Here is a 57671-nt window from a genome sequence, read left to right on the forward strand (position 1 = left end):
TTATCTTCATAACTTAATTTCATAAGAAAAACACCCCAATCGTTAGATTTTGTGTCTAACTTTTGGGGTGCAGTTCACAAAACCATCTCTTTTTACTATATTTAATTTGCTTATTTGGAATGAACTTCCGAATGTTTATAGCCATAGAAAAGATAAATCAAACTTCCTACAATGAGCGTCACTCCAAAGGCAATCCAGGTATCCAGGCTGTACTGGAACATAAAGGACAGACAGATAATGATAGAAAGGATTGGCACAGCTGGTACGAAAGGTGTTTTAAATTGACCTTCTTTGGGTAAACCTTCAACCTGACGCAAGCGAATAAGGCCAAGGGCCAGCATAATCAGATAGGCCAGGGTACAAATATTGAGGAAGCTGGCAATACTAGCCAGAGGGAAAATTCCTGCACAGATTGCCGCAAAGATACCCACTAAAATAGTCGCATTTTTAGGAACCTTGCTAGTTGCTGTCAATTGACTGAGCGATTTAGGCAAGAGCCCATCACGGCTAATGGAATATACCATACGAGAAAGGGCGTAGGTCATGGAAATACATACCGTAATCAGGGTCAAGATAGCTACGACAGACACATAACTTGCTGCCCAGCCCAAGCCCACTTCACGAAGGGCAAAGGCAACCGCATCCGCTACATTAAGCTTGCTATAATGCACCATCCCGGTCAAGACCAAGGTCACGACAATGTAAAGAATGGTTACGATAGACAGGGACAATACAATTCCCTTTGGTACATTCTTCTCAGGGCTTTTGACTTCATCAATCGCCAAGGAAATAGACTCAAAACCAAGGAAGGCAAAGAACATCAGAGAAGCTCCTGCCATAATCCCAGCCTGACCACCATAAACTGCTCCAAAACCAAATGGAGCAAAATTGGACCAATTCTCAGGTTTAATGAAGAAGATCCCAGCAATAATGAAAAGAGCTAGTGCCGAGAATTTCAATACAACTAGAGCCGAGTTAAAGCGTAGGGCAGCCTTAGAATTGAGCAAGACCACTCCGACTACAAAAACCAAAACCAAGACTGGTAAAAGGTCAATATAGGTGCCCTGGGCTGAATTGAAAGTACCATTCAAGGCCGTCGGCAGAGCAATACCAAAATTGGCTAATAGCCCTTTCAAATAAGAACCCCAGCCCGATGCCACACTGGACACTGCTGTCAAAAATTCCATAATGGTTAACCAGCCTGCAAGCCAGGCAGGAAATTCACCAAATACCGCATAGAGATAGCCATAAGCTCCACCGTTTGTCGGGATTCGAGAGGCAAATTCAGCGTAAAATAAGGCTGTTAAACCAACAGAAACTGCGGCAATTACAATCGATAGAATCAAAGCTGGACCCGCATATTGCGCCGCCGCTAGGCCAGTGACCGTAAAAATTCCCGTTCCCACCATGGAACCAATACCTAACATAATCAAATCTAACAAACCCAAGTGTCGTCGCATGTGATTGATCCGACTCTCAGCTTGCTTTTTCCTGAATAAATTCACAAGTTACTCCTTAAAATATGATAGCTTAATTGTTCTTCAGCCCTCTGGCAAAGAATTATCCGCCAGCTAGCCAAACAGTGTCACTGAATGAAATTTAAATCTTTGTCACTTTCGGCAAGACAAACCCTAGTTCGGTCTGTGCCTCAGTATCAACTCATTCGACACTTAAAGCCTGCCACATTATATCATAAAAATGATTATTCAGCATCAATATAAAAAAAGAGCAAGTTACCTTTTGGGCAAGTCCTGCTCTTCTTTCAAATTATTCTTGACCAATGGTCACATTTTTCAGGTAATTGTTCTTATCCAGTTGGCCTGTAAAGTTATCTCCCACCTTGATAAATGGCAACTTGTCTGTACTGTCTTCTGTTGCCTTAACCTTGTAAATTTGACCTTCTGATTGAATATAGTAAACCGTTGAACCACCAATCATCTGGCTGGCTAAGGCTTCCACCTTGCCAGAAATCACTTCCACGTCTTCGCTTTCCTCACCAGTACCAGTCGCAGTCAAGCCTGCAAGACTTGAAGCATCTGTACCTGTTACCTGAGAAATCAGGTTGGCAACGTCATTGTTGACTGTTACTTGTTGGTAGTCTTCCGCATCGACCAAAGCATAAGACTTGACCAAACCAGCATCATCTTTGAGAGAAACCAAGTAGTAGGCAGTATCTGCTAATTTGACCAGACTTGGTGCTGTTGCCTGATAGCCCTTTTCCTGTACTTCCCCTTCTGCCGATTCTTGGGCAGCAGTTTCAGTCGCTGAAGCTAGTTTGTAGTTTGTGATTTCACGGGTCCGCATATTGACCAGAATAAAGCCAAGGTTGGAAGAATCTGCAGTGGCAGAAGTAATTCCTGTATAGAGGTAAATATCAGAACCAATGGAAATATAGTTATAACTGTCGGTTGTATGTTTGACCCCTGTTTGACTGAAAATGGTATTCCAGAATCCATTTTGGTAAGTATAATGGTCATCGACACGACTAATTACATTGTTAGCCGAATAGACACGGTCCACCCACTCAGGAATGTCTGCCAGACTGTACTCCTTACTCTCCCCTGTCACCGCATCCAAGACAATGGCACCTGTCGGGTCATTGGAAGAGAAACCAAATTTTGGTTGGTAGGTCGTTGCGATATAGTAAGGATTGCCCTCATCATCCACTTCAAAGGATGGTTTTCCAAAAATGGTTGTTGGGTATTGCAGACGGAGATGACGCAGGGTGTCATTGAACAAATACTCCGAATCGGAGTAATGCATGGACTTACTCAGCTTGGCAAGCTCTGCTTTCCCTGTCGTCTGATTGACCTTAACATAGTTGCCAATCCCGTCTTGATGGTTGCTCAGCCATTTCCAAAAAGACTTATACTCCAAGGGCGACACACGGAAAGGCTGCTGACCGATGGTAATCTGACGGTAATCATCCGAAATGCCGAACTGGGATACCTTGTCGATGGTGCCCAGATAGGTGTCACCGATTTTCTCAGCCGAAGCACGGTCCAAAAGGGCCAGTTTGGAAATATCTGTTTCTGGGAAATCCGACTTGAAATCCGCATCCGTTACTGAAATGACCGCCGCATAATCTTTAGCTCGAAAGATTGGAGAGTTGAAAATGCCCAGTCCAACCAAGGCAAGAACCACCAAGAGCCAAAGGCGACCTGTCCAACTAAGAAATGCAGGCAGTTTAGGATTGATATTGTAGGTTGTCACCTGACGTTGTCGGCCAGTGACTTTGGTCGCCTGTTGAATAAGACTATTAGGATTGCTAAAGAGTAAAATCAACCAGGCCAGGGCTGTCGATTGCAAAACGAAAACCCAGAAACCCAAACTAAACACATTGATGGCGGGTAGCTGATACCAGTAATAGACCATCATTTCTAAGATAAGAGCAAGCCAGGCAAAGCCAATCAATTTTCTTTTCATAACAACCTCCGAAAACAAAGATTTCTTTGTTACTATTGTACCATACTTTTAATACTGTAACACAATATTTGAAAAATTTTTTCAAGTTCCCTTGTTCGCCTACAAGTTTGATTTTTGGTATAATGTAAAAATAGTAAGAAACTAGAAAAGGAACCTGTATGAAACTCATTTCTTGGAACATTGATTCCCTCAATGCTGCTCTGACGGCTGAATCCCCACGCGCCCTCCTATCCCGCGCCGTGATTGACACGCTGGTCGCTGAAGATGCCGACATTATTGCCATTCAGGAAACCAAGCTCTCTGACAAAGGGCCTACCAAAAAACACTTGGAAATTCTTGAAAGCTACTTCCCTGGCTATGAAAATACCTGGCGTTCATCGGTTGAGCCTGCTCGCAAGGGCTATGCCGGTACTCTCTTCCTCTTTAAAAACCACCTGACACCGACCATTATCTTCCCAGAGATTGGGGCGCCAACTACTATGGACTCTGAAGGGCGCATCATCACGCTCGAGTTTGACGACTTCTATGTTACCCAGGTTTATACGCCAAATGCTGGCGATGGCTTGAAGAGACTCTCAGACCGCCAAATCTGGGACGTCCAGTATGCTGAATACCTATCACAGCTTGACAACCAAAAACCTGTTCTAGCTACAGGTGACTACAACGTTGCCCACAAAGAAATCGACCTTGCCAACCCAGCCAGCAACCGCCAGTCACCAGGATTTACAGACGAAGAGCGTGAAGGATTTACAAATCTACTTGCTAAAGGTTTCACTGATACCTTCCGCCACTTACATGGGGATGTCCTCAACGCCTATACTTGGTGGGCTCAACGCAGCCGCACTAGCAAAATCAACAACACAGGCTGGAGAATCGACTACTGGTTGGTCAGCGACCGTATTGCTGATCAAGTCACCAAGTCAGATATGATTGACTCCGGTGCCCGTCAAGACCACACACCGATTGTCATGGAAATTGATTTACCATAGAAGAGGGAAGACCCTCTTTTTCTTTAAGGCAAGATTTTTGAAACCGATTACAAAATATAGTATACTGAATATATAGAACCAGTTAAGGAGGAGATGAAATGGATCCAAAGAAAATTGAAGCACGCTCTTTAACCATCTCTGCCCTGGTCAATGGGCTCAGTGGTTTGGCAGGTCTCGCAGTCTACATTATGACTGACCTAAATGCCCTCTTGCTTGATAGCGTTTTTTCCCTCATTGCCTTTATATCTTCTCTGGTCGCATACCATATCTCCAAGCATAGTCATAGGAAAACGGCAACCTTTCCTCAAGGACTTCACTTTCTTGAACCACTCTATGCCATTATGAAATCCTTGGCTACCTTACTCCTGCTTGTTTTTGCAGTTTTGGAAACAGCAGCGACAGCCTTTGCATATTTTGTCCATGGCATTGGACACAAGATGACCACTGGACCTGTTATCCCCTACACCAGTATTATGCTCTTTGTCTGCTTTGGTCTTTATGCCTACAATAACTATATGAATAAAAAAATCGGCAATATTTCCACCATCATTGCAGCTGAAGCCAAGGGCAATCTTATTGATGGTCTGATTTCAGCCGCCATTGGTATCGCCTTTCTATTTCTTGCTTTTATCCCTAACAAGAGCCCTCTGGATTTTCTGCACTATACTGGTGATTTCTTCGTAACCCTTGCTCTTGCCCTAATCTCATTCAAGGAACCCCTCAATCTACTCATCTCCTCTTTCAAAGAACTAGCCCATGGTACCGTCCATCTACCTGAAATTCAAGAATGTTTATATGAGATTCTTGAACAGTACCTAGAGGAAACAGAGGACGTGGATATTCATATCTACAAACAAGGCATGCAAGTAAAAATAAAAATTCACCTTCATGAACTGGAACATGACATCATGCGGCAACTTGTAGCCAAGAAACCCCATATCCTTGATACGCTCAAACAGCACCATGAGTACATCACCGTGGAATATGCTCTTTAGAATTTTAGCTTAATCATCAAAAAATCTCGGCCCTATAAACCGAGATTTTCATATTTTGTTCGATAGCCAATCTGCAAGATTTTTCCATCCTGAATCAGCAAGGGACGCTTAATCAACATGCCATCATTAGCTAATAAGTCTAATGCTTGGTCCACAGTCAAACTATCAAATTTATCTTTCAGACCAAGTTCACGGTAGCTATTGCCTGATGTGTTAAAATACTTTTTCAATTCAAGACCCGTTGCTTCCATCCAGGCTTTGAGCTGATCTGCACTGGGCGGTGTTGCCTTGATGTCAATAGCCTCAAATTCCAAGCCCAAACTCTTCAACTCTGCCTTGGCCGCTCGGCAGGTCGAACATTTAGGATATTCATAAAATAATATCATTTCTTCACCTCAAAGTGTGGATTTTCATGTTGCAAGAGCCAGATTTTCTTATCCAAGCCACCTGCATAACCTGTCAATTGTCCCTTTTGATTCAGAACACGATGACAGGGAACAATGATAGAGTAGGGATTACGCCCAATCGCTCCCCCCACTGCCTGACCAGACCGAAGTCCGAGCTGCTGGGCCAGTTGCCCATAGCTGGTCGTCTGGCCATGCGGTATCTCTTTTAATAGCTGCCAGACTTTTTCCTGAAATTCCGTTCCAATAGCATCAAGTTGAAGGTAAGAAAAATCCACTTCTTGACCTGAAAAATAAGCATCCAATAGTTGCTTTGTCTGGTCTAATATAGGATGTGAACCTATAACTGCCTGTTCTGTTAGCCCCCGTTCAAAAAACTTCTGGTCCTCAAACCAGGCACCGCGCAAACCTCCGTCACTTGTAACCAAGGACATGGGACCAAGCGGACTCTGGTAAATGGTTTTTACATACATACTTAGTTTTTATTTTTGATAACACGAACCTTGACAATGGCATCTGTTGCTTCAAAATTAGCAACCAAAGCGTCAATTTTGGTCTTATCCGCCTCATCCAAATCCAGCAAGGTATAGGCATAGTCACCTTTTGACTTGTTGATGATATTGTCAATGTTAATTCCTAATTCAGAAACAGCTGTAGTGATTTTAGCCACCATATTTGGAATATTTTTATTGATCAGAGTGATTCGATATGGAGCATCCAAGAATTGTTTGACATTTGGGAAATTGACTGAGTTAATGATTTCACCTGTCTCCATAAAGCGACGAATGGTCTGACCAGCTGCAATGGCACAGTTAAGTTCTGCTTCTTCTGTTGAGCCTCCAACGTGTGGGAAGACGATAATATTGTCCTTATTAAGCACTTCTTCGGTACCAAAGTCGGTAATGTACTTCTTGATAACACCTGCTTCAATAGCTTCAAACAAGTCGGTAGTGTTGACCAACTCACCACGGGCAAAGTTGATTAAGGTTGTCCCTTTTTTCATCTGACCAAAACTGTCCGCATTGAACAAATTACGTGTCTTATCCGTCAAAGGAACATGGACAGTGATATAGTCGGCATTGGTAAAGATTTCTTTCAAATCATCCACACGTTTGACGTGACTTGAGATACTCCAGGCTGTTTCAATTGATACGTAAGGATCGTAGCCAAGAACATTCATCCCTAGACGGCGAGCATCATTGGCAATACGAGCACCGATAGCACCGAGTCCGATAACACCAAGGGTTTTGCCTGAAATTTCAGTCCCTGCAAACTGCTTCTTACCTGCCTCAACTTGTTTTGGCACATCATCACCTGACAAGGTATTGGTCCAAGCTGTCGCTCCGATATAGTCACGCGCAGACAAGAGGATAGAGGCAATGACTGCTTCTTTTACGGCGTTGGCATTGGCTCCAGGAGTATTGAAGACCACAATCCCTTTCTCAGTTGCTTCTTCGATAGGAATATTATTTGTTCCTGCGCCAGCACGTGCAATGGCCTTGAGATTTTCAGGAAAATCAAAGCCATGCAAGTTTTCAGAACGGATGATAAAGGCATCTGGATTTGCTGCATGATCACCATCAATCTGGAAACGATTGCCCAATTCCTTTAGACCAACTTGGTTAATATTGTTAAATGTTCGTACGCTAAATACCATTATTCTTACCTAAAAAGGCGGAAGAGCCTCCGCCTGACTTTCTTTCATATTTTTAATTATTTCCAAGCAACCACCAATCGTCTTCACTAATCTCCTGATACAGACTGCGTTCGCTCTTGTGCTTGATTTTTTGATAGGCTAGTCGTTCACCGTCCAAGGGCACCTTGCCGCAATAGACAAAGCCTAGCTTTTCCAGAATGTGCTGCATGACCAGATTTTTCTCATGGGTGTCACATCGGAAGTCTGGTCCCTTTTGTCCTTCAATAATTCCTTGCAGGAAGGTCTGAACCACACCTTGCCCCCGATAGTCCTTAGCTACTGCCACACGGTGAATAGTGGTGTAAAGGGGATTATTGTGCTGCCACTTGCCATCATAGATGGCTTCATAGGCAGCCTCGGTCCCACGAAATACAGCCGCATAAACCGCAACTTTTCCGTCCACCAGACCAACATAGCCCTTGCCTGTTAAAATATCATCAAAAATCGTATCTTGATCAGGATAAGCACCTTGCCACTGGCTGCTGCCAGAAGCTGCTAGGAAAGCCTTGGCCTGATCCATAATCTGACAAATTGATCCTACTTCATTGGGATGTGCAAGACGAATTTCCATTAAGCATTCTCCGCTGCAAATTTTTTCATAAAGTCAATCAAATCGACCACACCTTGGCGTGGGAAGGCGTTGTAAAGCGAAGCCCGCATACCACCAACAGAACGGTGTCCCTTAATATTCTTAAAGCCTGCCGCTGATGCTTCTTTAACGAACTTGGCATCCAATTCCTCGCTAGGTGACACAAATGGAATATTGGCTACAGAACGCTCTTCTTTTTTACGTACTGGGTTTTTGTAGAAATTAGACTGATCAATGTAGTCATAAAGCAAGTCAGACTTTTCGCGGTTGATTTTTTCCATTTCATCCACACCACCGATTTCTTTGACCCATTCAAATACTAGCTTAGAAATGTAGATTGAGTATGCAGGTGGTGTGTTATATAATGACTCGTTTTCTGCTTGGATACGGTAGTCCAACATGCTTGAAAGCATTGGTTGATCGTTAAGGAAATCCTCTCGGATAATGACAACAGTCACACCAGCAGGACCAATGTTCTTCTGAGCGCCAGCATAAATCATGGCAAAATCTTCCACATTGTAGCGTGCCGCCAAGATGTTTGAAGACATGTCACCAATAACTGGAACGCCGTTGGTATCTGGAATGTCGTAAACAGCAGTACCTTCGATGGTATTGTTGGTTGTCAAATGTACGTAGGCTGCATTTGGATCGATATCGTTTTTATCAAAAGTTGGCAATTCTGCATAGGTGATATCTTCTGTAGAGCCCAACAAAATTGGTTCAAAGTCAATAGTCTTAGATAGCTTAACAGCCTCAGTATAGGCTTTTTTACCCCATGAACCACCTACTAAATAGTAGGCTTTTTTACCTTGGGCAAAATTGAGAGGAATCATGGTAAATTCCAAAGATGCTCCACCTTGCAAGAAAATAACTTTATAGTTATTCGGAATAGCCATGAGTTCACGCAGTGTTGCTTCAGCCCCTTTGATAATATCATCGAAGTCTTTGGAGCGATGAGACATCTCCAAAACACTCATTCCCGAACCATTGTAATCCAAGAATTCAGCTTGGGCACGTTCAAGCACTGGTTTTGGCAATACTGCAGGACCTGCAGAGAAGTTGTAGATTGTCATAAAATCCCTCCAAAAATTTAGTCTGTTCATTATATCACAAGTATTCTGAAAATTCCATAAAATAAGCTACATTCTCAGAAAAGGTACGGAAAATGAGAAAAGGACTAGACTCAACCTAGTCCATGATATAGATCATATACTTCTTGTTTTTTGATTTGGTAGCGTTTAGCTACTTCCTTGATGGCCTGGTTGGGTTTGCGGCCCATTACGATTTCCTTCTCCACCTCTGCCTTTAAATCCACTTCATCTACAGATGGAAACACTTCTTCGCCAGCACCTGCAACGATGATTAAACACTCACCCTTAAGTGGATTTTCCTCCAGATAATTGAGAACTTCTGTGATACTTCCTCGCTGGTACTCTTCATAGAGTTTGGTCAATTCCCGAACGACAGTCACTTGGCGATCTCCATAGACAGATAGCATATTTTCCAAGGTATCCGCTACCCGATAAGGAGATTCATAGAAAATCTGTGTTTCAGGGTAGGCATGTTTTTCTTGGAAAAAATCCTTTTGCTGCCCTGCTTTTCTCGGTAAAAAACCATAGAAAATATGAGGCTGGGGAGCCAATCCCGAGGCAATCAAGGCTGTAATACCTGCTGAAGCACCAGGTAGGGCTACAACTGGGATGTTTTCTTCAATGGCGACCTTGACCAGATCATGACCAGGATCCGAAATAGAAGGCAGACCTGCATCAGATACCTGGGCAATGGATTGACCCGACTTGAGCCAATTAATCAAGACAGGAATTTTTTCATGGGCATTGTGTTCATGAAAAGAGGTTTGTCTGGTTTCAATCTCAAAATGTTTAAGCAAGAGACCTGTATTTCGCGTATCCTCAGCTGCAATCACATCGACTTCTTTCAAGGTCTGGATAGCTCGAAAGGTCATATCCTGAAGGTTTCCAATAGGGGTAGGAACCAGATATAAGGTCCCAAAGCTAGTCTGTCCCTTAAATGATTTTTGTACTTTCATGCTATTCTCGATTCAATAATTCAATGCAGAACATACAAGGTTCATCATTTTCCCTGCGTTGTCCATAAGAGAAGGTACAGATATGGAAGCCATCTTCGTAGATATGTTCCAAGTTTTCCTTACCAAAGTTGGACGACTTATGGCCTATCTTATCTTCCTTCTCAAGACGCTCGCGCAATTTGGAATTTTCCAAACGCAAGGTCGTATTTTCATCAATGACACCCTGTAAATGCTTCTTTATGGCATCTACCTCTGCTAAGGTGGTCAAGAGATTTTGTGAAAAATCATCTAGGGCATCAAAAATTTCTTTCTTATCCATGGTCTTCCTTTCTGCTTATTTTAATGTCAGATACTCCAAACTATTCTGTAGGCTGACATTGGCCTGCCACATGTGTTTGGCTTTCAAGACTGCATCCATTTGTTCTCGTGCACTTTCCTCCATCATCCTCTCAGCCAACAATAAACTGAGCAAGTCAAACAAGCGCCCCTGCTCTGCTTTTTCCGAAGCCAATGCAACTAAAGTCCCTACCTGCAAATAGGCTTGATTTGGGTTGCCAAGGAGCAAATCGATAAACTTTTTAGACTGGCCAATTAAGTCTAGGAAATTCTTATTTTCTGCTAACTTTCTTGCCTCTTCTTGACTGGAGACCAATCGAGCCAATAGAGATGCTTCAGATTTCAACAAGCCCTCTTCTTCCAACATGCGTTCCAAGGCTGGCAGATTTTTAGGGAAACCAATTATCTGAGTCCGGCTCTTGATGGTTGGAAGCACTGCTTCTTCCTGATTGGTCAGGAGAAAAATATGAATGTCCGATTGAGGCTCTTCAATCACTTTAAGGAGGGAATTGGCTGCATTTGCATGCATTTTTTCTGCATCCCGAATGATGAAAACCTGTTTACTTGATTCAAAACCAGACTGGGAAAAATTCTTGACCAATTCACGAACAGTTTCAGTCTTGATGATATTGCCCTGCGGAGCTAGCAAGGTCACATCTGAAAACTCACCCGCTTCAATCAAACGACAAGTTCGACAATTCTGACAAGGTAACACACCAACCTTCTCCTGACAAAAGATGGACTGGCTGAGAAAAATAGCCATCTTATAACTGGCAAAATCACCAGCAAACAAATAGGCATGGGCCAGTCGGCCTTGCTCCAAAATAGTCACAAACCGCTGAAATATACTTGGTTGTAACTGTCTTAGTTCCTCAATTCTCATTTTTGTTCCGCAAACCGTTTCTGAATCACTGCCAATGCATCTGCAACAACTGCTTCTAAGGGCTGACTAGCATCAATCTTGACAAATCGCTCTGGCTCTTTTTCTAAAATGCTGAGATAGCCCTGCCGAACCCGTTTGTGCATATCCGCTTTCTCCATATCCAGACGATCCACATCTCGATCCGCATTGCGAGCAATTCGGGCCAGACCTTCTTCTGCGTCAATGTCAAAATAGAGGGTCAAATCAGGTTTCAGACCATCAGTCGCAAACTGGTTGAGCCAATTTATATCATCCACATTTAGACCACGTCCAAAGCCTTGATAAGCAATGGAAGAATCGATAAAGCGATCAATTAAAAGCAACTTGCCCTCAGCCAAGGGAGGTAAGATTTTTTCTTTCAAGTGCTGGCGACGGGCTGCGATAAACAGTAAAAGTTCCGTCTTATCATCCATTTCCGTATTGGCAGGATTGAGAATAATATTGCGAATCTCCTCAGCAATGGCCACTCCACCCGGTTCTCTGGTTGTCACCACTTCTGGTCCAAACTCCTGCAAGGCTGGTAACAATTCCTGCAAAACCGTTGTCTTTCCAGCCCCATCTGGACCTTCAAATGTAACAAAAAAACCCTTACCCATCTTTCCCTCACTTATTAGATATTCATTCCATTTTACCAAAAAATAGGCAAAAAATCACTTGAAAAATGGACTTGTTTTTTATATGAAAATCTTTTACAATTGATATATAGATTTCTTGGGAGGGCCCTATGATCCGTATAAAGAATATAGTCTTGATTTTGCTTGGTGCTGGTTTATTTGCCTTTGGACTAAATTACCTCATCATGCCCAATCGCTTGTTTGAGGGAGGAGCGACTGGACTAGCACTCATTATTTATTACCTATTCCATATTCAACCATGGGTAATGAACATTGTGATCAACATTCCCTTGTTTATTCTTGGTTGGAAAATATTAGGTAAAAAAACTCTCTATCTCAGTATTTTAGGGACCTTGGCTGTTACTGTTTGGCTGGCCATTTTTGAAAAAATCCCTTTCTCCATCAATCTCCAGCAAGATTTGATTTTGGTCAGTATCTTAGGTGGCATTCTGATGGGGTTGGGGTTGGGAACCATCTTTCGTTCAGGGGGAACAACTGGAGGAAGTGATATTATCGCCCGTATCGGTCATAAATACACTCCCTATTCTATTGGACAAATTATCCTAGCCATTGATATCCTAATTCTAACTTTAATTGTCATTGTCTTTAAGGATCTACGAACTGTCCTATATACCTTGATGATGGTAGCCATCGCTTCCCGTGTCATTGACTTTGTCACTGAGGGTGGATATGGTAGCAAGGGAGTGATGATTGTTTCACAAAAATCCGAACAACTTGCTCAAGCCATTGATAGTGAAATTGAACGCGGTGTCACCTTTATCAAGGCTCAAGGTTTTTACAGCAAGACCGATATCAATATGATCTACTCTGTCGTCTATAAAAGTCAATTACAAGAAATGAAGGAACTCATTCATCGCATCGATCCCCACGCCTTTATCACCATTACAGATGCACATGAAGTTTTAGGTGAGGGATTTACACTGGACCGAGATAAAAAACCTCTGGAACGTAACTAACATGAAAACTGCAGACTCAAAAAATCTGCAGTTTTTGTATTATTGAGTTGTTTCAAGTGGTTGTTCCGCAGATTGACCGCAGTTGTCAAAATTCCAGCAAATACGTTTTTTTATTCAGCTGGTTCAATTGGCTGTTCTGCCTCTGACTGAGCCGCCTTACCTTGATCCAATAAGGCAGCGATAATCTTCTGATCACGCAATTTTACAGAATCATTGATGGTTTCAGCAGATCGGATAATGGCCGCTTCCAGCTCACGACGTTTTTGGCGACCTTCATCAATAGCTGCAATAATCCCATTGTTTTGGGCGACCAAACTCTCTGCCAACTTAGTAACAGAAGCTACTGAAAGGGTAGGATTTTGAGCGGTGCGTTCCATCATCGGAATGGCTTCTTTTGAGGTATCCGCCAGCATTTGCAAAGCAGCATTGTTGGCATTGACAATGGCATCCGCTGTCTGACTAGACTTGATAGACTGTTGGAGGATACCCAACTGGGCAATAGACAGCTTCATTGTCGGAATGGTATTGCGGCGCAACATACCCAGACGTTGTTTCATATCTGATGAAACTTTGACAAGGTTGCGCATTTGCGGCGTTGTTGTCCAGGCAACATAGAGGCGACTCATGTATTCAGAGTGCTGTTGTTCCAGAATATTGGCAACTTCCGTCACACGCGCCAGCTTTTCAGAAGCAACTTGATAGTCTACCGTAGTTGGTTGCAGACCTGCCAAGCGTTCCTGCTCTGCTTTTGCTCTCTGGGCAGCCTCTTGACCAGTCGCTTCGATAAAGGCAATGACACCGACTAGATTTTCAATAGACTTGGTATTGTTCTCAATCAAGAGCTCCGCTGACACGATATTGCGGGACAAAACTTCTTCTTGCTTGACCACGCTGGCTGCCATGCTGTCCATTTTCTTTTCAATGGTCTGCGAATCAAAGTAAAATTCCTGCAAGTCATTTTTGGTTTGCTTAAACAAGCGCTGGAAGAAACCTGGTTTCTTTTCCAACTCAGCAGTTGTCGCAATGTCCTTATACTTAGCCACAAAGCCATTCAATTCACGGTTGGTATTGGCCAAGAGCTCATCCACCTGTGGAATTTCAATCTTTTTCTGTTCAGACAGAATGTGGTTGACCGTTGCATTGACTTCTTCCACGGCTTCCTTACCGAAGTCCAAGAGAGCATTCTGGTTGGCCAAGAAATTATCTACCAATTGCGGTGCCTTGGCCCGAATGCCTGTCTGTTGTTCTGGTGTCAACTGTGCCAAAAAAGATACCTTGGTCGAATCTCCAGCAGGTGTTGCTTGAATGATTTCTGTGGTCTTGTCCTTGGTTGACAAACTATTGTTAGCAATCTGATCAATATCGAAATTAAATCCTGACATTTTATCCCTCTTTCTTCTTCATCATGCGCAGGCTGATTTCAAAATCCTGCATATCTGCTTCGTTAAATTGTTTAATGGTATCGTCCAAATCCCTGTCAAAGGTTTCCAGAGCCAGCTTGGCCTGGGCAAGGCGCTCCTCTGCATTGAAAAAATCTTTTGGAGATTCCTTGATTTTCAAATAACCTTGTAAAATATCCCTAAAGCGGCTCATATTGGCTTCATGAATAGCTGTCAACTCTTCCCGCTTATCTGGCATATTTTCAAGTTTTTCCAGTATAACTTGGTTGTCCCTTTGAATATTGCAATAAGTTTCAAGAATTTCAGGAGCCAATTCTGCAATATAGGCTTGCTCGTCCCCAGGTTTAGCTTGCCTAGGAGGACGCTCACTTTTCAGATTATCATGACTTTCAGTAAAGGAGGAAGTCTGCTCAGGTATTTTCAATTGATACTTGAGTTGCAAGGTATCGACAATTTCCTTGCTTTGAAAGGCATCCAGGTATTTGCCATTCTTTTGATACAATTGGTCTAATTCAAATAATTCTCCCAAGATGCGACTACGCAAGCTTAAAACTGCTTTATCCTCACCATTTTCCGCCAACAATTGCTGGTGTTTTTCAAAACCAGACCGAATACTGAGTTGGAGGGTCTGCAAGCGGTTGATTTTATCCCCATGCAAAAAACGGTTGATATTATCACGCTGGAAAAGCTTACCAAGCATTGGTAAGACAACTTTCCCTAGAATTTTGAACAAACCGAAGACTAGAACAAGCAGGATACTCTCTATATCGTCATCTCTATACTTTTTGTATTTCTTATATCCCATACTTCCTCCTCTCGTAATCCCTTTTATTATACCATATAACTAATTTGTCTAGTCAAAACTTCTTTACAAAAAGAAGAAAAAGCCGAGAAATCTCGACTTTTAGATATTTTTTGCAACAGTTGGTACTAGACTATCAATTTGCAAACCCGCACCCTCGAATAGGCTACGAACTTCTTCTACATCTACCTTACCATCAATTTGGACTTCAATCACAACCTTGCCTGACTTAGTCGCTAGTTGGACAGTAGAAACAATATTATATTCTTTATCAGCTACCAGACGGATGATTTTTTCTAACTCCCCTGCCTTATTTTCCACAAGGAAACGTGCACGAACACCTTCTTCGCCATAACCTGACACATGGAGAAAGGCTGCAAATACATCTCGGTCAGTAATGACGCCATAGAGTTGTCCATTATCCACTACAGGCAAGATACCGACCTTGTTTTTGTACATAAGATAGACAGCATCTTCCAAACTAGCATAGCCTGAAACAGTGATGACATTTTTTATCATGACATCCTTGACCTTAGTCTTGTTCAGAAGATAGTTCATCTCGTAGATAGATAAACTGGTTGCCTTAGATGGACTGGCTTCAGCAATGGTTCCTTCCGTCACCAAGCCGACTAATTTGTCATTTTCAATTACAGGCAAACGGTGCAGGCCTTGCTCACGCATCAAATCAGCCGCATGGGCAATGGTTGTATCTGGTGAAATGTAAACAACTTTGCGGGTCATAAAATCTTTAACTGACATAGGATTTCCTCCTCGTATTTTCCTACTTCAATTATAGCACAATGAGAAAACGATTTCAATATTTTGTGAAAAGAAATGAAAATTAGGGCGGATAATCAGCAGAAAGATGGCTAAGCCAAGACATCTTTTATTGAAGGGAGATTAGACAGCCACTGTTCTCCATTTTGACTTCCTCCTCTGTCCATGTCTTTCTATCCAGCAGGTGTTCTGCCTTTTCAATAACATCTGATGTAGCTTGACTAAATTCTCGATTGGCAAATAGTAAAAATGTAGGCGAAAGCAAGAAGACTTAGATAATCTCCAAAATCTTTTTTACTATTAAAAACTTTCTAAAATTTTATCAATCTTAACCATCGCTTTATCATAGATAACCTGAGCCTGACTTGGATCGGCAGATTGCCCTTCGATAAAGACCTGATGAATGTCTTCAAAGCCTAAAAATTCAAAGATAGACTTAATATACTGGGCGGCTGGATCCTGACCTGTATAAACACCACCATTGGACTGGATGTGCAGGAGTTTTTTTCCTTTGACCAATCCGATAGATCCTTCCGGTCCATACTTGAAGGTCAGGCCTGCTACATTGATGGTATTGACCCAGGACACCAGCTGACTGGGTACATTGAGGTTCCATAGAGGGTTGATGACGACAATAGCATCTGCGGCTAAAAATTGCTTAGTTAACTCATTATAGCGTTCTAGACGTTCGGCTTGTTCTGGATTGATTTCTACTCCCTTCTTAGCTGCTCCCATTGCTTCAAATAGGGGCTTGTCCAAGGCTGGAATTTGGTCTTCAAAGACATCAACTACTTCTATCTTATCTTCTGGATGCAAACTAGCGTATCGTGCTTGAAATTCCTCCAAGGCCCGCAAAGCATAGGATTTTTGTGCATCGAGGGGATGGGCTTTTACAATCAGTAGAGTTGCCATAATATTTCTCCTTATTATCACTAATTATCGGTAGTTCTATTCTACTCTTTTTGATTTGAATTTCAAATCACCTGCTCACAGCAAGAGGCTGGTCAACCAGCCTCTGCTTTTCTTGTTTGTTTCTTATTTTAAATAAGTATAAGCAACACAGCCTAAACTATCAACAGCCGTAAAACCGAGTGCCTCATAGAAAGACCGTGTCTTCTCAGTATTGTCCGTCAAGAGATGAAGCTGATAAATACCTGGAAAGTGGGTAATGGCTTGCTCTAAAAGAGTGCGACCAATTCCCTGACGCTGATAGGTTGGCAGGACCAAGATATCCTGAATAAAAACGATTGAATGCCCGTCACCAACTGCCCGCAAAAGACCAACTAGTCGGTCACCGTCAAAGGCCGCAAGAACAAACAGGCTATGTTTCAAGGCCTTCTGTAACATGGTAGGCCGGTCAGTATAATTTGTCCAACCAACTGAATCATAGATTTCAAGGACTGCTTGAAAATCAAGTTGAGGATTTTGTTTGTAAGTAATCATGTCTTTCTCCTTTGTATTGTTTTTTAGAATACAAAAGCTTTATCCATTGTCAAAATGCCCATGGTCACCCCTCCTGTTTTACTACTTCTAGTATAACAAAAACTGCTCCAATTATGAAGCAGTTTTGTAACGACGATAAAAATAATAGAGACTCAAGGTTATGACAGATATACCAAACAAAATCAGCACAAGGATAGATAGGGATGGTGAGCCTATTAGACTAACTAGCAACAATAATCCACCAATAATGAAGAGATAGCCTGCCTGCTTTCTTCCCTTTCGTTCTATTTCATTGGTCTTGCTATCCAATTCCTCCTTGGGTAAATAATTCCCTATTAGCATATAGACGATAGCCAGCAGTCCAATGACAAGCCTACGGTAATCTAATTCTCCTCCTAAATTATACCAGAGTAAAGAAACTTGAATGATGAGAGCCAGTAGCGGAAAAAGCCATTTGACCACTCGAATGACTGGTGTTTTCCCTATCCCTTTCACATCATAAAGTACACAAATGAATAGGTGAACATAAAAGAATAGTAGCGGTGTCAAAATTGTCACCATATACTTGGCCATAGTGCCATTTGGCTCACCATTTACCCAAAAATGCGTTACCATGGTATCCGGCAATGCTCCATAGTAATAAATCGTCAATAAAGCAATCAGTAGGAATATACTAGAAGTTGCAAATAAAGTTTTTATGTCAATTTTCTTCATCTTGTTGCCCTCCAAAACTTGCAATCCAAACCAAGACTTCTTCAAAGACCGTATAGTTTAGACGATAATAAATAAAATTTTTCTGCTTTTCCTCCAAAATTAATCCAGCTTTTTTCAAAGTGGATAAATGATGAGAAACTGTTGCTCCTGTTAAATGAAATTGTTCTACAATTTCCCCAGCAGACTTCGGCCCCGACTTAAGACTATCTAAAATTTGCCTACGAATAGGAGCAGAAATTGCCTTCAAGGTTTCAGACAATCCCATAATAAGCCTCCTTGTCCATCTATTTAGAAATATTTCTAAATAGAATTATACTCTGTTTTTATTGTTTGTCAAGAACTATTTCGATTATTTTCTAAATAGATTTTAAAAAAACAGACCACTCTTTATGGTCTGTCAAATACGGCTTATCTCTCACCCTTATTGCGAATTACAAAGCCTGTTTGCTTTTCGCTTGAAGTGCGTTGGTGTGGTTTTTTGTTGTCTTGACGGCGGTTGTCACGTTTGAACTTGTCATCACGACGGTTGCGGTCGTTACGATCACCACGGCGTCCTCCACGGTCTCGGTTGCGGTCACTGTCACGACGGCCACCACGATCACGGTCGCGACCACCACGTCCACCTTTGCCTTTGGCTTGACCAGGAGCAAACTTGAATGGCAATGGTTTTTCACGCGCAATTTCTACCTCTGGCAGACTTTCTGGATCCTGAACAGTCAAGGTCAATACATAAAGCGCTAACTCTTCAGGAGTAAATTCAGCCGCTAACTGAATAGCATCTTTCTTGAACTTATCAAAATTGCTACGGATGGTTTCATCCGCCATTTCACGCTCAATTTTCTTCAAAGCAACTTTCTTCTTGGCTTCAAATGCTTCCTGAGCAGTTGCTGGCTTGAGACCTTTCATACGTTTCTTGGTCAAATCTTCGATGATAGCCAAGTAACCCATTTCATTGGGAGATACAAAGGTAATAGACTGACCGGATTGACCAGCACGACCTGTACGACCGATACGGTGCACATAGCTTTCTGGGTCTTGTGGAATATCGTAGTTATAGACATGCGTTACACCTGAAATATCCAAACCACGCGCCGCAACGTCCGTCGCAACAAGGACATCAATCTGGTCATTTTTAAAATCTCGGATGACACGAAGGCGCTTGTTCTGGTCCAAATCTCCGTGAATCCCTTCTGCACGGAAACCACGCAGTTTGAGTCCACGAGTCAATTCATCGACACGGCGTTTGGTACGACCGAAGACGATAGACAATTCTGGCTGATCAACATCCATGAGGCGAGTCATGGTATCAAATTTTTCATTCTCTTTGACACGGATATAGTATTGATCCACGTTGACGTTGGTCAATTCCTTGGCCGCAATCTTAACGTGCTCAGGCTCTTTCATGAACTTGACACCGATACGCTTGATTGGCTCAGGCATGGTCGCAGAAAATAGAAGGGTCTGGCGACTTGCTGGCACACGTTCGATGATCGCTTCAATATCATCCAAGAAGCCCATGTTGAGCATTTCATCCGCCTCATCAAGAATAAGGGTTTCAACTCCGTCAAGCTTGAGGGCTTTTCTCTTAATCAAGTCCAAGAGACGACCAGGTGTACCAACTACGATATGGGCACCTGAACGAAGGGCCTTGATTTGTTTTTCAATGCTAGAACCACCGTAAACAGAGCGAACTTTTACACCCTTTTCACGACCAAATTTGAAGAGTTCTTCCTGACTTTGTACCGCCAACTCACGTGTTGGGGCAATAATCAAGGCTTGGACAGCTTGATTGTCGATGTCAATCTTGTTGAGGGTTGGCAGACCGAAAGCTGCAGTTTTTCCTGTACCTGTCTGTGCCTGACCAATCACATCTTTGCCTTCCAAAGCAAGCGGAATGGTCTGCTCCTGAATTGGTGACGGCGTTTCAAACCCCGCCTTCTCAACGGCAAGCAAAATGTCTTCGGACAGATTTAATTCAGTAAATTTCAATGTATTCTCTTTTCTAAAAGGCAGTACGAAGCTACCTTATCTCACTTTATTTGTAACAATTATTTCCACTGGCAGCGAACTAACCAGTATCAGACTTGCAACTTACCTAGTATAACACATTCTCAGCATTAAGGTGAGGATTTACCTTGGAAATCAAAATAATACGTTTTCACAAAAAGCAACCTCTCTCGAGATTGCCTATTCTTACTTCAATTCCTTTTTTGAAAATAGCAGAGCACCGCAGATGAAGTAGCCCAAACTAAAGACCCGTGCCAAGATTGACGGCCAAGAGAGCAAGTTCTCCAAGTCAGCCGCTACAGATAATTGTGAAAACATCATAAAGTCCGAAAAAAAATCCGTTTTAAGAAGAATGCCTGTCGCCATCATGAACAACTGATCAAACAAGAAGGCAATCAATATATAGACCATGTAAGCCTGATAGATTTTTGGGAAAATGACAAACAAGATTGTACAAAAACTAGCAATCACAATATAAAAGGGCAACTGATAACCAAAACCTTCTAAAAGAACCCCGTAATCTGTTGCTCCATTCATCATCTGACGAGCAAAACCAGTCAGCATATAGGCAAATAAGACATAGAAGACACAAAGTCCCACACTAGACAACCACTTGTGAGTAAAAATCTTCAAACGGTTCTGGGTACGTACCAGACTATTATTGACTGTCCGAAACTGGAAATCATCCCAAAAGAAAATCTTGGCTGGTGCCACAAAAAAGAGAGGCAACAAGTTTGTCCAGTTAGACAGAATATCCTCCGCCCCAACAGCAGTCAGTTCCTGACTACTGCTATAAGCCAAAATCAGACTGAGAACAATCAATATTGCCAGACTAACCAAGGATAATCTTTCCTTACGAATACGATACCAATCTGCTTTCACCAAATTCATTTTCCACTTCCTCCTAGTTCAACAAGCTCAAATAATACTCTTCCAAATGCTGGCCCTGACGGTAAATCTCCAGAATTTCAATCCCTGATTGACCCACCAAATCAATAAGAGATTGAACATGTTCATCCGCATCCAAGACCAAACCAGCTTCTTCCAAACTAACTTCCAGCCCCTTTTCTTCCAAATAAACCTTCACAGCTGCATTGTCTGCCGTATCCAGATAGAGCTTTCTCGCCACAACCGCTGCCAAATCAGCCCTGGTCAGATCACGAATGACCTTGCCCTTGTGCATGATGACAAAACGATCTGCCAACAACTCCAACTCCGACAAGATATGACTAGAAATCAGGACCGTCATTCCGTACTCACCCCGCAAGCGCAGGATGATATCACGCACCTCCTTGATCCCAGACGGATCCAAACCATTGATTGGCTCATCCAAAATCAAAAACTCTGGAAAGTCAATAATCGCCAAGGCAATGGACATCCGCTGCCTCATCCCAAGGGAAAAATTCTTGACCTTCTTCTTCCGATCCACATCCCCCAAACCAACTAAGTTCAGCACTTGCTTGATACGCTCCGTTGGATTTTCTAAGGACAATTGCAGAGCTGCATACATAAGATTGTCCCAGGCAGACATATTGGGGTAGAGGGTAGGCGATTCGATAATAGCTCCCATCTTAACTGGTTTTGGAAAAATCAGCTGACCCGTCGTTGGAAAAATCAGCCCTGACAAGATTCGGATTAGAGTTGTTTTCCCCGCACCATTTTGTCCAACCAAACCACAAATCTCTCCACGCTGGATGGCAAAGGATACCTGATCTACCGCAGCCTGCTGACCATAGACCTTACTCATTCCCTCAATTCGTAACAAGACATTCTCTGAATTCATAACACGCTCCTGTTTGTACCTTTGTTTTGATGTCTTAATTATATCATACAAACAATACAGCGTCAAGTCGAAAAATTAAAAAAGTTTGGAAAGAAGCCAATTCAAAAAATAAAACCTATACTCACCGTCCAGTACTGACTGGTGAATACAGGTTCTATCCTATTTCCATTTGGTCAAACACAAGTCTAAGGCTTTACTGATAAGAAAGACCATAACCAGGGTCCAAAACGTTTTGAACCAACCAATTTTAAAAGCCAAGGGTGTCACTACCAAAATATCAAAAATCAAAATAACCCTTGTAATCTTCCAATTGAAATATTTGTTACATAATAAGGCAACTATGTCACTACCTGCTGTTGATCCGTTTCCTTTAAGAACCAGAGCCATGGACAAACCAGTCGCTAGACCAGCTACTATAGCAGAGGGAATAAGAGGAAGCCATTGGGCCTGTAGAAATCTTGTCACATACATAGTCGCCGACATAGAACCCACTGCCAAAAAAGTATAGAAGACCCTTACTCTACTCAAAAAACGGTAGGCCAAAACTAGGAGAACACCATTGAATATAAAACTTGTTACCCCTGCTTCCATGCCCATAGTGTAGTAAAAAAGCAAGGCAAGCCCTGTGACCCCACCTTCTCCAAACTCATGGGGAATAACCAACATATTCAAAACTAGGGCATACAAGATCCCACCCATAACAATCAGTAAACAATCTTTTAAACCTATCTTTGACATAAAAACACCTATTGTATTTGTCTATATTTAGTATATCAAAAAAAGTAGAAAGCGGATACACTTTCTACTCATTCTACACCGATATTGTTAGGATTATTTCCCCAAAACTGCGGATGCTAAGGCTTTTTGGATAGCAATAACACTCTTGTCACTCTTGAACTGGAGAGTTTCTGCTGGCTCTGCCGCAGAAGAAATCCAAATTTTTAATTCAGCATCCAAGTCAAAATGACCGGAGGTTTCGACCGTAAATCGTGAAATCGAACGATAGGGAATAGACTTGTAGGAAACCTTCTTGCCTGACATTCCTTGCTTGTCCACCAAAATCAACCGATACTCGGTAAAAACAATCAAGTCGCGGACCAAACTAAAGGCCATTTCTACCTGTTCCGCATCCAAAAGGATGTCTGCCAACTCCTGCTCTACCTTGTCATTATTCATCTGTGAGGCATTGCCCATCAAACCTGAAAACAAACCCATGTGTTTACTCCTTATACCTATTCTTAAAAATCCGAAAGATAAACCACTCTAGTCAGGATCTTACTCCTTATTATCGTTAAAAAGTTTATCAAGCCAATTTCCATCTTTGGTTTTATCATCTTCTTTAACCGTTACTTCAACTCGCCCATTTGGGTCTTCTATTGTTTTTTTTACCGTATATTCATAATCATGGCGCGAGGTTAATACAATAGTAAAATCTGAATGTTCTTCATATGCTTTAGGAATTTCAATACTGATACTATCAGTATCTGATGAATACGGATCTGTCTCACTAGTAACTTCTGTCCCCTCATCAGCCAAAATAGTCAAATCTTTAATTACTTCACCAGTCTTATTGATAACGGTTATATAGCGTCCCTTTTCCTCATTTTGCTCCGCTGTTTGATTACTATTTTTTGCACAAGCACCTAACGACAGTGATAAAAAAACTAAGAATAATCCTTTAAAAATACTTTTCTTACTCATTTTTAAGCTTTACCTTTTTCCTTTCTTTGACTTTTTCAAAAGTTGTTTTCCAACCATAGTTGATGTATCTTGGAATGAAGAAATATCGCTTTTTACCCAACGACTCTGTTTCTCAAGAGAGTCATAAAAAAATGGCATTGCATCAATGATACTCGGCTCTATACTAGCATATAAGAGAACACCTAGGGTAACCGATAGCACATACAATATTCCCATATTCCCCATAGCTGCATTTATTGTTACCAATTTCAGCATTCCCAGAAGGATTACAACTATCAAACAAACACCACTGATAGATTTTAATCCAATCCAAGAAATAAGTATAGCGAATAGTATCACATAATGTGTGTCAATAGGAAAACCAATACCTAAAACGGAAAATCTCTCGGTTATCAATAACATATTGATAATTCCTGATAAAGTAACAATATTTACAATAAGAAGTGCTGTGTCTAAAATAGAATGAAATAATTCATGCACTCCTTTGAATCGAACAAGGTATGCACCGTAAATGAAGGTGGCATAGATTCCACCAATTAAATTAGGCTTAAATACAACTGCTTTCGTAGAGCCTCCAACAAACCAATTACGAAATGATAAAATGATAGCAATTGAGAGTAAGATAACAGCTAACCAGCCTTTCAGATTGCGATTAACCATTGAAGAGGAGGCAGCGATATTTTCAGGTGAACTTCCATACATTTCTGAGAAAGCATTTTTGGCAAGCAAAGCTGCTTCTTCTTGGCTGTTTGCTGTAATGATGTAAGTATGTCTCTCTTCATCAACTTTAGTCACTTCACCTCTTGTATGAACCATGTATTCAGCCATAAGTAATCTCACCTTTCTTTCATTACACATTTATTATACAATTCAATTCACAACCTGTCAAAATGAAAAAAGAAATGGAAGTTCTATTCCTTTTCTACATCTTCTCTTCCAACTCCACATCAGGATATTTGTCCGCAAACCAGCGGAGGGCGAAGTCGTTTTCAAAGAGGAAGACGGGTTGGTCGAAGCGGTCTTTGGCTAGGATGTTACGGCTTGATGACATGCGTTCATCCAGGTCTTCTGGCTTGATCCAACGGACTGTCTTTTTACCCATTGGGGTCATGACTACCTCAGCATTGTACTCGCCTTCCATGCGGTGTTTGAAGACTTCAAACTGGAGCTGACCAACAGCACCCAGCATATACTCGCCAGTCTGGTAGTTCTTGTAGAGCTGGATCGCTCCTTCTTGCACCAGTTGCTCAATTCCCTTATGGAAAGATTTTTGTTTCATGACGTTTTTGGCAGAAACTTTCATGAAAATTTCAGGTGTGAAAGTCGGTAGCGGTTCGAATTCAAACTTGTTCTTACCTACGGTCAAGGTATCTCCTACCTGGTAAGTTCCTGTATCGTAAACCCCGATAATGTCACCCGCCACTGCATTTTCCACATTCTCACGGGATTCGGCCATGAACTGGGTCACGTTGGACAACTTGGCTCCCTTGCCTGTACGAGGCAGGTTGACCGCCATGCCGCGTTCAAATTCGCCCGAAACCACACGGACAAAGGCAATGCGGTCGCGGTGACGAGGGTCCATATTAGCTTGGATTTTGAAAACAAAACCTGAAAAGTCTTTGTTGAGCGGGTCAATGACGTCGCCTGTCGTTGTCTTGTGACCATGTGGCTCTGGAGCAAACTCCAAGAAGGTATCTAGGAAGGTCTGCACACCAAAGTTGGTCAGGGCTGAGCCGAAGAAAACAGGTGTCAAATCGCCGTCCAAAATCGCCTGCTCTGAAAATTCATTCCCAGCTTCCGCCAGAAGTTCAATATCATCCAGAACTTGTGCATAAAATGGGTTAGAACCAAAGAGCTTGTCGCCTTCATCCAAGCTTGCAAACCGTTCATCGCCTCGGTAGAGTTCCAAGCGTTTGTTATGGAGGTCATAAAGTCCCTCAAAGGATTTTCCCATACCAATCGGCCAGTTCATCGGATAGCTGGCAATGCCCAAGACTTCTTCCAACTCTTGCAGCAAATCAAGTGGCTCACGGCCATCACGGTCCAACTTGTTGATAAAAGTAAAAACAGGAATGTTGCGATGCTTCACAACCTCAAAGAGCTTTTTGGTCTGAGCCTCGATACCCTTGGCAGAGTCCACCACCATGACAGCCGCATCCACCGCCATCAAAGTCCGATAAGTATCCTCAGAGAAGTCTTCGTGCCCTGGTGTATCTAGGATATTGACACGCTTTCCTGCATAGTCAAACTGCATAACAGAGGAGGTAACAGAGATACCACGTTGTTTCTCAATATCCATCCAGTCAGACTTGGCAAAGTTACCAGTCTTTTTCCCCTTGACCGTACCTGCTTCACGAATCTCCCCACCAAAGTAGAGCAACTGCTCGGTAATGGTGGTCTTACCCGCGTCCGGGTGAGAGATGATCGCAAAGGTACGGCGTTTCTTGATTTCTTCTTGTAGTGACATGATGTTTATTCCTTTTCTTTTTCTGTATATAGGTTCATAGCAGAGCTGGGCTCTAAATTACTTCAATTTACATTGGTTTAATCCTCATTCTTTGACAGTTCAGCTTAAAACAAAAGAGCTGCTGTGCAACTCTTTTATTATAACGGATTCGCATAGATTTTTCAAACGCTTGGAAACTCAATCTTGGAGCAGATAGACCAATTTCTTTTTCCAATATAATTGGAACCCTGCCTGAACAGAACTAATTAAACATGATATCACTAGCGTGAGGAGAACAAAATTAAACAAAATCACTTGGCTATTGACTATGGGTAAGCGAGTCAAATAACCATAATTACCTTTTGTCAACCAATTAACAAAAAGCATGACCAGATGAAGCATGACTGTCAGTGACAAACGCTCCCGTCTTGAAAGACTGAATTGATGTCCCTCTGTCAAAATATAAGACAAACACAACACTGCTAAAGCATAATGACCAACCACAAAGGTAAAGAAGGTCAGATGTGGAAAAGGAAAGGGATCGAAGACCGGGTAAATAAAAGCCACCAAGGAACCAATGAGACCAAGATAGGAAAAGTAGAGTTTCAAATCTCCCTTCCTAGCAAACAGTAAAAATAATATGGCTAGTCGACAATGATAAAAGGGTAAACTTTCAGATAGGGGAAAATCAGCCCAAACATACCAAGTATATAGACTAACCACTTGAAAAAGTAAAATTGTCCAAAACAAACGGTTAAACCAAGTTTTAGTATAATATTGCGTGGTCAAGTAAAGCAAGATAAAAAGCAGTAGCAACAAGCCAAGGTGAGTAAATAACCCTAGATGCGGGCCATGCGAAACTTGATTAGTAAAAAAATCATTCATACTTTCTCCCCCTAAATCCTTTCTAACCATTCAAACCAAAGATAGTATATCAAATTTTATAAATGTTTACAAGCTGGATTAAAAAATTAGGACGTCAACTAGTAGGATAATAATGATAATAACCTGTAAATTCTAATTTCCATGTCTGGCCATCTTTCTATGTTATTAGAAAATACCTTAGGTTCTTGACGAAAAATAAAATATGGCGGAACTTCCCCCTATAAAAGTAGGAGAAATTCAATCATATTCACTATTTTACTAATTCTTCCACCACTTTAGCCAACTGCATTGAGTTAGAGCCCTTGAGCAAGATCTGATCATTGGTTCCTAATACTGACTGAACCTGTTTTACCAGGTCTTCAAATTGGTCCTGCTCTGTATTTTTCCTAAAGAAATAGACTTTTCCAATCGGGAACATCTGACTAGCCAACTGGGCCAGACCTTCAATATCCTGACCGTAGAAAATGACGGTGTCTAGCACATCAGGCGACAGGCTCAGAATCATCTGATTGTGGAGTTCGACGGATTGGTGTCCCAGTTCTTTCATGTCTGCCAAGACTGCAATTTTCTTACCGCCTTCATTGGCTGGAATGCTAGAGAAGGTTTCCAAAATCAATCGCATAGCGGTTGGATTGGCGTTGTAGACATCGCTGAGAATATCTGCTCCGTTTGTTGCCTTCTTCCACTCGGTACGGTTGCGGGTCAAGTTTAGACTGGCTAGGGCTGAGGTGATTGCCTCATCAGGCACACCCAAGGTCTTGCCCACGTAGCTTGCAACCATGGCATTGGTGGCATTGTACTTGCCTGTTACAGGCAGGAAAATGTCGCCGGCCATAAAGTTTACGGTGAAGGTCAGGGTATCTTTTGACTCAACCAGACTAGTCACCTGCAATTCAGCCTGCTCACCGAAGCGAATAAGTTCTACATGGCTTGGCAAGAGCTTATCCGCAATCGGATCTGCTGGGATCAAGAGTTTACTACCTGGCTCCATTCCATCTGCAATCTGTAATTTTCCTTTGGCAATCTCTTCGCGTGAGCCGAAAAATTCCAAATGCGCTTCACCAAACAGGGTAATAACTGATAGGCTTGGTTTGGCAATTTCAGAAAGCAAGTGAATATCGCCTAAGTGGTCTTGGCCCATTTCCAAGACCAGTTTTTCTGTATCATCTGGCATATGAAGGACGGTGTAAGGCAGACCAATTTCATTGTTATAGTTGCCTTGGGTCTTGTAAGTCTTATAGGTGGTGGCTAGGACATCGTGAATCATGTCCTTGGTGGTCGTTTTACCGTTTGAGCCTGTCACGGCAATGACTTCTACCCCTGTTTTCTCTAGGTAGTAGGCCGCTAATTGTTGAAGCGCAGCCAAGCAGTCATCTACTAGAAGGTGGGGAACATCAAGGCTGACTTCCGAAAGGGTTACTGCGCAGCCATTTTCAAAAGCAACAGGAATAAAGTCATGACCGTCACGCGCACCCTTGAGGGGAATAAAGAGGTCACCTGCTGTGACGAGGCGGCTGTCGAACTCGACCTTGTTGAGTGCTGTATCAGGATAAAGACTACTATCATTTTTTGCGCCCAAGACCTGAGCGACTTCGTGTAGGGTTAATTTCATTGTTTTCTCCAATAAACTAAAGGCTAGTTTCACCCCCACACCGCTTCTCAAAATTTGCGTCAACATCTCAGCGCAGTGGTTGATTGGCAGATTTGTTCGTGTTTTACACTCCAAATCTGTCCTAATCAACTGTGCGGGGGCGGGAAAACGAACTCTATTTTTGACCTTTCGAGTTCTTTCCCGCTCCCATTATACCATTTTTTATCGAACTTGAGTGAGGACACCATCTTTCATCTCATAAACCTTGTCGCATTTTTCAATCATGCGCTGGTCATGTGTCACCATGATGATGGATTTGTTTCGTTCTTTGGCTTCCTTAGCTAATAACTCAACCACTTCAAAAGCGCGATTACTATCTAGACTGGCTGTCGGCTCATCAGCAAGAATCAAGGCTGGATCATTATAAAGTGCACGGGCAATAGCTACCCGCTGACGTTCTCCGCCTGACAAATCCTTAGGGAACTTGTTTTTGAGATGGTCCACACCCAATTCAGATAGGAGTTCGTTTCGCTTGCTCGGTTCAGCTTTCTTATTGACCTTATCAACCAAGGTTAATTGTTTTTCGACCGTTAAAAATGGAATCAAATTGGAAGCCTGCAAGACAAAACCAATATCCTTATAGCGCAATTTGGCACGTTTTTTCTCAGGTAAATCAGAATAGTCCGATTGATTGATTAAAACACGGCCCGTTGTCGGTGTTTGTAAACCACCCGCCAAGGTCAAAAATGTTGACTTCCCAGAACCAGATGGTCCAATGATGGCAACAAATTCGCCTTCTTCAATGCTAAAATTTGTTGGTTTAAGAGCCGTAATGGTTTGGCTACCATCTTGGAAGGTCTTACTAATATTTTCAAAAATAAGTGTTTTCATAAGAACCTCCTAAGATAGATTTCGTAATGGATCTACCTTAAAGATAGATCCTACAGAGAAACTAGCACCCAATAGGGCAAATACAACTAGTGCTAGGCCGATTGCAATATAGAAGGTCCAGTTATTCTCAAATGGAACAGCGCTCGGCAAGACAAGGGATGACAAATAAGTCCCAGCCAATCCAAGGACGGTTCCCACACCAGCCAGTAGGAAGGTTTGAGCCAGTACAGAACCTGAGATATAGCCATTTGAAAGACCTTGAATTTTCATCAGGCCAAAAATCGGCGATTTCTGTGTTGTCAACACAAAGATAAAAATACCAACAACAATAGCTGAGATGACAATCAAGAATCCTATCATAAAGCCAAAGGTCATATTTTGTGCCTTATATCCTGGCAGATTTTCAATAAAGTCTGCAATGGCAACTTTTTCCAGCTCATCTGGTAGAGAAGCGACATCTCCACGAACGACAATGGCACTGGCAAGATTACTCGTTGCAGCTTGTTGTTTATCAGCCTGCATCAATTCTGCAAATGCCGTAAAGTCCATATATACAACAGGCGCCACTCCAAAGTAGGCGTTGTCTGTATAACCTACAATGGTCACTTTTTCGTCAGTGCCCGACAGATAGACTTCATCACCTAGCCCAAAACCTTCTACTTCTGACAAGGTTTTGTCTACAAGGACTTCTCCCGTATTTTCATACAGACGACCTTCTACAATATTTGGAACGATAAAACTATCTGATTCAACAGCAAAGATGTTTACCTTTTCTTTTTCGTCTGAGGTGGCATTTTCATCCACATAGGCAACTCCAGCTTGTTGGCGAATCAAGGCCTTGTCACTAGCATCCACCTGATCAAGCAGGCTCGTATCAATTTTGGATGCTGTAATCAGGCGATTGCTTTCTGAATTAAGCAAGACATAATCTGCCTGCCATTTATCAACTGCTGTTCTATTTTCCTGCATGAGACCATAAGCCAAACCCGTCAGGAAAAAGACCAAGTAGGAAATCAGGATCAACAAACCTAAAATCAAGCCATAACGCAACTTATTTTGTCGCATTTCTTCGATTGCTAAAAACATGCCTATACCTCTTCCAACAGTCCAAAGTGAATGGCGAAACTGATGTCGTCACTCAAGAGCGCTTTTACCTTGCATCTCTGCTCAACGTAGGCTAAGATGGCAGCCTGCTTTTCTTCCGAAACTTTTTCAGCCAATCGGATAGACACTTCGAATTGTCTATCTTCCAGCTGAGAAGAAACTTGAACAGGCATGGTTTTATTGCCTTCTTGGCTGGCATAGTAGCCCTGCACGCACATGGTCACACAGGCAGCCAATCCTATATTGACCAAACTAACTGGAGTTTCCCCCTTCTCCGTCACCCCAAAGGTACGAACCGGTTCACCATAACCTTGAGAAACTGCCTGAAACAGACCTTCCCCTTTTACTGTCGTTTGATACATAAACACCTCCACATACTAGAGACTATTCTAATCTTTTTTGCAAACCTTTGCAAGAATGTGAACTAGAAAAAGATTGGAAATTTTCCAATCTTTTTCACTAAATCAAATGACTTTCACGTTTTTCAAACATTTCTTTGGCCAAGCCAACCAACTCTTCAATCAAGTCTGGGTAAGCTAGGCCCATATTATCCCAAAGGAGTGGATACATAGACCACTGGGTAAATCCTGGCATGGTGTTGAGCTCATTCAGGAAGATGTCGCCGTCTTCTGTCAGGAAGAAATCACAGCGAGAAAGTCCACAACCACCGATAGCACGGAAGGCTTGGGCAGCATTGTCCCGCATAATGTCCATGATAGACTCATCAATCTTAGCTGGGATTTCCATGGTGATTTTGTTATCGATGTATTTGGCATCGTAGTCATAAAAAGCAACGTCTTTGACTACTTCGCCAGGAAGTGTCGTTTTCACGTCAGCATTTCCCAAAAGACCAACCTCAATCTCACGCGCATTAACACCCTGCTCAACGAGGACACGGCTGTCATACTTGAAGGCCAGCTCAAGTGCCTTACGCAAGCCAGCTAAATCCTCAGCTTTTGAGATACCGACACTTGACCCCATATTAGCTGGTTTTACAAAGACCGGATAAGTCAATTTTCCTTCAATCTCTGCAATCTTTTCGTCAATATTTTCACCCTCTATAACTGCCACATAAGGTACTTGGGAGATTCCTGCTGAATCAAGTACGCGCTTGGTAGTGATTTTGTCCATGGCAACGCTAGAAGACAAGATATTGGTACCAACATACGGCATACGAAGCACTTCCAAGAAGCCTTGGATCGATCCATCTTCCCCCATTGGTCCGTGAAGGACAGGGAAAACGACTGCATTTTCTTCATAAATATCACTCGGACGGATTTTTTGCTCTTCAATAATCGTCGCATTGGTCATCAATTTTTCATCAGCAGCTGGTGTTTGAGAAAATTCTTGGGTCTTCACAAAGTCACCAGCTTGCGTGATGAAATAGGTTTTTACAAAGAATTTATCATAATTGATGGCACGCATGACGCTCTCAGCTGATAAAACGGATACTTCTCGCTCTGCTGATCGGCCACCGTATAGTAAAATCAAGGTTTCTTTTGACATATCTTTTCCTTTTCTAATTCAAAATTACTATGGTTAGTATAGCATAAATTTTCAAATTGTCATCTGAATTTGGTTTTCAAGTCTATAGTTCTGTCCTGTTCTCAATGGCACGAAGGAGAGTGACTTCATCGGCGTATTCGATGTCACTTCCGACTGCCAATCCTCGCGCTAAGCGAGTAACCTTAATTCCCGCTGGCTTTAGGACACGTGAGATGTACATGGATGTCGCCTCCCCATCTGCTGTCGCATTGGTCGCTACAATGACTTCTGTCACTTCATTTTCCATCAAGCGGGTCAGCAGAGTTTTCAGGTTAATATCGTCTGGCCCAATGCCATTCATTGGGGAAATCAAGCCGTGCAAGACATGGTAAAGACCGTGATATTCTTGGATATTTTCCAAGGCTGTCACATCTCGACTATCTTCTACTATTAAAATCGTCGACTGATCACGACTGGTGTCTTGACAAATTCCACAAGGGTCCTGGTCTGTCAAATTGCCACAAACCGAACAATAGGTCAAATCCCTCTTGGCAGCCAGGAGATTTTTTGCAAATTCATTGACCACATCATCTTCCATACCGATGGTATAGAAGGCCAAACGAGTGGCTGTCTTGATACCAATTCCAGGTAGTTTTGAATAGCTGTCAATCAACTTGGCAATGGGGGTAGGGTAAAGCATAAGCCTCCTTAATAGGTTGGATAAAGTGAATAATATAGGTTGATAATCTCTTGAACAATGGTCTTGGTTGTCGAATTTTCATTGGTCAAGTTCGGCAAGACAACTGCTACGGCAATCTTTGGATCGTCACTAGGGGCATAGGCCACAACGTTTGTGTTAACAGCTGTCACAACATCACCAGATGGGGTGGTCGTATAGGTTTCGGCTGTACCTGTCTTGGCACTTACAGTAACCGCTGCTCCACGCCCAATAGCTGCACCTGTGATAAAGCGACCACCGCCATTGACAACCTGATAGAAACCTTGACGTAGGGTAGCCATATCATCAGCTGAGATATTGACCTGATTCATTTCTTTCCCCGAAACTGTTTCAATCAAATCACCCAAACCACCTTGCTCATTATTGCCATAAATTCCCTCCACCAGATGGGGCGAAATGCGGGTTCCATTGTTGGCGATGGTAGCAGCATATTGGGCCATCTGCATAGGAGTATAGTTATCAAACTGACCGAAAGCATTGGTAATAAAGTTTGCAGTTGTGTATTCCTCTGGCAAGAAACCTGTGGACTCTAAAGGCAAGTCAATACCCGTAGAAGACCCCAAGCCAAATTCACCAAAGGTGGTACGGAGTTTGTTCATGGCATTGGTCAAGGTATCACCATCATTGAGGTACATATTTGGTTCATAGGTCTGACCCAACAAGCCCAAGGCGATTTTAACCATATAGATGTTGGAAGAATATTCCAAGGCTTCTGTGGCATCAATGTTAAAGGAATAAGCGCCATACCAGGAAGTAATCGGTGCTGAGCCTGCAAAATAAATCGGCTCATCCAACTGGACTTGGTTGCCAGAAATAACTCCATTTTCCCAGCCTGCGCTGATGGTAGCTCCTTTGACGATGGAACCAGGTGTAAAGACACTGGTAATAGTTCCCAGAGCATCTTCCCTAATTTCACCCGAACCTTTTTCATGACTGTAACCAGACATGGCTAAGACAGCTCCTGTAGATGGTTCCAAGGCAACCGCATAGACACCTTCCGAGTACAAAGCAGACCCCGTCGCTAACTCATTTTGAAAATGTCTACTTAGGATAGCATTGACCCCATCTTGAAAGGCTAGATCAATAGTCAGCTTGATATGATTTCCTTGCTGACCCTCTTGGATGGTCTTAATACTCTCCACATTACCATTTCGGTCCAGATTGATTTCCTTTTTCTCACGTTGTCCTTGTAGGACTTCTTCATACTGCTTTTCAAGGTAGGCTGTTCCCACTCGGTCATTTGGCGAATAGCCTTTAGATAAATAATACTCTGCATCTTCAGCTGGCAAACCTGCCTGCTCACTGGTTACTGTACCGATGACCGAACTCAAAGAAGTTGGCAAAATAGTCCGCTGCCAGCTATTTGTTGTCGAAATACCAGGCAGTTGAGATTCGTTGGCAACAATATGAGCCACCTGCTCTGCGGACAAGGAGTCTGTTACCAGGTTTACTGTTGCGAAGTAAGCAGCACCATTCATTTGCTTAAATAGTTCTATGGCCTGATTTTCCTGTTCCGAATAATTCAACACATCTTCAGACAAACTTTCAACCGCATTAGCATAAATAGTGGCTTCTTCAAGATAGTTCCCATCCGAATCATAGAGTTTCTCTTTTGGCAACTTCTCAACAACCTGCTGATAGACTTCTGTATCCGCCAAATAATAGTCCGCCTTATCGCGTTGAGTAATCGTAACATTTGATACATTCACCCACTGCAAGAGCTTGTTAGCCACCTCTTTCATCTCCTGAGCTGACATCTTGTTGGACCGCGTAAAGGAAACGACCTGCTGAATTTGATTTTCTACAAGCGGCTTGCCTTGAGCATCATAAATTTGTCCACGAACAGAACCATTACTGATAATTTTTTGACTGGCAGTTGATAACTTATTGCTATAAAAATCATGGTTGACAATCTGCATGTCTGCCAAACGCAAAATCAAGACCAAAAATAAGAAAATAACGATAGAAAATAAAATATTTAGACGGATGGCAATAAAATTCCCATTATTCTCCACCAAATGTTCCTGTCTTTTTTTCAATTCACCGACCTCATTCTAGAAATATCCTTCTTATTATACCACAGGAAAAAAATATTTTTTAGACCTAGCTTCCTTTTGAGAAATTTTTTCTAGTCTATTAAGCTACCATCCTTTATCCACCACTTACTTGTTGCGACCTTGTCCACAAACTCTTGGTCATGGGAAATTAAGAGAACACTGCCCTGATAGTCTTGCAAAAATTTCTCCAGAGCTTCAATGGCTACCACATCTAAAAAATTGGTCGGTTCATCTAACACTAAGAGATCGGCATCGGCCAACAAGACCTTAGCCAAGGACAGTCGAACACGTTCCCCACCAGACAACTTTGCTACCTTCTGCTGGGTCTTATCGTAAGAAAGCCCCAACATGCCTAAAAGATTGAGAACCGTTACCCTATCTTGAAGCGATGTCGAGCTAGCATTCACAAAGGCTGTTTCTTCTTCGTTGAGATTTGTCAAATCCTGGGAGAAATAAGCAATTTTTAATTTTGGATTGTAGTAGCCTTCTAATTCTTTTGACATCAATTTCCGAACAAAACTTGTTTTCCCAGAACCATTTGACCCTACTAAAGCTATCTTATCCCCAAATGTCATGCCAAGCTGAGGAAAATCAAATAAATACTTTTCCCCAATCCAGAGCTGACCAGCCTGCAAGTGAAAAAGGCTGTGAAGACCAGTATCCAAGGCACCTTTCGCTTCCATCTTTACCCACGCTTCCTTTCTGGGTTGCTCAACCTTGTCCAAACGCTCCATCCGTTTTTCCAAATGCTTGGCAGACTTAGCCATTGACTTGGCTTGACTATCATAGGACCCCATCATAGCATTAACCTTCCACTCGGACGATGAAACACCTTTCTTTTTCTTCCCCATCTTATGTGCCTTTGCCTGACGCTCTTGCTGGGCTTTTTTCAGTTGAGCAACTTTTTTCTGATAGGCTTCATAGGCTTCCTGCTGCCCTTCTCGCTTAGCTCGGCGACTTTCTACAAATGCCTCGTAATTCCCAGGATAAACCTGAATAGCTCCTTCTTCTAAATGCCAAATGTGACTGGCTACTTGATTGAGAAAATGCCGATCATGACTGACAACCAGTAGGCTGCCACGATAGCGTTTGATTTGTTTGATCAGCTTTTCCTGATGTTCTTGATCCAGATTGGCTGTCGGTTCATCCATAATTAACAACTGCGGTCTTTGGGCAAAAGCCTCTTGAATAGACTTCCAAACCTGTTCCCCACCCGAAAGGCAAGTAACCTCTTGTAATTGTGGGACATAGGCCCAATCCGCTTTTACCTCAATCTGACCAGCATAATCCCTATCCATTCCCAGCAGGAGCTTCAAAAAAGTAGACTTGCCAACACCATTATTTCCAACCAAACCAACCTTTTGACCAGCTTGAAGGCTCAACTGCTTGATTGTGAACAAGCTTGACCCTGCAATTTCCTTCTCTAATTGAATACATTTCATCACTTCCATATAGACCTCTTTTCTTCACAAAAAGGGCCCTATTCTGCTCAATGAGCACAGAAAAAAGCCATGCAAAACATGACCTTTCCCTATGGAAAAAGTCACATGAATAGTAAGCCCTTATGAGCAGTCTTATCCCTTGTGTAGTCATTTAGTTTATCTTTTATTACTTCGACGTAAGAGGAAACATCGTTTCCTTATTTCCAACTTCAAACACTCCACCGGATTGTTTGAACTCGCTTTGCCGTACTATGTAGAAGTAACTTGCTTCGCAAGTCCTATCTCCAACCTTGTACAGTCACCCGACTGTACAAGCAGCCTGCAGCTTTTGGTGCGAACATCATTCGCTCTATTTACGACCTCCAACAGTCTATTCCTAGACTGTTGGAGCAAGTACTAAAAGCAAACTAAAAGACTAAATTATCAAATAATTGATTTTCAACAAGTTTTAAGAACGACTAATAAGTAGCTTAATTATTCATGTAACTTCACCTCACGTAGTTTATATATTTATTCTAAACAAGTTCAATGAATTTGTCAAATCTTGGTCAAGGGCGTCGCTGTATCTGGCGAAGTATCGTAGACCTGGAAATCCACTCCAACTCCTAAATCTGCCTGCGCCAACTGATTAACCATGGTCATGTGGGCCAATTCCTTGATATTGTTTTCCTTTGACAAATGCCCTAAGTAAATCTTTTTAGTGCGATTTCCTAGTGAGCGAATCATGGCATCAGCTCCATCTTCGTTACAAAGATGGCCCTTATCTGACAAAATCCGTTGCTTGAGGTTCCAAGAATACGAACCCGCACGCAAGATTTCAACATCATGATTGGATTCAATCAGATAGGCATCCGCGTTAGCCACAATCCCAGCCATTCGATCGCTGACATAGCCAGTATCCGTCAACATAACAAAGGATTTGTCATCCTTCATAAAACGGTAAAATTGCGGACAGGCAGCATCATGGCTAACACCAAACGACTCAATATCTAGGTCGCCAAAAGTCTCCATAGCCCCTAATTCAAAGATATGTTTTTGAGCTTGATCAATCTTACCCAATTTGCTTTCCATTGCCTGCCAGGTCAACTCATTGGCATAAATATCCATACCATATTTACGCGCCAAAACACCGATGCCATGGATATGGTCACTATGTTCATGCGTTACTAAGATAGCATCAATATCTTCTGGCTTGCGGTCAATTTCTGCCAAAAGGCTGGTAATCTTTTTTCCTGATAAACCAGCATCTACCAGGATCTTCTTCTTATCCGTTTCCAAATAAAAGCAATTCCCACTGGATCCCGATGCCAAAATACTGTAATTAAATCCTTTTCCGATCATATTCCCCTATTCTTCTCCATCTGAATCATCCCATTCATCCATTGTAATGTCCTTACTGTATGGCAAGACGATGGTAAAGGTTGAGCCATGTCCATATTCACTCTTGGCCCAAATGAAGCCCTTGTGTTGCTTGACGATTTCCTTGGCAATGGCCAAACCTAGACCGGTACCACCCTGGGCACGCGAACGAGCCTTATCCACACGATAAAATCGGTCAAAAATCTTAGGTAAGTCAGCCTTTGGAATGCCTAACCCTTCATCTGAAATGGATACAATCAACTGACTATCCGTCGTTTTCATACTAAAGGTAATAGTTCCACCGTCAGGCGAATACTTAATTGCATTGTTTAAGATATTATCTAACACCTGGGTCATCTTATCCGTATCAATCTCCACCCAAATAGGACTGATTTGATAGTCACGCACAATGGTATAAACCTTATCTGACTCGGCATTTTTCATCTGGTCAAAACGGTTAAGGATAAAGGTCACAAAGGCTGTAAAGTTGATTAGTTCGACATCTATTTGACCAACCTGGTTATCAATCCTTGATAGACTGAGCAAGTCCGTAATCATCCTCATCATACGGTTGGTTTCATCCAGAGATACCTTGACAAAACTTGGAGCGACCGATTCTGTCAAGGCTCCCTCATCCAAGGCCTCTAGGTAGGATTTGACGGATGTCAAAGGTGTACGGAGTTCGTGACTGACATTAGATACAAATAGACGACGTTCCCGCTCTTCTTTGGCTTGTTCGGTCATATCATGCAAGACAACAACAAGGCCGGAAATCAAACCACTCTCACTCCGAATAGTCGCAAAATTAGCCCTAAGGGTTAGAAACTCCTGATTCTCATTGGTATGGTCCAAAACAATCTCAGGTGTCTGTGCCAATAAATCACGCAAACTGTAGTGGTCCTTTATATCCAACACATCTAAAATCTGCAAGGTTTCTTGTTTCTTTCCAGCTAGCCCCAGTTGCTTTTGTGCCATATCATTGATCATGATAATCCGACCAACTCGGTCCGTCGCAATTACTCCATCACTCATATAAGAAAGGATGGAACTCAGACGGGTTTTCTCCTGTTCTAAGCTATCATGAGTTAGACGGATGACTTCCGACAAATCATTGAGCGAGTTGGCCATGTCCGTAATTTCTGGACTGCCTCTCATATCCAAGACCTCAGTATAATCACCATCCATCAAGGCTTTTACACGCTGATTGAGCTGTTTGATTTGCTTATTATCCCTATGGTTTTCAATCAACAAGACCGTTAATGCAATCAAAAAACCAATGAGAATAACAACAAACCAAAACTCTGCTGTTGTCATTAAATAACGTAATTGATTAATCATTTCCCTTGATAAAGTATCCTACACCACGACGGGTCAAAATATATTCCGGTCGGCTCGGTGTATCTTCAATCTTTTCACGCAAACGGCGAATAGTTACGTCCACCGTACGCACATCTCCAAAATAGTCATAGCCCCATACCGTTTCTAGCAAATGCTCCCGGGTCATGACCTGCCCCAAATGCTTAGCTAAATGATGCAACAATTCAAACTCACGGTGGGTTAACTCCAATTCTTTGCCATGCTTCTTAGCAACAAAGGCATCTGGCAAAATGACCAAGTCCCCGATGACCAATTCAGGACTGCCAGTATTCTCAACGGACATCTGTGTTTCTGACAATTCGCTTCTACGCAAGAGAGCCTTGACACGCGCCTGCAATTCACGATTAGAGAAAGGCTTGGTCACATAGTCATCTGCCCCAATCTCAAGTCCAATCACCTTGTCAAACTCACTATCCTTGGCAGACAGCATAATAATGGGAACATTGCTGGTCTTACGGATGGTCCGAGCAACTTCCAAACCATCTAATTCTGGCAGCATCAAATCCAAAATCACAATATCTGGAAATTCAGCTTCAAAAACCGTCAAGGCCTCCCGACCATCAAAAGCAGTCACGACCTCATAGCCCTCACGGGTCATATTAAATTTAATAATGTCTGAGATGGGTTTCTCATCATCTACAATCAAAATTTTTCTCATAATTTCTTTACCTTAATTATCTTTATTTCTTCTATTATATCAAACTTACTTAAAAAATTCATAACCAGAGTTAACTAACATAGTTATGTTACATCTTCTAACATATCCTATATTAAATTGTCTGAATTTACTTGACTTTTAATATAGGGAGTGATATCATGCTATTATCTTACATAAAAAAGGAGATTACTATGGCTTTAGTAGAATTTAAAGATGTAAACAAATACTATGGTGACTACCATGCTCTTCGCAATATAAACTTGGAATTCGAACCTGGACAGGTTGTTGTTCTCCTTGGACCATCCGGTTCTGGTAAATCAACTCTTATTCGTACCATCAATGGACTAGAAACTGTCGATCAAGGTAGCCTTGTTGTCAATGGACATACCGTATCCGGCTCATCTGTCAAAGAATTGGTAGCTCTTCGCAAGGAAGTCGGCATGGTTTTCCAACACTTCAATCTCTATCCACATAAAACCGTGTTAGAAAATGTTACCTTGGCACCGATTAAGGTTTTAGGCATTGATAAAGCTACCGCTGAGAAGACCGCCAAGAAATACCTTGAATTCGTAAACCTCTGGGACCGTAAAGATTCCTACCCTGCCATGCTATCGGGTGGTCAAAAGCAACGTGTTGCCATCGCCCGTGGTCTAGCTATGCACCCAGAATTGCTCCTATTTGACGAACCAACTTCTGCCCTTGACCCAGAAACTATCGGCGATGTTCTTGCAGTTATGCAAAAATTGGCTCGTGATGGAATGAATATGATTGTCGTAACCCACGAAATGGGCTTTGCTCGTGAAGTTGCTGACCGAATCATCTTCATGGCTGAGGGGGAAGTATTGGTTGATACAACCGATGTCAATGGCTTCTTTGACAATCCAACTGAACCGCGTGCAAAACAGTTCCTCAGCAAGATTATCAACCATGAATCAGACAAGGTCAAACTCTAGGAGGTTGCTTATGACAGATAAAAAAGTCAATCTATTTTTAGCCGTCAGGCTTGCTATCATCAGCATCTTAACGCTGTTCTTTATCCATATCAATCAAACCGTTGTCCAAACAGAAACACCTGCACCTATTACCAATAGCGATCAGGTTCAAGCCATCATTGATAGAGGCGTGCTCCGTGTCGGAGTGAAACAGGACGTCCCTAACTTTGGCTTTAAAAATCCGGATACTTATGAATTTGAAGGTATGGAAATCGACATCGCTCGTAAAATTGCTGATGAGTTGGGAGTTGATATTGAATTCACCCCTGTAACAGCCCAAACTCGAGGACCGCTCTTGGATAATGGTCAAGTAGACATGGTCATTGCCACCTTCACTATTACCGATGAGCGGAAGTTGCTTTACAACTTTACAAGCCCTTACTACACAGATGCTGTAGGTTTATTAGTCAACAAGGATAGCGGTATTGAAACCTTCACCGACTTAGACGGAAAGACTGTCGGGGTTGCACAAGGCTCTATCACCCGTAAATTGATTACTGACTTAGCTGATAAATATGGTATCTCTGTTTCATTTGCGGAATTGGGTTCCTATCCTGAACTTTCTGTATCGCTTCGTGCCCATCGTATTGATAGCTTCTCCGTAGACCAATCCATCCTATCAGGCTATATTGGTTCTAAGTCTAAATTACTGGACTTCAGCTTCTCTGCATCAGACTATGGTATCGCCACTAAACTGTCAAACAAAGATTTAAATGCCTACCTAAATTCTCTTATTGAAACTTGGCATAATGATGGCAGTTTACAGGCTATCTATGATGCCAATGGCTTGAAGCCTGTAACAGAAACCGACGAATAGAAAGGGAAAATTTTATGACTATCTTGACTACAAGCCCCTATGCTTGGGAAAACTGGGTTAGTTATTTCAATGACTTCCCTCTCTTCTTCCAAGGCTTCCTCTTCACCCTAGCCATTGCTATTGGGGCTTTTATCACAGCCATGTTACTAGGCATACTTTTTGGCAGCCTATCTTCTAGCAAGAACAAGCTTTTAAAGGTGCTAGCTCGTGTCTATGTGGAATACTTCCAAAACACTCCGCTCTTGGTCCAATTCATGATTGTTTATTATGGACTGCCTCTGATTTCTAACTACATCCTCATGCCGTCCATCTACTGGACAGCTGTTATCTGTGTGGGACTTTACCACGGTGCCTATATCGCAGAGGTCATCCGTGCAGGGATTGAGGCGGTGCCTACTGGTCAGACTGAAGCCGCACTTTCACAAGGCTTTACCCAGGCTGAAACCATGCGGATCATTATCTTGCCACAGGCTATTCCTACAATCTTGCCACCTTTGACCAACCAAGTAGTAAACTTGATTAAAAACACGGCTACAGTTGCTATTATCTCTGGTGCAGATATCATGTTTATGACCAAGTCTTGGTCTGCTATGAACGCTAACTATATTCCAGCCTTTGCTGGCGCTGCCTTCCTCTACTTCTGTATGTGTTTCCCTGTTGCAAGCTGGGGACGTCGTATCGAAGAGAAAAACAAGGCTACCTTTTCACACTAAGGAGGTTGAACAATGAATTATGTTTTAGAATTACTCAAGCCTTCAACCTTCCAACTCTTGTGGAGTGGTTTGAAGTTAACCCTCTATATCTCTAGTATTTCGGTGGTTCTATCAGTTCTCTTTGGCATGATTTTAGCCATTATGCGAAATGGGAAAAATCCACTCTTCAAGTGGATTGCAACGATTTATATTGAATTTGTGCGAAATGTACCAAACCTACTTTGGATTTTCACCGTTTTCTTGGTCTTCCAAATGAAGTCTACGCCTGCTGGTATTACTGCTTTTACTATTTTTACCACGGCAGCCATGGCCGAGATTATCCGTGGTGGTCTAAACGCCATCGGACCGGGCCAGACCGAAGCTGGCTTGTCACAGGGTTTTACACCAGTACAAATCATGGTCCATATCATCATGCCTCAGGCCATTCGTAAGATGCTGCCGGCCATCATCTCCCAGATTGTAACGGTTATCAAGGATACTAGTTTCCTATACTCCGTTATCGCTTTGCAAGAGCTTTTCGGTGCCAGCCAAATCCTAATGGGACGCCATTTTGAGGCGGAACAAGTTTTTGCACTCTATCTCATGGTAGCCTTGATTTACTTTAGCATCAACTTCGCCATCTCAAGCCTGTCACGTTATGTGGCTAGGTCTTGGGCGAGCAGTATTGAATAAACAATCTGAACCAGTTTTCTACAGAAAGCTGGTTTTATGATATAATCAAAGAAAATGTACTCAAACCATTTTGGAAATGGTTCTGTTCCCAAATAGTTTAGAGTTAAATAAAGGAGAAACTGATGAAACGACTTACCTACATTGACCAGCTGAAAGGTTTTGGAATTTTAGCTGTCTTATTTCTGCATACAGTCGGTTATATCCGAAATGCTCTTCCATATACCGATGTCCCCCTTTGGCGACTAGAAGCTTGGCTACACTCTTTCCTTATGCCATTTTTTGTATTTGTCAGTGGCTTTAGTTTCTATCATTTTTACCTAAAACCAAAGTCTAGAAACAATACTTATATATATATATATATATATATCGACTGTTGCAAATATACGCAGTCTTTGGCAGTAGCATTGTAATTAGCAAAATCCTCTTTTCAAGCTATACCGTTGATAAAGTAGACCCAAGTCACTTCCTTTCTAATTTTCTCCTCCCAGATACATCTATGTGGTACATTTGGTTTTTAACCCTCATGACCATCGCAACTCTTATTCTCCATCGGTTGCAACTAACAGAACCAGTTTCACTGATTTGCATTGGTCTTTTTACACTTTTCGCTACACTATTTGGTGGTCCCTTAAATATTAGCAACTTACCAATCGGGTTACAGCACCTAACCTCTTTACCACTATTTTATTTTTTAGGTATTTATTTTGCCAAGAAAGAAATTCACAAGAAAATGGTTAGACAGACCGTGTTTCACAGTTTAGCAGGTCTGGTAACAGTCTTCTATCTCATCTATTTACAGTCCTACCAAACCTACCCAAGTCAGCACCTGCCATTTCACACCTTCCTACGATATGCAAACGGACTAGCTATGACCTACCTGATTGTTTCTATCATAGTCACTCTGGAAAGAAGATTACCTACTATTTTTGCCTGGTTTGGTCAGTATTCTCTTTACTTCTATCTGGTACATACCTACATCCTGACAATTCTTACTCTTCTCATAAAGAAATATTTTTTAAATTTTTCTACACCTCTGCTGCTGCTCATAAGTTTTGGATTACTCCTTATCATCAATTCCCTAGTCTTGATGATTGTAAAAAGAATTCCTATACTGGATAAAGTATTTCAAGGGAAGGTGATTTCCTACCCTCAAAAGAAGCACGAATAGCATGTGTACTGCACTCCCAGCCACTTGGTTGGGATTTTTTGCTGTCAAAAAAGAAGCCCTTTCGGACTTCTCCTTATAATTATTATTCAGCTGCTTCAGCAGGTCTTGACTTACGGGCAATATCTGCTAGGATATGATCCACAAATTCTGCCACAGACTGAGTTTGTGTTGCCTTGCTTCCGTAACGACGAACGTTGACAGCATTGTCTTCCATTTCCTTGTCACCGACGATGAGTTGGTATGGAATCTTGCTAGTCTGGCTCTGACGGATCTTGTACTGCATCTTCTCGTTACGCTCATCTACGTGTATGCGAACGCCACGGTCTTGCAATTCTTTAGCAACCTTCCAAGCGTAATCCAAATGAGCTTCCACAGAGATTGGAATGAGTGTCACTTGCGTTGGGGCCAACCAGGTTGGGAAGGCACCCTTATAGGTTTCAATCAGGATAGCGGTGAAGCGTTCCATGGTCGAGATCACACCACGGTGAATCATAACTGGGCGGTGCTCTTCACCGTCAGCACCGATGTAGGTCAAACCAAAGCGCTCTGGCAAGAGGAAGTCTAACTGAATGGTTGACAGGGTTTCCTCGTTACCAAGGGCCGTTTTCACTTGGATATCCAATTTCGGACCGTAGAAGGCAGCTTCACCCTCAGCCTCAAAATAGTCCACGCCCATTTCATCCATGGCACCCTTCAACATGCGCTGGGCATTTTCCCACATCTCATCGTTATCGTAGTACTTCTCTTTGTCCTCTGGGTCACGATAAGACAGGCGGAAACGGTAGTCGTTTAGGTTGAAATCTGCGTACACATCGATAATCAACTGGAGAGCTTTTTTGAACTCTTCTTGGATTTGTTCAGGTGTGACAAAGATATGACCGTCGTTAAGAGTCATCTCACGTACACGCTGCAAACCAGTAAGAGCACCAGATTTTTCATAGCGGTGCATCATACCAAGCTCGGCGATACGTACTGGCAATTCACGGTAAGAACGCACATGGTTTTTATAAACTTGGATGTGGTGCGGACAGTTCATCGGACGTAGAACAAACTCTTCACCGTCACCCATGTCCATGGTTGGAAACATATCTTCTGAGTAATGCTCCCAGTGACCTGAAGTCTTGTAGAGCTCAACAGAAGCCAACGGCGGCGTATAAACGTGCTGGTAACCAGAAGCCAATTCCTTGTCTGTGATGTAACGCTCTAAGGTACGACGGATAGTCGCACCATTAGGCAACCAGAATGGCAAACCTTGACCAACTTCTTGGCTTATCATAAAGAGATCCAATTCCTTACCAAGTTTACGGTGGTCACGTTCCTTGGCTTCCTCACGCATTTGAAGGTAAGCCTTGAGGTCTTTCTTGTCAAACCAAGCTGTACCATAAACCCGTTGCATCATTGGATTTTCGCTCTTACCACGCCAGTAAGCTCCAGCCACATTGAGCAATTCAAAAATCTGGATACGTCCTGTTGACGGAACGTGTGGGCCACGGCAGAGGTCAACGTATTCGCCTTGGGTATAGATGGTCAAACCACCTTCATCATCAGAATGTTCCTGAATCAATTCCAACTTGTATGGATCGTTTTTGAAAATCTCAAGAGCCTCTTCCTTAGTCACTTCACGACGTTCAGAAGGGAAGTTTTCCTTGACAATCTTCATCATTTCTTCCTGAATACGTGGCAGGTCTTCATTTGAAATCTGACCAGCCGCATTGTCCGTATCATAGTAGAAACCATCCTGAATAGCAGGACCAACCCCCAACTTGATATCTGGGAAAAGACGACGAGCCGCCTGGGCAAACAAGTGAGCTGCTGAGTGACGCAAGATGTCCAAGGCATCCTCGTGGTCAGGCGTTACGATTTCAAGCGTACCATCCTCTTCAATAGCACGAGTTGTATCAATCAATTTACCATTGAACTTACCAGCAAGAGCCTTTTTCGCCAAAGACTTGCTGATGCTCTCAGCAATTTCAAAAGTAGTCACACCAGCCTGGTACTCACGAACAGCACCATCTGGGAAAGTGATTTTAATCATAATATAAGATATAAAGGGCGTTAAGCGGACACAGACAAAATAAGAAACAGAACAGCAACGCAAGCGTCTAGTTCTCGTTTATCTTTTTGGCCCAGTCCGTAGCCCGTATTCAGTTCAACCAAATACGGAGACCCTAGTCCTTTCTATTTTTTATTTTTTAATCCCCAATAGCTCTTCTTTTTGAGCTAAAAAGGTTTCCATTTCTTTTTGAATATCAATATCTAGGCGGTCAGCTAATTCAATCAACCACCAGATATTTTCAGCCAGTTTATGCTCCAAGGTATAGGGTGTTTCGTCATAGTAACGACCCTGCTTGGTCATAATCAGGCGGTTCATGTTGCCAATATCATTGGTCAGAGCCAATAGGTCTTCCTCAATAGACCACTCTTTGTCATGGTGCTTGACCTCCAACTCTTTGTAAGCCTTGCGAATGGCTAGGCAACGGTCAATCGTTTCTTGTGGAATGCTGGTCAACTTCATCTCCTTATTTTGTCAAAAAAGAAAATACGACATCCTCACAAAAGGACGTCGTAACGTGGTTCCACCTTGGTTCGCAGTCATGCCAAAAAGCCTAGCTCGACTACCTCGATTGGCGATAAGGGAACCACCCTTTTATGTTTGCATAAAATCATACCGAGTAGTGTCAATCCTATCCTCTATGTGCTTGCACCCACCGCACACTCTCTCAAAGATTTCCTAGAATTGATAAGTCTCTAAGTGCTATTATACCACCTTTTTCCATTTTTTCAAAGACTTTTATTTTTTATGTGGCATAGCAGAGCGCCTAACAACCATCCGACCACCGCACACAGACTATAGATGACCTGATAGAGCCATATCCACTCTCCAAAACTAAAAATAGTAAGAGGAAAGAGGAGAAAGGCTAGGACAGGAACCCTTATGGAAAAACCATGACCATGACCATCAATCAGCCCTAAGATGAATAAGCCTAGTGGAGTATAAAGAAGGATATTGTTGACAATCAAGGCCTTGGCAAGATAAGTATCCAAAAAAGAAGCAAGACCATGGATACCAACATAAAAGAACAAAATAATCAATGTATAAAGCAAGCCTATTTTATTCTTTTTATTCATAAGAAACCTCTTTTTGACTAGCAAATGAAGGATGGAACTACCCAGGTAATATCTTTAGAATAAACTATCCCAAGCATCCACTCAGTCAAAGAAATTCCGAATGGATTTGACCTGCTCAACAGATTTTTTCAAAATCTTCACAGTCGTATCCGTTGACTTGACAACAATTTTTTGGGGTAAGTAAATGGTTTCCTTCAAAATTGCTTCTGCTACTGTATCCTGATTGGTGTGTTCCCTACGGAAATCATAGGAAATTTTCAAATCTAAATAATATTCGTAGACACGACGACCAAAATTTGTTGAAGAAATTTCATATAACTTCTTATTCAAAACGTGCGCATTCATTGGCGGTGTTGCAACAATGGCTTCTACTACTGCATCAGCCAATTCCTGCTCACGAACAAAGAGGGTTCCAAACATCTTATCCGTTACCACATTCTTCAAATAGGGATTGACATGGGCTAAAATCGGAGTTCCTGAAGCCAAGCTTTCTAAGAAGGTCAAGCCCTGTGTTTCACTAGTCGAGGCGGAGATAAAGAAGTCTGCGGCCTTGTAGTAAAGAGCCGTATCACTTGGCGCAATCATCCCAGTTAACTGAACATGTTCTTCCAAAGCCAGTTCAGCAATCAAGTCCTCCAAAGCAGCTGCATAGGGCCCACCACCAACAATGACCAATTTGACCTTGGGATTTTCCGAAAGAATTTTCGGCATAGCCTTAATAATGGCCTGAATATTTTTTTCATGGGAAATCCGTGACAGACTGAGCAACATAGTTTCATCGGTTTCAATTCCCAGTTGTGACCGCAATTCAGCCGTATCCTCTCCCGAAATCTCTGGTCGTTCAAACTTAGCCAAATCAATACCAGTAGGAATGACCCGTTTGGAAATCGGAATATCGTAGCCGGTCAACAAATCTTCCACAATTTCGCTAGGACAGATAACTCCGTCTAAATCACGCAAATAGGCCCGAACAAAATACTTAATCATGCCTGGACGAATAATCCGCCCCTTAGCAATATAATGCACATAATCTTCATACTGGGTATGGTAGGTATGGACAACTGGAATACCAAGTTCTCTAGCCACCATCTTACCCAAAATCCCCAAGGCAAACTCGGTATGGGTATGAATAATATCTAGCTTGTAGCGGCTAGCAATCTTCAAGGCGTCTGTAAAGCCTGCATAGGCCACTCGCCTATCTTTAAAGGCAAAAAATGGAACACTGGGAATACGAATAATATCCCAATCTTCATAGCGATTGACATCCTCATCTGTTGTTGTAAAAATAAATACTGTATGACCTAGCTTCTCCAACTCTGTTTTTAAGGTACGAATAGAGGTCGCAACCCCTGAAACCTGTGGAAAATAGGTATCCGTAAACAGTCCAATCCTCATCTACATCTCCAATACTTGACGATAGGCCTCTACCAATTGATGACCAACTTGATCAATTGATCGACTAACGGCGACTTGATAGCCCGCTTCTCGTTTATCTACTTGCTTATCTAAAATCTTTTGAATAGAGGCAACGAAATCATCCACCGTTTGCCCCAACTCTGCACTGGTTTCATCAATCCAGCCTTCATAGACAGGAATATCTCGCAGTACGACATGCTGGCGGCTGGCAAGAGCTTCCAGAACTACAATCCCTTCCGTTTCTTCGTGAGAAGGAAAGAAAAAGGCATCCGCTCCGCTCATTGCACCCTGAAAAACTGCCCCCTTAAAATAACCAGGAAACGCAACATTAGCCGGATGGTCACCTTCTACAATCTTGCGAATATAGGACGGGATCATCCATTTATTGATAGAACCCAGCCAAATAAAGCGGACATGGGGCATCTTCTCTGCGACCTTGACAAAGTCCTCAATTCCTTTACGGCGGAAGTAAAGACCTGCGCAAACAACAACAGGTTGCCCTTCCTCAATGCCAAAATGCTCCCTAAACACAGCTTCCTTATGGGGATCTTTCTTATACTTATCCAAATCAATTCCATTTGATACTGCAACAATCGGAGTAGTCACTCCATAAGACTGGATGAGCTTTTTTGAATAGGTGGAGGGAGTAATAATAAAGTCAGCCTTCTGGTACATACTAGCCAAGTATTTCCCAACCAAGGGAGCTAGAAAATTGGAGCCAATAAAGGAATTTTGGAAATCTTCCTTGGTCGAATGCCCATGTAAAATGACCTTTTTCCCATGACGCTTGGCTGCATGAAGCAAGAACCAGGAGCGAGGACCGTAGGTATTGATATGAACCACATCATAGTCCCCCAATAAATCGGTCGTATAGGGAATACCAGCCATATCCAAAGCTTCCATCTGATGATGAAGGGCCCGACCGATACCCGATTTTTCTAAAACTGTTTTTCCTTCAAGATATAATAAAACCTTCATACTCTATATTATATCCCTTTTTGACCATTTTTCCTATCCAAAACCAAGGATTTATAAAAAGACCATCAGCGTAGATGCTTGGACTTGGCCTCAACATCAAGCATGATGGTCTTTCTTTGTAGCTATTATTTGGTAGATTTACGGATTTTAAGACCGTGGTTAAGAATAACTTCGCGGTTATCCAAGTCTTCCTTATGCATGATTTTGGTCAACATCCGCATAGCAATGGCACCAATATCATAGAGTGGTTGGTTGATAGAGGTTAGATTTGGACTGGTGAATTTTGTAACCAAAGAATCATCACTAGTCACAATTTCAAATTCCTCTGGTACCTTAATTCCCTTATCGCTAATACCATTTAACAAACCTGCTGCAATCTCATCTTCAGCAATATAGGCTGCTGTTGCTCCTGCATTTAGAATACGTTCTGCCAGGGCGTAGCCTTCTTCGTACTTGTACTTAGATTCAAAGACAAGACCCTCGTTGAAGTCAATACCATTGTCCTTCAATCCTTGCTTGTAGCCTGCAAGACGGACCTTGCCATTGATGTCGTCCACAAGTGGACCTGACACAAAGGCAATTTTCTTGTTGTTTTTAGCAAGAAGATGGACAGCATCCGCACTCGCCGCTGCGTAGTCAATGTTGACACTTGGCAATTGGTGTTCTAAATCCACTGTACCTGCTAAAACAATCGGTGTCCGAGAACGTGAAAACTCAGCCCGAATCTTGTCTGTTAAATGATAGCCCATGAAAATGATACCATCCACCTGTTTAGAGAAGAGGGTATTGACTACGTTAATCTCCTTCTCATCATTTTCATCGCTATTGGCAAGGACAATATTGTACTTATACATATCCGCAATATCATCAATCCCTTTAGCCAAGGTCGCAAAATAAGCATTAGCAATATTTGGAATGACAACCCCCACCGTTGTCGTTTTCTTACTTGCTAATCCCCTAGCTACCGCATTTGGACGATAGTCCAAGCGGTCAATCACTTCCAATACTTTCTTACGAGTATTTTCCTTGACATTTTTATTCCCATTCACAACACGCGATACTGTTGCCATGGATACACCTGCTTCACGGGCCACGTCATAAATCGTTACCGTATCATCAGTATTCATCATCGACGTTACTTCCTTTCTTTTTCTTTTCTATTTTATGAAAATTACGCTTTCACCCAATTCTAGTGTATCACTTTTTGAAACCACTTTCAAGGGAAAAAGGGGATTTTTTTGATAATACTTGCAATTTTTTTCATTTTTTGAAACAATAGTCTATATAATAAACGAAAATTTCAACACAATTTCCCAAAAATAGAAAGGTGCCCACATGTCAAAACTCAATCATGTAACATCCTACCTTGAAACCAATAAATTGGACCTGGCTATCTTCTCGGATCCAGTCAGCATCTACTACCTGACTGGCTACCACAGTGATCCACACGAACGCCACATGATGCTCTTTGTCATGCCCGACCACGACCCCCTCCTCTTCCTTCCGGCCTTGGATGTGGAACGTGCAGTAGCAACCGTTGACTTCCCTGTGACTGGCTACATGGATTCTGAAAACCCTTGGAAGATTATCAAGAGTAAACTACCACAGAAAACATTCTCTGCTATCGGTGCCGAGTTTGACAATCTCAATTTGACTCGTTACCATGGTTTGCAGTCTATTTTTGACCAGCCTTTCTCTGATTTGACACCACTAATCAACACCATGAAGTTGATTAAGTCCCGTGATGAGATTGACAAGATGCTGATTGCCGGTGAGTTTGCGGACAAGGCCATGCAGGTCGGCTTTGACAATATCTCCCTTGATGTGACGGAAACAGACATCATTGCTCAGATTGAATTTGAGATGAAAAAACAGGGCATTTCCAAGATGAGTTTTGATACCATGGTCTTGACAGGTAACAATGCTGCAAACCCACACGGTATTCCATCGACAAATAAAATCGAAAATAACGCTCTGCTTTTGTTCGACCTAGGTGTCGAAACCCTGGGCTATACCTCTGATATGACACGGACAGTAGCTGTCGGTCAACCTGATCAGTTTAAAAAGGATATTTACAACCTGACTCTGGAAGCCCACATGGCTGCGGTCAATATGATCAAGCCTGGTGTGACGGCAGGTGAGATTGACTACGCTGCTCGTTCAGTCATTGAAAAGGCTGGTTATGGTGACTATTTCAACCACCGGCTTGGGCATGGTTTGGGCATGAGTGTGCATGAGTTTCCGTCCATTATGGAAGGAAATGACTTGGTTATTGAGGAAGGCATGTGCTTCTCTGTTGAGCCTGGTATCTACATTCCAGGAAAAGTTGGTGTCCGAATTGAAGACTGTGGCTATGTCACTAAAAACGGCTTTGAAGTCTTTACAAAAACTCCGAAAGAACTTTTGTATTTTGAAGGATAAAAAACAAGCCTCCTACAAATCTGTAGGAGGTTATTTTGTCTAGAAATTTCGACCGTTTTTGCCGTAGCCGTATTTTTCCATAAAGTCTTGACGGAACTCCAACAAATTATCATCCATAATGGCCTGACGGACATTTTTCATCAGGTTGATTAGGAAGAAGAGGTTGTGGTAGCTGGTCAAGCGGATACCAAAGGTTTCGTCTGCCTTGAGCAAGTGACGAAGGTAGGCACGGGTATAGTTTTTACAAGTGTAGCAATCACAGTCTGGATCAAGCGGGGTGAAATCTTCAGCAAACTGGGCATTTTTTACCACCAAGCGACCTTGGCTAGTCATACAGGTGCCGTTACGGGCGATACGGGTTGGCAGTACGCAGTCAAACATATCGACACCGCGAATGACAGCATCAATCAAACTGTCTGGCGCCCCCACTCCCATGAGGTAGCGTGGCTTGTTCTCAGGTAACAATGGCGTCGTGAAGTCCAATACGGCATTCATTTCGTCATGGGTTTCACCAACAGCTAGACCGCCTATAGAGTAGCCTGGAAAATCCATGCTGACCAGGTCTTGAGCAGATTGACGACGGAGGTCTTCAAAGCCAGCTCCTTGCACGATTCCAAATAAACCTTGGTCATGCGGACGGCGGTGGGCCTTGAGGCCACGTTCTGCCCAACGGCTAGTTCTTTCGATGGATTTTTTTACATAATCATAAGGCTGGTAAAACTGCGGACACTCATCAAAGCTCATCATGATGTCTGAGCCTAGATTGTTTTGAATGGAAATGGCCTTTTCAGGTGACAGGAACATCTTGCTGCCGTTAAGGTGGTTTTTGAAGGTCACACCTTCTTCTGAGATATTACGGCTATCCGCCAAGGAATAAACCTGGAAACCACCTGAGTCGGTCAGGATAGGCTGGTCCCAGTTCATAAACTTATGCAAGCCACCTGCTTGAGCAATCAGCTCGTCACCTGGACGGAGCCAGAGATGATAGGTGTTGGACAGGATAATGCCTGAGCCCATTTCCTTCAACTCTTCTGGCGACATGGTCTTAACGGTTGCCTGTGTCCCTACGGGCATAAACATCGGGGTCGGGAAGGTCCCGTGGGGGGTGATAATCTCCCCTAAACGAGCACCTGTGTGCTTTTCTTTCTTAATCAAGCGGTACTTGATTGGTATATCTGTCATGCTTACCTCCAACTAGGAAAAACAGTCCTAGGAATTTAATCTTGTATGGTCAATTAGTCAATTTTACAAAAAACAACCAATTTCCACAGCATATTCCAGTCTATCAAAAAAATACTTTCTTGTCACTTAGAATTATGTTACAATGTTGAGTAAGGAGGTTATGTAGATGTTTACAATTTTTGAAATTAGGGAAAAAGCTCGCCAGACCATTCATCATACAGATGGTATCTATCAAGTAGCAGCTGTTATCGTTCAATTATTCTCTGCTTCTCGCAATAGTCTTGTTGGCCTGACACCCGAAGACATTGTTAGTCCGGGCTACCTTTTGTCTACCTCCTTGTTTCCTTTATTTTATGGTTTATTACTAGGCTTGCTTCAGCTATCTGTCCTTTGGACCTTATTTCAAGTCACAAAGAATATCAAACAGGTCACGTCATTTAAGGACTGCATCAGCATTTTTTCACATAAGGATTTTGGAAAGGTGTTCAAGACCTATATTTTGAAGAGTTTCCTTCTCTTCCTGTGGGGCTTGGTCTTCTATCTTGGGCTTGGTTTAATTATTGGTAGCACCACCGTCACCGCTACAATCATTCTATCAACAGGTTCGACCGACCCAAATCTCCTTCCTCAAGATCTTCTAGCCTTACTGGGGATTTTACTTATTAGCGGTATGTTCCTGACCATCATTGGACTTGCTATCTATATTCCGCAAATTTATGCCTACTCTCAAGTTGAATTTATCCTATTCGAACAGTTGGAGCGGGAGGAATACACTGGAGCCTTTTTCATTATCAAGGCAAGTAGAAAATTGATGAAAGGATACAAGTTCAAGCGTTTTGTATTGGATTTGTCCTTTATCGGTTGGTTTGCGCTTATCGTCATCACCTTTGGTCTAGCAGGCCTATATGTCTGGCCTTACCACTATTTAGCCCAATCTTACTTCCACGAAGGAATTTTAGATGATCAGGCACAAAAAATGAACTACCTTTATGAATAATCTAACGATAACACAACCTATTTTTTATAAAATATGCATTTCTTTTGAAGGGACACAAGTATGAAGTTCTCTAAAGAAATAGTTTATAAACAGGGATAGAAAAGAAGTTGACCACCATCAACTTCTTTTCTATTATTCAAAATATGCATAAAATAGGCTTTTCATGAATTTGTGTCGATAATTAAAAAAAAAAAAAAGGTAAAAATATTGGAATTCTATATAGTTTTATGTTATACTATCAACTGAGGAATGGTAAGTGTATATTCTTACATCTTTAGAATTGAAATAGGTTTCTTCCTTTCTATTTTTTACGCCATGTGTAGTAGCTTATTCCAATTCTAACATTCCTCTTTCATAGAATTTCCTAGGTCCAGCCTCTCAGGCAGGGCTTTTTTGTGTGCATTAAAAAAGTCAGTTCCCTTGAGAAACCGACTTTACAATATATAAGACTTTCTAATGAGAAGGCAAGATAAACTTACCAACCAAATTCCTCATAGAAAATTTGAGTTTTAGGGACCCCATTTTTTGCCAAGGTCTTGATCCAGTAACGAGCCATGACTGGTGGGCCTGACACTAAGACTGTCAAGTCATCAAAGTCATGAGGTAGAGCAGACAAAACTTCTGCTTCTTCAAAGGCACCGATTTTACGGACTGCCTTGAAATTCTCTCTCTCGGCTTCCCAAGATTTGAATTTTTCTTCATAAATCAGGGCCGCTTCAGTAGTTGCACCATGAAAAACTGTTGTATCAATTGTTGGGAACTTGTCAATTAGCGACAACAAAGGTGTAATACCAATACCACCTGAAATCATGATGATATTTTTGGGTTGCTGATCTTCAACTACCGTTTGGAACATACCGTAGCCACCGTCCACTCGAATTCGAGCTGGAGCTGCAACAGTTTGTAAGGTACGGGTAAAGTCCCCATCTCCACGAATAGCCAGTGTAACCTGATCATTTGCATCAGGGGCATTTACAAGAGAGAAGGGATGGGGCTCAGCCAAGCCCTTAACACCTGGGAAGGAAATAAAGACGAAGTCACCCGCTCTCAATTTAGTAGCCTTGCCTTTAGGCAATTGAATTTGCAATTCGTGAATATTGTCAGCAATTTCACGATTTTCGACTAATTTAGCCGTGTAGCCTTTTGCATTTGGTTTGAATTTAGCCCAGAGATATGACAGGAATACAAAGCCAGAAGCTAAGTAGAAGACCACCATAAAGCTGGTATTTGCCCGGATATAATCAATCAACTGAACATGGACAAAAATCAAGAAGGTTGCCAACAAGTTCAAGCGATGGAGCCATACAGATACTTCGTGTTTGAAAGTTGTTTCCAATTTACGTTTTAGGGTGGCAAGGAAACGAATTCTAGATGTTAACCAGCCCGCCATGAAGACCATTGAATAAATGGCTAAGGACAAGAAAATAAGAAAGGCGATATTACCAGTCTGCTCAATCAAGCCGTAAGATGGCAAGAGATTCTTATGCATAAATGAAAAGTAAATAGCCACCAGACTAAGAATACCATGAATCATATAGGCTGCTGGCAGGCCAATCAACCGATCCAGCCACTTAGGTTTGGTTCCAATGTAAATCGCTAAGAGCATCCAGACATAAGCCACGATACCCAAGGCGATGCTGACCTTCATTTGACCAAAACCTGCCGGTAAACCACTTACAAAGGTATAGATAAAGGGAAAGGGCAGGATGAATAAAGCCACCATCCAGGCCAATCCTAAAGCATAGTTATTTTTCTTAATCACGCACTAATTCTCCTTTTTTAAAAAAATGTAGCTGTTGCGGCTTGATATACAAGCCACTAAGTTGGTGATGGGCAATAGCATCAAGCAATGTATTTTCTGGCATACTTAATCCAGCTGTGGCCCAGACATCTGCTCTTGTCAGACTGGTGTCCATAAAGGTTATTTGTTGGAGGTCATTCTGGGATTGGATATGCTGTCCTCGTTTACTATAACCTGATGTGGCTATCGCACCATTCTTAGCTGAAAATACGGCTAGGATTTCCTGTAAATTCTCTGGATTTTCAATGCCAATCTTCCAAAGGAAATCACTGGTTTCCTTGGTTGCAAACTGCATATCTCCACCACCATTTAGACAGACTGCTTCAACAGCAGGGTGTTGAAGATATGGAAGCATTTTTGATTTAAAAAGCTCCTCAATCACCCAGCCCTTGACAAGTCCCGTTGGGTCGTAGATTCCCTTGTAGTAGGGGTCAAAAGCGCCTTCTGTTTCTTGATAGGCCATCTCTGCCAAGGCAAAAACCTCTTGAAATTCCTGGTCTAGCAAGACACTTTTATCTCCGTCTTGAAATCGACAGACCAATGATGTTGAACGAAAGGCTGAAAATTTTTCTTCCAATCGTTCCAACTCGCTCAGTATACCTGCACTCAGTTTATCTAGTTCTTGTTCCAGTTGACTAGCTGACACCGTCGCCAAACTAATTGTGAAGGGCAGGGTCATGGCTTCAACCGTTCGACTGATAATCTGTATCATGAAGCTTGGTTGATAGCGTCTTGCAAGGAACCTGTAAAACCTTTGTAGGCTTCTGTTGCTCCCGAAATTTGATTGACTTGAGCAGATTGATTGGAAATCGCTTCGGCAGTATAGGTTGGCAGGGCACTATCGTTAATGTCCTGTGATCTCGGATTATCATTTGGAAATTGCAAAATCGAAATATCACTAATCACTCCACCTGCCACAGTCATTTGAACCTGGTAATCTCCTCGGTTGGTCGATGTTACTGCTCCTGTATAAGTCCCATCTTTAAGTCCGCTTGATTGACTGGACTCTGTTGTAGAACTTGATTCTGTCGTCGCACTGTCTTGACTAGAAGAACTTGTTTGACTGGTGCTGGTTGCCTGTTGGCTTGTAGCGGTCGTACTTGTATCTGTAGCAGTATCTGTTTGGAAAAAGAGTAAAAATCCGTTGTAGGCTGCTGCTGCCAATGCCAGCAAGGCAACAAAGATAGCTGTTAATTTTTTCTTCATCATATCCTCATTTCTAGTTAAAAAAAATTTGCAAATAGCGATTTCCAATTATAACACGCTAAAAGTTTGAAATGCAAGTAAATAATCTCCAATTAGAGCTATTTTAAATGTGGTTTAAGAAATCGTTAAGAAAAGGCCCCAGAATATTCTGGGTGCCTATTTTATTTATTGCAACAATTGCCAATTCAAACTATCTTGAATCGCAATGGTCCTGTCTGGCAGGACTTCTGGTCCAGCTGATAGGACTTGTCCAGTTTGGCTATTGAGAACAAAGGTTCCGACTGCGTAGACCTGGCTTCCATCAGTAGCAATTCTGAAAATCGTTCCTTGACTTTCTGGTCGATAGCCGTCCAAGAAGAAGCTACTAATTAAGCCATTCTCAAAAATATCTACATATACTCGTACATTTTCTGATGAAACCAAGCGGGTTGGATAGGCTTCATTTCCCCAAATAGAAAAGACAAACATGCGCTCCCCACCAGTCGCCAGCAAGAGTTCAGCCTGACCATTTCCATCAATATCA

The 57671-nt window shown here is 42.2% G+C and carries 60 protein-coding genes (1 of these 60 running past the window's edge); 11 read left to right on the forward strand and 49 right to left on the reverse strand.

What is annotated here, in order from left to right:
- Nucleotides 1-110: 110 nt before the first annotated feature.
- A complete protein-coding gene (locus tag ACEE44_RS01470) occupies nucleotides 111-1505 on the reverse strand; it encodes an amino acid permease (RefSeq protein WP_449171000.1) in 1395 nt (464 codons plus the stop codon).
- A 262-nt stretch (nucleotides 1506-1767) separates the two neighbouring features.
- On the reverse strand, nucleotides 1768-3426 hold the full coding sequence (locus ACEE44_RS01475) for a hypothetical protein (RefSeq protein ID WP_449171001.1): 1659 nt from the start codon (nucleotides 3424-3426) through the stop codon (nucleotides 1768-1770).
- Nucleotides 3427-3584: 158 nt separating this feature from the next.
- Here ACEE44_RS01475 and ACEE44_RS01480 point away from each other — a divergent pair, with 158 nt between their 5' ends.
- On the forward strand, nucleotides 3585-4415 hold the full coding sequence (locus ACEE44_RS01480) for an exodeoxyribonuclease III (protein ID WP_449171002.1): 831 nt from the start codon (nucleotides 3585-3587) through the stop codon (nucleotides 4413-4415).
- Nucleotides 4416-4513: 98 nt separating this feature from the next.
- Complete coding sequence (locus ACEE44_RS01485) at nucleotides 4514-5410, forward strand: cation transporter (protein WP_449171003.1); 897 nt, start codon at nucleotides 4514-4516, stop codon at nucleotides 5408-5410.
- A gap of 32 nt (nucleotides 5411-5442) precedes the next feature.
- Here ACEE44_RS01485 and ACEE44_RS01490 read toward each other — a convergent pair whose 3' ends face one another.
- The 9 genes from ACEE44_RS01490 to tmk all read right to left on the reverse strand — a co-directional run bounded on the left by ACEE44_RS01490 (nucleotide 5443) and on the right by tmk (nucleotide 12000).
- Nucleotides 5443-5796, reverse strand: a complete 354-nt coding sequence (locus ACEE44_RS01490) for an arsenate reductase family protein (protein WP_449171004.1) — start codon at nucleotides 5794-5796, stop codon at nucleotides 5443-5445.
- A complete protein-coding gene (locus tag ACEE44_RS01495; protein WP_449171005.1) occupies nucleotides 5793-6287 on the reverse strand; it encodes a methylated-DNA--[protein]-cysteine S-methyltransferase in 495 nt (164 codons plus the stop codon). Before ACEE44_RS01495 ends, ACEE44_RS01490 begins: the two co-directional genes overlap by 4 nt.
- A gap of 2 nt (nucleotides 6288-6289) precedes the next feature.
- Complete coding sequence (locus ACEE44_RS01500; RefSeq protein WP_449171006.1) at nucleotides 6290-7471, reverse strand: phosphoglycerate dehydrogenase; 1182 nt, start codon at nucleotides 7469-7471, stop codon at nucleotides 6290-6292.
- Between the two features lie 52 nt (nucleotides 7472-7523).
- Entirely contained in the window at nucleotides 7524-8081 is a 558-nt protein-coding gene (locus ACEE44_RS01505; protein ID WP_449171007.1) for a GNAT family N-acetyltransferase, read from the reverse strand.
- The gene (serC, locus tag ACEE44_RS01510) at nucleotides 8081-9172 is read right to left on the reverse strand and encodes a 3-phosphoserine/phosphohydroxythreonine transaminase (protein ID WP_449171008.1); all 1092 of its coding nucleotides are present in this window, start codon (nucleotides 9170-9172) and stop codon (nucleotides 8081-8083) included. Before serC ends, ACEE44_RS01505 begins: the two co-directional genes overlap by 1 nt.
- A 110-nt stretch (nucleotides 9173-9282) precedes the next feature.
- Complete coding sequence (gene rsmI, locus ACEE44_RS01515; protein ID WP_449171009.1) at nucleotides 9283-10146, reverse strand: 16S rRNA (cytidine(1402)-2'-O)-methyltransferase; 864 nt, start codon at nucleotides 10144-10146, stop codon at nucleotides 9283-9285.
- A gap of 1 nt (nucleotide 10147) precedes the next feature.
- Complete coding sequence (gene yabA, locus ACEE44_RS01520; RefSeq protein WP_105117394.1) at nucleotides 10148-10465, reverse strand: DNA replication initiation control protein YabA; 318 nt, start codon at nucleotides 10463-10465, stop codon at nucleotides 10148-10150.
- 15 nt (nucleotides 10466-10480) lie between these two features.
- Nucleotides 10481-11365, reverse strand: coding sequence for a DNA polymerase III subunit delta' (locus tag ACEE44_RS01525; RefSeq protein ID WP_449171010.1), 885 nt, complete (start codon nucleotides 11363-11365; stop codon nucleotides 10481-10483).
- Nucleotides 11362-12000: a dTMP kinase gene (gene tmk, locus ACEE44_RS01530; RefSeq protein WP_449171011.1), complete on the reverse strand. Its 639-nt coding sequence runs from the start codon at nucleotides 11998-12000 to the stop codon at nucleotides 11362-11364. Before tmk ends, ACEE44_RS01525 begins: the two co-directional genes overlap by 4 nt.
- A 128-nt stretch (nucleotides 12001-12128) precedes the next feature.
- On the opposite strand from tmk, the gene ACEE44_RS01535 reads away from it, so the two are divergent.
- A complete protein-coding gene (locus ACEE44_RS01535; protein ID WP_332410882.1) occupies nucleotides 12129-12995 on the forward strand; it encodes a YitT family protein in 867 nt (288 codons plus the stop codon).
- Nucleotides 12996-13105: 110 nt separating this feature from the next.
- Here ACEE44_RS01535 and ACEE44_RS01540 read toward each other — a convergent pair whose 3' ends face one another.
- The 27 genes from ACEE44_RS01540 to yycF all read right to left on the reverse strand — a co-directional run bounded on the left by ACEE44_RS01540 (nucleotide 13106) and on the right by yycF (nucleotide 39656).
- Nucleotides 13106-14377, reverse strand: coding sequence for a toxic anion resistance protein (locus ACEE44_RS01540; RefSeq protein WP_449171012.1), 1272 nt, complete (start codon nucleotides 14375-14377; stop codon nucleotides 13106-13108).
- A gap of 1 nt (nucleotide 14378) precedes the next feature.
- Nucleotides 14379-15200 (reverse strand): hypothetical protein, encoded by an 822-nt coding sequence (locus tag ACEE44_RS01545; protein WP_332410887.1) that lies wholly within the window; start codon nucleotides 15198-15200, stop codon nucleotides 14379-14381.
- Between the two features lie 99 nt (nucleotides 15201-15299).
- Nucleotides 15300-15956 (reverse strand): CBS domain-containing protein, encoded by a 657-nt coding sequence (locus tag ACEE44_RS01550; protein ID WP_222328611.1) that lies wholly within the window; start codon nucleotides 15954-15956, stop codon nucleotides 15300-15302.
- Between the two features lie 318 nt (nucleotides 15957-16274).
- Entirely contained in the window at nucleotides 16275-16886 is a 612-nt protein-coding gene (locus ACEE44_RS01555) for an FMN-dependent NADH-azoreductase (protein WP_449171013.1), read from the reverse strand.
- Nucleotides 16887-17009: 123 nt separating this feature from the next.
- The gene (locus tag ACEE44_RS01560; protein WP_449171014.1) at nucleotides 17010-17417 is read right to left on the reverse strand and encodes a GNAT family N-acetyltransferase; all 408 of its coding nucleotides are present in this window, start codon (nucleotides 17415-17417) and stop codon (nucleotides 17010-17012) included.
- A gap of 111 nt (nucleotides 17418-17528) precedes the next feature.
- The gene (locus ACEE44_RS01565; protein ID WP_449171015.1) at nucleotides 17529-18131 is read right to left on the reverse strand and encodes a DUF1648 domain-containing protein; all 603 of its coding nucleotides are present in this window, start codon (nucleotides 18129-18131) and stop codon (nucleotides 17529-17531) included.
- Complete coding sequence (locus ACEE44_RS01570) at nucleotides 18118-18396, reverse strand: autorepressor SdpR family transcription factor (protein WP_105112794.1); 279 nt, start codon at nucleotides 18394-18396, stop codon at nucleotides 18118-18120. The genes ACEE44_RS01565 and ACEE44_RS01570 overlap by 14 nt, the downstream gene beginning before the upstream one ends.
- Before the next feature lie 143 nt (nucleotides 18397-18539).
- Entirely contained in the window at nucleotides 18540-20120 is a 1581-nt protein-coding gene (locus tag ACEE44_RS01575; RefSeq protein ID WP_449171016.1) for a DEAD/DEAH box helicase, read from the reverse strand.
- A 204-nt stretch (nucleotides 20121-20324) separates the two neighbouring features.
- Nucleotides 20325-21029 carry a hypothetical protein gene (locus ACEE44_RS01580; RefSeq protein ID WP_449171017.1) on the reverse strand — a complete coding sequence of 235 codons (705 nt, stop codon included), beginning with the start codon at nucleotides 21027-21029 and terminating at the stop codon, nucleotides 20325-20327.
- Between the two features lie 13 nt (nucleotides 21030-21042).
- The gene (locus tag ACEE44_RS01585; protein WP_172091632.1) at nucleotides 21043-21921 is read right to left on the reverse strand and encodes an ATP-binding cassette domain-containing protein; all 879 of its coding nucleotides are present in this window, start codon (nucleotides 21919-21921) and stop codon (nucleotides 21043-21045) included.
- A 159-nt stretch (nucleotides 21922-22080) separates the two neighbouring features.
- Nucleotides 22081-22659 carry a YitT family protein gene (locus ACEE44_RS01590; protein ID WP_172091631.1) on the reverse strand — a complete coding sequence of 193 codons (579 nt, stop codon included), beginning with the start codon at nucleotides 22657-22659 and terminating at the stop codon, nucleotides 22081-22083.
- A gap of 93 nt (nucleotides 22660-22752) precedes the next feature.
- Entirely contained in the window at nucleotides 22753-23136 is a 384-nt protein-coding gene (locus ACEE44_RS01595) for a PH domain-containing protein (RefSeq protein ID WP_024397275.1), read from the reverse strand.
- Between the two features lie 60 nt (nucleotides 23137-23196).
- The gene (locus ACEE44_RS01600; protein ID WP_172000381.1) at nucleotides 23197-23622 is read right to left on the reverse strand and encodes a hypothetical protein; all 426 of its coding nucleotides are present in this window, start codon (nucleotides 23620-23622) and stop codon (nucleotides 23197-23199) included.
- A 9-nt stretch (nucleotides 23623-23631) separates the two neighbouring features.
- On the reverse strand, nucleotides 23632-24450 hold the full coding sequence (locus ACEE44_RS01605; RefSeq protein ID WP_318819481.1) for a hypothetical protein: 819 nt from the start codon (nucleotides 24448-24450) through the stop codon (nucleotides 23632-23634).
- Nucleotides 24451-24544: 94 nt separating this feature from the next.
- Entirely contained in the window at nucleotides 24545-26089 is a 1545-nt protein-coding gene (locus ACEE44_RS01610; RefSeq protein ID WP_002935863.1) for a peptide chain release factor 3, read from the reverse strand.
- 177 nt (nucleotides 26090-26266) lie between these two features.
- Complete coding sequence (locus tag ACEE44_RS01615; protein WP_449171018.1) at nucleotides 26267-26953, reverse strand: YwaF family protein; 687 nt, start codon at nucleotides 26951-26953, stop codon at nucleotides 26267-26269.
- A gap of 250 nt (nucleotides 26954-27203) precedes the next feature.
- Nucleotides 27204-28565, reverse strand: coding sequence for a UDP-N-acetylmuramoyl-tripeptide--D-alanyl-D-alanine ligase (locus ACEE44_RS01620; RefSeq protein ID WP_449171019.1), 1362 nt, complete (start codon nucleotides 28563-28565; stop codon nucleotides 27204-27206).
- 201 nt (nucleotides 28566-28766) lie between these two features.
- Nucleotides 28767-29435, reverse strand: coding sequence for an ABC transporter ATP-binding protein (locus ACEE44_RS01625; RefSeq protein ID WP_004298871.1), 669 nt, complete (start codon nucleotides 29433-29435; stop codon nucleotides 28767-28769).
- 9 nt (nucleotides 29436-29444) lie between these two features.
- On the reverse strand, nucleotides 29445-30521 hold the full coding sequence (locus ACEE44_RS01630; RefSeq protein WP_449171020.1) for an ABC transporter permease: 1077 nt from the start codon (nucleotides 30519-30521) through the stop codon (nucleotides 29445-29447).
- Nucleotides 30522-30523: 2 nt separating this feature from the next.
- Nucleotides 30524-30901, reverse strand: coding sequence for an OsmC family protein (locus ACEE44_RS01635; protein WP_449171021.1), 378 nt, complete (start codon nucleotides 30899-30901; stop codon nucleotides 30524-30526).
- Nucleotides 30902-30998: 97 nt separating this feature from the next.
- The gene (locus tag ACEE44_RS01640) at nucleotides 30999-32045 is read right to left on the reverse strand and encodes a D-alanine--D-alanine ligase (protein WP_449171022.1); all 1047 of its coding nucleotides are present in this window, start codon (nucleotides 32043-32045) and stop codon (nucleotides 30999-31001) included.
- An 82-nt stretch (nucleotides 32046-32127) separates the two neighbouring features.
- A complete protein-coding gene (gene recR, locus ACEE44_RS01645) occupies nucleotides 32128-32724 on the reverse strand; it encodes a recombination mediator RecR (protein ID WP_024408566.1) in 597 nt (198 codons plus the stop codon).
- 8 nt (nucleotides 32725-32732) lie between these two features.
- Complete coding sequence (pbp2b, locus tag ACEE44_RS01650; RefSeq protein WP_449171190.1) at nucleotides 32733-34778, reverse strand: penicillin-binding protein PBP2B; 2046 nt, start codon at nucleotides 34776-34778, stop codon at nucleotides 32733-32735.
- Between the two features lie 113 nt (nucleotides 34779-34891).
- The gene (vga(F), locus tag ACEE44_RS01655) at nucleotides 34892-36271 is read right to left on the reverse strand and encodes an ABC-F type ribosomal protection protein Vga(F) (protein ID WP_449171023.1); all 1380 of its coding nucleotides are present in this window, start codon (nucleotides 36269-36271) and stop codon (nucleotides 34892-34894) included.
- Between the two features lie 528 nt (nucleotides 36272-36799).
- Nucleotides 36800-37603: an MBL fold metallo-hydrolase gene (locus ACEE44_RS01660; RefSeq protein WP_449171024.1), complete on the reverse strand. Its 804-nt coding sequence runs from the start codon at nucleotides 37601-37603 to the stop codon at nucleotides 36800-36802.
- Between the two features lie 6 nt (nucleotides 37604-37609).
- Complete coding sequence (gene vicK, locus ACEE44_RS01665; RefSeq protein WP_449171025.1) at nucleotides 37610-38959, reverse strand: cell wall metabolism sensor histidine kinase VicK; 1350 nt, start codon at nucleotides 38957-38959, stop codon at nucleotides 37610-37612.
- Nucleotides 38952-39656 (reverse strand): response regulator YycF, encoded by a 705-nt coding sequence (gene yycF, locus ACEE44_RS01670; RefSeq protein WP_332410924.1) that lies wholly within the window; start codon nucleotides 39654-39656, stop codon nucleotides 38952-38954. The genes vicK and yycF overlap by 8 nt, the downstream gene beginning before the upstream one ends.
- Before the next feature lie 191 nt (nucleotides 39657-39847).
- Between yycF and ACEE44_RS01675 the strand changes: the two genes are divergently transcribed.
- The 6 genes from ACEE44_RS01675 to ACEE44_RS01700 all read left to right on the forward strand — a co-directional run bounded on the left by ACEE44_RS01675 (nucleotide 39848) and on the right by ACEE44_RS01700 (nucleotide 44018).
- Nucleotides 39848-40609: an amino acid ABC transporter ATP-binding protein gene (locus ACEE44_RS01675; RefSeq protein WP_105114648.1), complete on the forward strand. Its 762-nt coding sequence runs from the start codon at nucleotides 39848-39850 to the stop codon at nucleotides 40607-40609.
- A 10-nt stretch (nucleotides 40610-40619) separates the two neighbouring features.
- Complete coding sequence (locus ACEE44_RS01680; RefSeq protein WP_172028702.1) at nucleotides 40620-41465, forward strand: transporter substrate-binding domain-containing protein; 846 nt, start codon at nucleotides 40620-40622, stop codon at nucleotides 41463-41465.
- A gap of 14 nt (nucleotides 41466-41479) precedes the next feature.
- Nucleotides 41480-42178 (forward strand): amino acid ABC transporter permease, encoded by a 699-nt coding sequence (locus tag ACEE44_RS01685; RefSeq protein ID WP_172091624.1) that lies wholly within the window; start codon nucleotides 41480-41482, stop codon nucleotides 42176-42178.
- A 12-nt stretch (nucleotides 42179-42190) separates the two neighbouring features.
- On the forward strand, nucleotides 42191-42850 hold the full coding sequence (locus ACEE44_RS01690) for an amino acid ABC transporter permease (protein WP_449171026.1): 660 nt from the start codon (nucleotides 42191-42193) through the stop codon (nucleotides 42848-42850).
- A 122-nt stretch (nucleotides 42851-42972) separates the two neighbouring features.
- Nucleotides 42973-43260 carry an acyltransferase family protein gene (locus ACEE44_RS01695; protein WP_449171027.1) on the forward strand — a complete coding sequence of 96 codons (288 nt, stop codon included), beginning with the start codon at nucleotides 42973-42975 and terminating at the stop codon, nucleotides 43258-43260.
- Nucleotides 43206-44018 (forward strand): acyltransferase family protein, encoded by an 813-nt coding sequence (locus ACEE44_RS01700; protein ID WP_449171191.1) that lies wholly within the window; start codon nucleotides 43206-43208, stop codon nucleotides 44016-44018. Before ACEE44_RS01695 ends, ACEE44_RS01700 begins: the two co-directional genes overlap by 55 nt.
- Nucleotides 44019-44100: 82 nt before the next feature.
- Here the strand turns inward: ACEE44_RS01700 and thrS are convergent, their stop codons facing one another.
- The 6 genes from thrS to ccpA all read right to left on the reverse strand — a co-directional run bounded on the left by thrS (nucleotide 44101) and on the right by ccpA (nucleotide 50668).
- On the reverse strand, nucleotides 44101-46053 hold the full coding sequence (gene thrS / locus ACEE44_RS01705; RefSeq protein WP_449171028.1) for a threonine--tRNA ligase: 1953 nt from the start codon (nucleotides 46051-46053) through the stop codon (nucleotides 44101-44103).
- A 150-nt stretch (nucleotides 46054-46203) separates the two neighbouring features.
- Nucleotides 46204-46527, reverse strand: a complete 324-nt coding sequence (locus ACEE44_RS01710) for a MazG-like protein (RefSeq protein ID WP_449171029.1) — start codon at nucleotides 46525-46527, stop codon at nucleotides 46204-46206.
- A gap of 272 nt (nucleotides 46528-46799) precedes the next feature.
- The gene (locus ACEE44_RS01715) at nucleotides 46800-47147 is read right to left on the reverse strand and encodes a hypothetical protein (protein WP_449171030.1); all 348 of its coding nucleotides are present in this window, start codon (nucleotides 47145-47147) and stop codon (nucleotides 46800-46802) included.
- Nucleotides 47148-47228: 81 nt separating this feature from the next.
- The gene (locus ACEE44_RS01720; RefSeq protein WP_248033229.1) at nucleotides 47229-48542 is read right to left on the reverse strand and encodes a glycosyltransferase family 4 protein; all 1314 of its coding nucleotides are present in this window, start codon (nucleotides 48540-48542) and stop codon (nucleotides 47229-47231) included.
- Complete coding sequence (locus tag ACEE44_RS01725) at nucleotides 48543-49541, reverse strand: glycosyltransferase family 4 protein (protein WP_449171031.1); 999 nt, start codon at nucleotides 49539-49541, stop codon at nucleotides 48543-48545.
- 125 nt (nucleotides 49542-49666) lie between these two features.
- Nucleotides 49667-50668, reverse strand: coding sequence for a catabolite control protein A (gene ccpA, locus ACEE44_RS01730; protein ID WP_449171192.1), 1002 nt, complete (start codon nucleotides 50666-50668; stop codon nucleotides 49667-49669).
- Nucleotides 50669-50876: 208 nt separating this feature from the next.
- On the opposite strand from ccpA, the gene ACEE44_RS01735 reads away from it, so the two are divergent.
- On the forward strand, nucleotides 50877-51962 hold the full coding sequence (locus tag ACEE44_RS01735) for a M24 family metallopeptidase (RefSeq protein ID WP_449171032.1): 1086 nt from the start codon (nucleotides 50877-50879) through the stop codon (nucleotides 51960-51962).
- A gap of 39 nt (nucleotides 51963-52001) precedes the next feature.
- Here ACEE44_RS01735 and tgt read toward each other — a convergent pair whose 3' ends face one another.
- The gene (gene tgt, locus ACEE44_RS01740) at nucleotides 52002-53144 is read right to left on the reverse strand and encodes a tRNA guanosine(34) transglycosylase Tgt (RefSeq protein ID WP_449171033.1); all 1143 of its coding nucleotides are present in this window, start codon (nucleotides 53142-53144) and stop codon (nucleotides 52002-52004) included.
- Nucleotides 53145-53310: 166 nt separating this feature from the next.
- On the opposite strand from tgt, the gene ACEE44_RS01745 reads away from it, so the two are divergent.
- On the forward strand, nucleotides 53311-54141 hold the full coding sequence (locus ACEE44_RS01745; RefSeq protein ID WP_449171034.1) for a DUF975 family protein: 831 nt from the start codon (nucleotides 53311-53313) through the stop codon (nucleotides 54139-54141).
- A gap of 475 nt (nucleotides 54142-54616) precedes the next feature.
- Here ACEE44_RS01745 and ACEE44_RS01750 read toward each other — a convergent pair whose 3' ends face one another.
- The 4 genes from ACEE44_RS01750 to ACEE44_RS01765 all read right to left on the reverse strand — a co-directional run.
- On the reverse strand, nucleotides 54617-55903 hold the full coding sequence (locus ACEE44_RS01750; protein WP_449171035.1) for an FAD-binding oxidoreductase: 1287 nt from the start codon (nucleotides 55901-55903) through the stop codon (nucleotides 54617-54619).
- Nucleotides 55896-56654, reverse strand: a complete 759-nt coding sequence (locus ACEE44_RS01755; RefSeq protein WP_449171036.1) for an FAD:protein FMN transferase — start codon at nucleotides 56652-56654, stop codon at nucleotides 55896-55898. The genes ACEE44_RS01750 and ACEE44_RS01755 overlap by 8 nt, the downstream gene beginning before the upstream one ends.
- Nucleotides 56651-57148 carry an FMN-binding protein gene (locus ACEE44_RS01760; RefSeq protein WP_449171037.1) on the reverse strand — a complete coding sequence of 166 codons (498 nt, stop codon included), beginning with the start codon at nucleotides 57146-57148 and terminating at the stop codon, nucleotides 56651-56653. The genes ACEE44_RS01755 and ACEE44_RS01760 overlap by 4 nt, the downstream gene beginning before the upstream one ends.
- A gap of 165 nt (nucleotides 57149-57313) precedes the next feature.
- Nucleotides 57314-57671, reverse strand: partial view of a hypothetical protein gene (locus ACEE44_RS01765; protein ID WP_449171038.1) — the 3' portion only. Its footprint extends 449 nt past the window's final position; the window shows 358 of its 807 coding nt (coding positions 450-807); its start codon lies beyond the right edge, outside the window — the gene reads right to left on this strand; its stop codon occupies nucleotides 57314-57316.

The organism is Streptococcus sp. 32226D021BW (assembly GCF_053545015.1).

Excerpts from the sequence above, each read along its gene's own strand:
- ACEE44_RS01535 (WP_332410882.1), top strand. The coding sequence starts at position 12,129 with ATGATCCGTATAAAGAATATAGTCTTGATTTTGCTTGGTGCTGGTTTA.
- ACEE44_RS01490 (WP_449171004.1), bottom strand. The coding sequence starts at position 5,796 with ATGATATTATTTTATGAATATCCTAAATGTTCGACCTGCCGAGCGGCC.
- tgt (WP_449171033.1), bottom strand. The coding sequence starts at position 53,144 with ATGACAGATATACCAATCAAGTACCGCTTGATTAAGAAAGAAAAGCAC.
- ACEE44_RS01620 (WP_449171019.1), bottom strand. The coding sequence starts at position 28,565 with ATGAAATTAACCCTACACGAAGTCGCTCAGGTCTTGGGCGCAAAAAAT.
- ACEE44_RS01580 (WP_449171017.1), bottom strand. The coding sequence starts at position 21,029 with ATGAATTTGGTGAAAGCAGATTGGTATCGTATTCGTAAGGAAAGATTA.
- ACEE44_RS01560 (WP_449171014.1), bottom strand. The coding sequence starts at position 17,417 with ATGATTACTTACAAACAAAATCCTCAACTTGATTTTCAAGCAGTCCTT.
- ACEE44_RS01595 (WP_024397275.1), bottom strand. The coding sequence starts at position 23,136 with ATGGGTTTGTTTTCAGGTTTGATGGGCAATGCCTCACAGATGAATAAT.
- vicK (WP_449171025.1), bottom strand. The coding sequence starts at position 38,959 with ATGATTAATCAATTACGTTATTTAATGACAACAGCAGAGTTTTGGTTT.
- ACEE44_RS01720 (WP_248033229.1), bottom strand. The coding sequence starts at position 48,542 with ATGAGGATTGGACTGTTTACGGATACCTATTTTCCACAGGTTTCAGGG.
- ACEE44_RS01685 (WP_172091624.1), top strand. The coding sequence starts at position 41,480 with ATGACTATCTTGACTACAAGCCCCTATGCTTGGGAAAACTGGGTTAGT.
- ACEE44_RS01625 (WP_004298871.1), bottom strand. The coding sequence starts at position 29,435 with ATGAAAACACTTATTTTTGAAAATATTAGTAAGACCTTCCAAGATGGT.
- ACEE44_RS01690 (WP_449171026.1), top strand. The coding sequence starts at position 42,191 with ATGAATTATGTTTTAGAATTACTCAAGCCTTCAACCTTCCAACTCTTG.
- ACEE44_RS01545 (WP_332410887.1), bottom strand. The coding sequence starts at position 15,200 with ATGGGATATAAGAAATACAAAAAGTATAGAGATGACGATATAGAGAGT.
- ACEE44_RS01630 (WP_449171020.1), bottom strand. The coding sequence starts at position 30,521 with ATGTTTTTAGCAATCGAAGAAATGCGACAAAATAAGTTGCGTTATGGC.
- ACEE44_RS01480 (WP_449171002.1), top strand. The coding sequence starts at position 3,585 with ATGAAACTCATTTCTTGGAACATTGATTCCCTCAATGCTGCTCTGACG.
- rsmI (WP_449171009.1), bottom strand. The coding sequence starts at position 10,146 with ATGAAAGTACAAAAATCATTTAAGGGACAGACTAGCTTTGGGACCTTA.
- serC (WP_449171008.1), bottom strand. The coding sequence starts at position 9,172 with ATGACAATCTACAACTTCTCTGCAGGTCCTGCAGTATTGCCAAAACCA.
- ACEE44_RS01585 (WP_172091632.1), bottom strand. The coding sequence starts at position 21,921 with ATGAATTCAGAGAATGTCTTGTTACGAATTGAGGGAATGAGTAAGGTC.
- ACEE44_RS01615 (WP_449171018.1), bottom strand. The coding sequence starts at position 26,953 with ATGAATGATTTTTTTACTAATCAAGTTTCGCATGGCCCGCATCTAGGG.
- ACEE44_RS01760 (WP_449171037.1), bottom strand. The coding sequence starts at position 57,148 with ATGAAGAAAAAATTAACAGCTATCTTTGTTGCCTTGCTGGCATTGGCA.
- ACEE44_RS01680 (WP_172028702.1), top strand. The coding sequence starts at position 40,620 with ATGACAGATAAAAAAGTCAATCTATTTTTAGCCGTCAGGCTTGCTATC.
- ACEE44_RS01600 (WP_172000381.1), bottom strand. The coding sequence starts at position 23,622 with ATGAGTAAGAAAAGTATTTTTAAAGGATTATTCTTAGTTTTTTTATCA.
- ACEE44_RS01635 (WP_449171021.1), bottom strand. The coding sequence starts at position 30,901 with ATGTATCAAACGACAGTAAAAGGGGAAGGTCTGTTTCAGGCAGTTTCT.
- ACEE44_RS01605 (WP_318819481.1), bottom strand. The coding sequence starts at position 24,450 with ATGGCTGAATACATGGTTCATACAAGAGGTGAAGTGACTAAAGTTGAT.
- ACEE44_RS01745 (WP_449171034.1), top strand. The coding sequence starts at position 53,311 with ATGTTTACAATTTTTGAAATTAGGGAAAAAGCTCGCCAGACCATTCAT.
- ACEE44_RS01525 (WP_449171010.1), bottom strand. The coding sequence starts at position 11,365 with ATGAGAATTGAGGAACTAAGACAGTTACAACCAAGTATATTTCAGCGG.
- ACEE44_RS01495 (WP_449171005.1), bottom strand. The coding sequence starts at position 6,287 with ATGTATGTAAAAACCATTTACCAGAGTCCGCTTGGTCCCATGTCCTTG.
- ACEE44_RS01715 (WP_449171030.1), bottom strand. The coding sequence starts at position 47,147 with ATGAATAAAAAGAATAAAATAGGCTTGCTTTATACATTGATTATTTTG.
- ACEE44_RS01540 (WP_449171012.1), bottom strand. The coding sequence starts at position 14,377 with ATGTCAGGATTTAATTTCGATATTGATCAGATTGCTAACAATAGTTTG.
- ACEE44_RS01755 (WP_449171036.1), bottom strand. The coding sequence starts at position 56,654 with ATGATACAGATTATCAGTCGAACGGTTGAAGCCATGACCCTGCCCTTC.
- ACEE44_RS01565 (WP_449171015.1), bottom strand. The coding sequence starts at position 18,131 with ATGAAGAAAATTGACATAAAAACTTTATTTGCAACTTCTAGTATATTC.
- ACEE44_RS01695 (WP_449171027.1), top strand. The coding sequence starts at position 42,973 with ATGAAACGACTTACCTACATTGACCAGCTGAAAGGTTTTGGAATTTTA.
- ACEE44_RS01735 (WP_449171032.1), top strand. The coding sequence starts at position 50,877 with ATGTCAAAACTCAATCATGTAACATCCTACCTTGAAACCAATAAATTG.
- ACEE44_RS01675 (WP_105114648.1), top strand. The coding sequence starts at position 39,848 with ATGGCTTTAGTAGAATTTAAAGATGTAAACAAATACTATGGTGACTAC.
- ccpA (WP_449171192.1), bottom strand. The coding sequence starts at position 50,668 with ATGAATACTGATGATACGGTAACGATTTATGACGTGGCCCGTGAAGCA.
- tmk (WP_449171011.1), bottom strand. The coding sequence starts at position 12,000 with ATGGGTAAGGGTTTTTTTGTTACATTTGAAGGTCCAGATGGGGCTGGA.
- ACEE44_RS01660 (WP_449171024.1), bottom strand. The coding sequence starts at position 37,603 with ATGATCGGAAAAGGATTTAATTACAGTATTTTGGCATCGGGATCCAGT.
- ACEE44_RS01610 (WP_002935863.1), bottom strand. The coding sequence starts at position 26,089 with ATGTCACTACAAGAAGAAATCAAGAAACGCCGTACCTTTGCGATCATC.
- yabA (WP_105117394.1), bottom strand. The coding sequence starts at position 10,465 with ATGGATAAGAAAGAAATTTTTGATGCCCTAGATGATTTTTCACAAAAT.
- thrS (WP_449171028.1), bottom strand. The coding sequence starts at position 46,053 with ATGATTAAAATCACTTTCCCAGATGGTGCTGTTCGTGAGTACCAGGCT.
- ACEE44_RS01570 (WP_105112794.1), bottom strand. The coding sequence starts at position 18,396 with ATGGGATTGTCTGAAACCTTGAAGGCAATTTCTGCTCCTATTCGTAGG.
- ACEE44_RS01475 (WP_449171001.1), bottom strand. The coding sequence starts at position 3,426 with ATGAAAAGAAAATTGATTGGCTTTGCCTGGCTTGCTCTTATCTTAGAA.
- ACEE44_RS01555 (WP_449171013.1), bottom strand. The coding sequence starts at position 16,886 with ATGGCAACTCTACTGATTGTAAAAGCCCATCCCCTCGATGCACAAAAA.
- ACEE44_RS01485 (WP_449171003.1), top strand. The coding sequence starts at position 4,514 with ATGGATCCAAAGAAAATTGAAGCACGCTCTTTAACCATCTCTGCCCTG.
- ACEE44_RS01725 (WP_449171031.1), bottom strand. The coding sequence starts at position 49,541 with ATGAAGGTTTTATTATATCTTGAAGGAAAAACAGTTTTAGAAAAATCG.
- ACEE44_RS01500 (WP_449171006.1), bottom strand. The coding sequence starts at position 7,471 with ATGGTATTTAGCGTACGAACATTTAACAATATTAACCAAGTTGGTCTA.
- yycF (WP_332410924.1), bottom strand. The coding sequence starts at position 39,656 with ATGAGAAAAATTTTGATTGTAGATGATGAGAAACCCATCTCAGACATT.
- ACEE44_RS01640 (WP_449171022.1), bottom strand. The coding sequence starts at position 32,045 with ATGTCAAAAGAAACCTTGATTTTACTATACGGTGGCCGATCAGCAGAG.
- ACEE44_RS01550 (WP_222328611.1), bottom strand. The coding sequence starts at position 15,956 with ATGTCAGTTAAAGATTTTATGACCCGCAAAGTTGTTTACATTTCACCA.
- ACEE44_RS01590 (WP_172091631.1), bottom strand. The coding sequence starts at position 22,659 with ATGTCAAAGATAGGTTTAAAAGATTGTTTACTGATTGTTATGGGTGGG.
- ACEE44_RS01505 (WP_449171007.1), bottom strand. The coding sequence starts at position 8,081 with ATGGAAATTCGTCTTGCACATCCCAATGAAGTAGGATCAATTTGTCAG.
- recR (WP_024408566.1), bottom strand. The coding sequence starts at position 32,724 with ATGCTTTACCCTACCCCCATTGCCAAGTTGATTGACAGCTATTCAAAA.